Raw genomic sequence first — 55,401 nt, 5'->3', positions numbered from 1 at the left:
GTCGGCCCGGCCACCGCCCGCACGCTCTGCGCCTACGGGCTCGACTCGGTCGGGCGCGTCGCCGCGGCGCCGCTCGCCGTCCTCCAGCGGATCGTGGGCGCTCGGGCGGGGCGCGAGCTGTGGGAGCGGGCGCGGGGCACCGACCGCACGGCGGTCGTCGCCAACGCCGCGTCCCGGTCGGTCGCCGCCGAACGGGCCTTCGACCGCGACGAGCTGGACCGGGACCGGCACCGCCGCGCCCTGCTGTCCCTCGCCGGGGAGCTGGGCGCGCGGATGCGCGGCGAGGAGCAGGTGTGCCGCTCGCTGACGCTGACGGTGCGGTACGCCGACCGGTCGGCGACCACCCGCACCCGCACCCTGCGCGAGCCGAGCGCCCACTCGGCCGCGCTGGCCGAGACCGCGTACGCGCTGCACGAGGCGCTGGGACTCCAGCGCGCCCGCGTCCGGGGCATCGGACTGCGCGCCGAGGGCCTGATGCCCGCCGAGAAGGCCGCGCACCAGCTCTCCCTCGACCCGGGGGACGACAAGGCACGGCGGATCGAGGCGGTGGCGGACCGGGCCCGCGCGAAGTTCGGACCGGGCGCGATCGTCCCGGGCTCGCTGGCGGCCTGACGGCCTGGCCGATGGGCGTTCGGTTAAACGCGCATCGGCGTCTACGCCCAAGTGCGACTGAGTCTCCAGCGTGATGCCATTGCCGCCTCGAGCCATGACCTCCGCCGTCGGGAGCCCACCGAGATGGCCACGGCGACGAGCCGCTCCCCTGTGCCGCCCTCGTCCACTGACTTTGCCGTCAACTACTGCCGTAAGACAGCACTGGAGCCCCGACAGGGGTTACCGGTCGGGGCTCCAGATGCACCAGCAGAATTGAGATCCTCTAGTGAACGCCACCGTGAGGCGGCGCGCTCGCCGCCCCACGGCAGCTGATTGGATCAACCTATTCCGCCGATCTCAAGATGAGAATGGCGTTTCCAGCTATTCAGGCTGCGACATTAGGGAATCTCGGCCGATCTCGTATTTTTCGATCGCATCAGGAGAGTGATCCATGAACTCCTCCCAGAATCCCGGAACTTGCCAGGCGCTAGGCGCCATGGTGAGCGATCCGTCCCACTCGGTTGATACTGTCCACGATGGATGTACCTCTGGGTCAACCACTTCGAAGAGTCGCGAGTCGAAGAGGGGTGGAAGTTCGCCTCTGCGGAACTCAATCCTGAAGTAATTCGGTCCGTCCGTCTGGCAGTGCACCTCAAGAACCACGTAGATCCGCCCTTGATGCAGGGTATCCGCTCCCTGGCGAACGCTCTGCTCGTGACCTTCGAGGCCGGTGAACCTTACCTTCACGAGGTGCTCCCTCTGCGGTTCATGACGACCTTGTAGTCGTAGTCATACATGACCTCACCAGACACTCGGTTCATGTAGTAGTGCACTTGATAATCACCGTACGGGCTCTGATGTGTCGTAGTGCTGTACTTGCCCCATTGGGCAGCACCCCCGCGTTTTGCGAACAGAGCTTGCAGTTCCTTGTTCCCCATCTTCGTCCCAAGCATGGCCAACCTGGAGCCGGAGATCGCATCAGGCGTCAGCTGGCCGCTCTCAGTGAACGGTGAATTCGCCGACTCCAGCCGCAACTTTTGCGCGAGCTTCTCCCCCTGAAGGGAGCCAGATGTGATATCGCAGTTGGTGTTGTGAACGAGGACCGGCGTAGTACCCGCCAGTACATAGTACGTGTGCAGATCCTTGACGGTGAGGTTGTAGGCAGGAGCAAGCCCGGACCTGTGGCGAACACTGCTGATGGGTGCCGGGGCGCCATCGGGGGTGCGCAGAACATCTTGAGGTGTGAGATCGGCCGCGTCCTTCCAACGCTTGCCGTTTTCGGTCCAGAAGGGGTGATGGTCCGTCGTTGTGAGGGAGTCACCGGTAGACCGATCGAGGGTGATGTCAGTGAAGGCGCGATCATCTGGCGTGTAGATGGTCGCTTCGACGCGGCGAGGCTCCGTGACTCCGTTTTCAGGGTTCGTGGCCAGGACGGAGTCGCCTATTCCCACCTTTTCGATGGGGCGTGTGGTGCGGTCGCCCATGAGGACGCGAGTGCCGGCCGGGAAACTGTCCTTACCCGCCTTGGCTGCGCACTCGGCGCCTGCCCGGCTCGCCCGTGTATTCCCGATGAGCTCTTCGAGCTTGTCGGCGGCCTTTTTGGCGGCTTTGAGCTTACCTACGGGCAGGACGCCGACGGCTGCCATGGCGCAGCCGCCCCAGGTGGGTTCCTTGATGCACTTCTCGATGTCGGCGGCCCCGGAGAATTCCCATGCTCCCTTGCCGATGGCAGTCGCGATATCAAGGAAACCGACGTCGCTGAGGGGTTCGCAGGTGTAGCCGTAGATGGCGCCGCCGGCCTCCTTGTACCTGCAATTCTTCTTCTTTTGCTGCTGCTGTTGCTTGGCCAGCTCAGCCTTTCGCTTCTCCTCGGCCTGGCGCTTGGCTTCGGCGATCTCTGCCTCGCGTGCGCGTTGGACCTCGAGCCAGGCCTGGTTCGCGGAGGCCTCGGCCTGCTCCTTGCTCTTGCCGGCGGCGACGGCTGAAGCGCGCGCCCGGGCGGCTGCGTCATCGGCCTTCCTGGCGGATTCGCGGGCGTAGTTGGCGGAGAAGTCGGCCTGTGCGGCAGATGCTTCGGCGGCGTCCGCGTCGCGGTCGGCGGCGGCGGCCGCTTGGCGCGCGGTGGCTGCGGACTGACTGGCCGAGGCGGAGCTGGCCGCGGCGGCGTCGGCGGACTTCTTGGCGTCGGCGGCGTGGTCCTTCGCCACCTTCTCGGACTTCTTGGCCTCGGTGGCGGCCTCTTCCGCCTCTCCGGCGGCCTTGTTGGCCCGGGCGGCTGCTTCGGCCGCGCGCCAGCGGTTGACCTGCGCCTTGGCGGCGATGATCTCGCCTTCGGCCAGGATCCGTGCGATCTGGGCGCGGTGGTGGGCGGTGAGGGCGTCCTTCCGTGCGGCGGTGTACTGGCCGACGGCGACGAACTCGTGGAGGTCCTGCGGGGTGCCGGCGAGAGCCGCCAGGGCGGCGGCATCGAGCTCGCTGTCGTCCTTCTTGATGAGCCTGCTGGTGGTGACTTCCTCGTCGGTGATGCGGGCGGGGTACTGGCCGACCTCGAGGAAGGTGGCCAGAACCTTGCCGCTCCCATTGGCCAGGGCCTTCTCGGCGTCCTCCTTGACGCTGACTCCGCCGGTGCTGTGGATCCTGGAGACGGCGACGGTCAGGTCGTCCTGGCCGACGACGTACTGACCGGTGGTGTAGTAGTCGGCGATCTGCTGCGGGGTGCCCTTGAGCGCCTCGACCGCTCCCTGCCGGATCGAGGGGTAGGGGCTGCTCACGCTGAGCTGGAGGACCTTGTCACGGGTCTCTTCCAGGTTCGCCTTGTTCCATCCGCTGCGCAGGTATTCCAGGACGTCGGCGTCCGAGCCGCCGAGTGCGGCAGCGGCGGCCTGCTGGTGCCAGGGGCCGCGGAGCTTGAGGGCGTCCATGGCGAGCTTGCGGCCCTTGAGGGCAATGGCCGCGGTGTCCGCATCGAGCTTGGCCGCCTCCGCGGCCAGGGCCTGGGCGGTGGTGTCGAGAGCGCGGGCGTCGCGGGCGACGGTCGCGGACGCCGAGATCAGCCGTTCGGTCTGGCTCTTCTCGCTACGGGCCTGCTCCAGGGCCGCATCCTTGCGGATGGCCAAGTCCTGGGTCTCGACGTCCAGGGCGAGCTGGTGCACCTTCTTCGCGGACTTCACGGCGTTGCTCGCCGCGTCGGCGGCGACCTTCGCGGCAGTGGCCCACTTGCGCGCATCAGCCGCAGCGGTCGCGCTCTGGCCGGCGTACTTCACCGCCAGGTCGGCGGCCTCGGCGGCCTTCTCGGCGTGGTCGGCGGCGGAGTTCGCCGCGTCACGGGCCTCAAGGGCCTGCTGCGCGGAGCGTCGGGCCAGGGCGGTGGCACTGTCCGCGGCACGGTTGGCGACACCGGCGTGACGACGGGCCTCGGCCGCGGCGTTGCGCGTCGCGGCGGAGTGCACACCGGCCGCTTCGGCGTGCCGGTTGGCCTCCTCGGCCGAGCTCGCGGCCGCGTTGGCGTTGTCTCCGGCGCTGCGTGAGGCATCCGCCGCGCTGATGGCGGCCAGTGAGGCCGTACGGGCCTGCTCGGCCGCGGCGGCGGACGTGCGGGTCAGAAGCGCCGCGGCGCGGGCGTTGGCCGCGGCCTTCTTCGCCGCGTCCGCCTTGCTCGCGTCACCCGCCGCGGCGATCGCCGCGGTGTAGGCGTCGTTGGCCGCAGTGGCCGCTGCCGCGGCGGCGCCGGCGGTCTGTGCAGCGGCGATCGCCGCCGTACGCGCGGCCCGGTTGGCGGCACTGGCCGCACCGATCGCCGTCTGTGCCGCGGCGGCCGCAGCTCGCGCGGACGCGGCGGCCTGTTCGGCCTTGTACGCGGCGGTGGTGGCGTCCTTGCCTGCTTCGGCGGTTTCCCGTGCCGCCTTCGCGGCGGCTTCCTTGGCGGCCTGGGAGGCGGCGACCGCGCGGGCGGATGCCGCCTCGGACTTTCGCGTGGCCTCCCCGGCCTGGATGCCGGCCTGCTTGGCCTGCTCCGTCAGCTGCGCGATCGTGCCGTGTTCCTGGTCGCGGTTGCGGGCGACGAACTGCCCGACCTCCAGGAACTCGACGATGTCGTCAGGCGTACCGCGCAGAGCGACCTTCGCGGCGGCCTTCATGTTCGGGCCACCGACACTGAACAGTTGGGAGACCCTGACCTCGTTGTCGACCTCCCTGGCTTCGTACTGGCCCGTTTCCAGGAACTTCGCGACGGCTGCGGGACCGGCCTTCAGAGCCGCCTCGCCCGCCTCCCGCACGCCGACGCCACCCACACTGATGACACGGGAAGCCTCGACCTCACGGTCCTCCTCCAGCGGCTTCTTCCATCCGCTGTACAGGTAGGCACTCAGTTCCTCGGGTGTGCCCTTCAGCGCCTTCTTCGTGGCTTCCCGAACGGCCAACCCGCCCACACTGAAGATGCGGCTGGCCTCGACGTAGTCGTCGTCGTACTCGATCTCGGGCGCCTTGTCGAGGAATGCGCGAACGTCCTCGTCGGAACCGAGCAGAGCTCGCTCCGCGGCCTCCTTGATTCCCGAACCACCGGTCTGCCAATAGTCGACGACCAAGCTGCGGTCGAAAGCGGCATCAGCAGGAGTGGTCTCGGCAAAGGCAGGTGCGCTTCCCAGTACGCCCGCGAGCAGGGCGATGGGTAGCGCGACGCTGACGATACCTCGCCACGGCCTTGCCGTTCTGCCCGGCGGCGTTCCGGATTCTTCCCTTCCGGGAAGGAACTTGTGTCGGTTCACTGGACCGACTCCCCCTCGTTTGATTCTCAACTAAATGATGCGCATGTCGAACCTTTGCCTGCGGATCGACCCCGTGGGGTATGTCTACGGGCTGGTCACAGGTCAACCGGGCTTATCCATAAGCCGGTTCGCGAGGGGATGCCACAAGGCAGTTTCCGACTCGGCGACTTGCGTGTAGAGCACCATACATGTGTTCTACTTGTGCGTAACTTGTGCAGGCGAGTTCACGCCTGCTGTATCGAGCCTCAGGGGGAACTGTGGCGATATCCCGTGTCCGCATTGCTGCGTTGAGCAGTCTCGTTGGCGTGTTTTCGGTAGTTGGCGGAATTTCGGCGTTCGGTGCCGCAAGCGCCGCACCGCAGAAGGCGGAGCCGGCTGCGGCCGCTGACGTGCCGTGGGCGGTGGAGGACTTCTCCTACCCCGGCGCCGCCCAGATCGAGCAGAACCAGCAGATCGTGCTGCGACGTGGCGACGGTCACATCAGGCTGACCACCTGTGAGGGCACTCCTGACATCGAGGTGAAGTCGCGCACCGGGCAGAAGACTTATTGCTTCGACGTCGATGCGAAGCAGGGCTACCTGGCCCTCGAACTGCCCGATGTCATTGGTCTCTGGACCCAGGAGCACCCCGTACGGGCGACTGTCACCGCCGACGGCAAGAAGACGACGGTCGAGGCGGAGGCCAACGGATACCAGGCGCTGGGTGAGGGCGTCGACAAGGGACCGCGGTCGGTGCTCGTCGAACTCCGCGTCACCGGCTGATGGCGCCGACCGCAGTCACCGCCCGCCCTATAGCAAGGAAGATTCCCACCGTGCTTCGTACACGCACGCGCCCCGTCGTGATCGCCATGGCCCTGGCCGCCGCCGGGGGTTCGACCATGCTCACCGGTACCCCTGCCCTGGCCGCCACGGGTGCTGACGCCCCCCTCGGCGCCCAGGCGTCCGTCGCCCGTCTCCACATCGGCGACGGTGATGCCGCCCGCTCCTGCTCCGGCACCCTGGTCGACGGTCAGTGGGTTCTGACCGCCGCGGCGTGCTTCGCCACCGATCCCGCCAACCCCACGAACGTCGCGCCGGGCAAGCCCGCCCTGAAGACCACCGCGACCGTCGGGCGCAGCTCCCTGACCGGGTCGGGCGGGCATGCGGCCGAGGTCGTGGAGCTGGTGCCCTCACCGACCCGCGATCTGGTCATGGCGCGCCTGGCCACGCCGGCCACCGGCATGGCGCCGGTCGGGCTGGCCGCTTCCCCGGCCGGGGAGGGGGACGTTCTGCAGGCGGTCGGGTTCGGCCGGACCCGGACCGAGTGGGTGCCCGGCACGGCCCACACCGCTTCGATGAAGACCGGCACCGTGTCGGACACCGAGCTCACCTTGAGCGGTGCCACCGAGACCGATGCCCTGTGCAAGGGCGACACCGGCGCACCGCTGCTGCGGGAGTCCGAGGGACGTCTCGAGCTGGTGGGTGTGGCCACCCGGTCGCGTCAGGGCGGGTGCCTGGGTGAGACCGAGACGCGCACCGACGCCGTCGCCACCCGTACGGACGACATGGCCGACTGGATCGCCACCACCGTGGGGCGGTCGTGGTCGCAGCTGATGACGGCCGCCGACTTCAACGGTGACGGCAAGGCCGATCTGCTCACGATCGATGCCGCCGACGACTACCTGTATGTCCAGCCGGGTGATGGCAAGGGCAAGTTCGGCAAGCGCGCCAAGGTCAGCGAGGGCAAGTGGAGCGGCATGCGGCTGCTGGCCGCCACGGACTTCACCGGTGACGGCAAGGGCGACATCCTCGCCGCCAACACCAACGGCAACCTCTACCTCTACCCGGGCAACGGCAAGAGCGGGGTGACCGGTTCCTCCGTGGCCGGAAGCGGCTGGGGCGCGATACGTCTGGTCGCCGCCGCCGACTTCAACGGCGACAAGAAGGGCGACCTGATCGCCGCCCACACCAACGGCAACCTCTTCTTCTACCCGGGCAACGGCAAGAACTTCGCCGCGGGGACGCTGTCCAGCTCCGGCTGGTCCAACATGCGCCTGCTCGTCGCCGGCGACTTCAACGACGACGACAGGGCCGACCTCTACGCCGTCCACAACAGCGGCACCCTGTACCTGTACGCCGGCAAGGGCAACGGCACCTTCCACGCGGCCAAGAAGACCGGCGACGGCTGGCAGAACATGCGCCTGCTGTCCGGCGCCGACTTCAACGGCGACAAGAAGGGCGACCTGATCGCCCTCCACACCAACGGCAGCGTCTACGCCTACCCCGGGAACGGCAACGGCGGCTTCGGCGCCCCCGTCGTCACCCCGGGGCCGGTCCGGTACGTCGACCTGATCCGCAACGGCACCTTCACCACGAACGTCGACGACTGGTGGGCCGCCGAGCGGGCCTCGATCGTCCACGCCGACGGCACGCTGCTCGCGACCGTCGAGGCGGACACCACCGCCTCGTGGGAAGCCATCGCCGGCCAGGGCGCCCTGGCCCTCCGCAAGGGCGGCACCTACACCCTGACGTTCGATGCCAAGGCGTCGGCCGCCGCACAGATCCGGGCCATCGTCCAGCTCGGCGAGGAGCCCTACACCTCCACCCTCGACCAGGTCGTCGACCTCGGCACCGGCCTCAAGCGGTACACCTACACCTTCACGTCCACCATCGACACCACCACCGGATCGCTCAACTTCGAGATCGGTGGCAACCCCGCCAAGACGGCCGTCACCCTCGACAACGTCTCCCTCGTCACCGCGAACTGACGCGCCGGCGACCCGGTGAAGGCACCGGCGTGCGGCCTCGGCGCCACCGCGGGGCGGCCCGCCGGGGCGCCGGGGCCGCTTCGGCGGCCGGGGTCCGCGCTAGTCGGTGAGCCCGGCCTTCGCCAGATAGCGGTCGAGGTGGGCGGGGTCCTGGGTGGCGAGGCCGATGTGGCCGTCGGGGCGGACCAGGAACGGGCCCGCGCCGAGCGCCTCCGCCAGTTCGCCGTCGGGCACCCGGATCGTGGCGACGGCCGGCGGCACGCGGGGCGGGGTGCGGTCCACCGCGAGGAGGGTGAAGTGCGGGCCGCGCATCAGCTCCAGCAGCCGCCGCGGGCCGTCCTCCGTGCCGCACGGCAGGTCCGGCACGCGGTCGCCCGCCCGGACCGCGGCCCCGGCGAGCCGCTCCCGGGTCTCGGTGCTCAGCGCGCTGTCGCGGTAGTGCACCGACAGCAGATGGGTGAGCCGGCCGCGGTCACGCGCCTTCTCGATGCCACCTTCCGGACTGCGGCCCGTCCGGTACAGCCGGGAGCGGAGCTCCAGGACGTGCACGACGGCGGGGCGGCGCTCGGTCTTGTAGCTGTCCAGCAGTGCGTCCGGGGCCTGGTGGCGCAGCACCTGCCCCAGCTTCCAGCCCAGGTTGTAGGCGTCCTGGACGCTGATGTTCAGGTCCTGCCCGCCACCGGGCGGGTGGGCGCGCGGCCTCGCCGGCGAGGAACACACGACCGTCGCGGAACCGCTCGGCCAGCGCCGTGTGCGGCTGGTGGTACGAGTGCCACAGCACGTCCGTGACGGCGTCGGCCGGCAGGTGGGTGCGGGTGGCGATCAGCTGCCGCACCGCCTCGGGGGTGAGGTCGCGCTCCTCGTCGTCGGCGCGGGTGTTGAGCTGGAAGTCGTCTGTGCCCGGCAGCGGGCACAGCAGCAGACTGCCCGCGCCCCGGGCGTCCGGGTCGTCGAGCCAGATGTGCCAGTGGTCGCGGTCCAGGCCCCGGATGCGGACGTCCACCACCACGGCGGGGTGCAGTGCGCCGTCCTCGCCCTTCATGGCGATGCCGGCCTGCTCACCCGCCCCGGCCGGTGGGCCGCGCCGGCGGACGACCCCGGCCGGCTGCCCGCGGTCCTCGACGAGCTGCGCATCCGCGGGGGCGGCTGAGGGTGGCCGTAGGGGCGCTGCTCGCCCGCTTCCCGGGACTGCGCCCCGCGGTGCCCGCGGGGGAGGTGGAGTGGGGCACCGCGACGATCCGGCGCTGCCCGCTGCGGCTGCCGGTGAGGTGGTGATCCGTCAGTTTTTACCGACGCGTAACTTCCCTGTCTCTCCTACCCGTGCGTAACTTGGCATGAGCACGGCATTCGCTGTGCTTCCCCACCAGTGGTCCGGGCCACGGGGCGTACCGCCACCGCCCCACATCCCCATTCCTTGAGCCGCAAGGAGACCACTCGATGCTGCCCTCACGCCTGCCCGCACGCCTGTCCTTGCGTGTGCGCCGCGCGCTCAGAGCCTCGGCCGTCCTGCTGCTGGCCGTCGCCGCCACCCTCGCCCCCGCCTCCGCCGCCCAGGCCCAGGGCCCCAGCAGCGGCTGGAACGACTACACCTGCCGGCCGTCGTCCGCCCACCCCCGCCCCGTCGTCCTGGTCCACGGCACCTTCGGCAACTCCGTCGACAACTGGCTCGCCCTCGCCCCCTATCTGGTCAGGCGCGGCTACTGCGTCTTCTCCCTCGACTACGGGCAACTGCCCGGCGTGCCCTTCTTCCACGGCCTCGGCCCCATCGAGAAGTCCGCCGAACAGCTCGACGCGTACGTCGACAAGGTCCTCGCCGCCACCGGGGCAGCCGAGGCCGACCTCGTCGGCCACTCGCAGGGCGGCATGATGCCGCGCCACTACCTCAAGTTCCTCGGCGGCGCCGACAAGGTGAACGCCCTGATCGGGCTCGCCCCCGACAACCACGGCACCACGCTCCTGGGCCTCACCAAGCTGCTGCCGTACTTCCCGGGCGCGGCCCACCTGCTGAACGAGAAGACCCCGGGCCTCGCCGACCAGATCGCCGGTTCCGCCTTCCTCCGGAAACTCAACGAGGGCGGCGACACCGTCCCGGGCGTCCGCTACACCGTCATCGCCACCAGGTACGACGAGGTCGTCACCCCCTACCAGTCCCAGTTCCTCGACGGGCCGGGCGTCCGCAACGTGCTCCTCCAGGACCTGTGCCCCCTGGACTTCTCCGAGCACGTGGTGATCGGGCTGCTCGACCGGATCGCGTACCACGAGGTCGTCAACGCGCTGGACCCGGCGCACGCGAAGCCCACCACCTGCGCGTCCGTCGTCGGCTGACGGAACGACGCGAAGGGGCCCGTCCGGATCCGGACGGGCCCCTCCCCGGTCACACCGGTCGTCAGCGCGTGGCCCTGCGGCGCGCCGTGCCGAACAGCAGCGCCGCGCCGATGGCCAGCACCGCCGCGCCACCGCTGGCGAGGTACGGCGTGCTGCCGCTGCCGCCGGTCTCGGCCAGGTTCTCGCCGGCCGCGGCGGCGACGGGCGACGGGGTGCCGGCACCGTTGGCCTGGAGCGTGCCGGCCCGCTCGGCCTGCTCCGTCGCCTCCGCCTCCGCCTGCTCGGCCGGCTCCGCGGGCTTCGCCGCCCCGGGCTGCTCCGGCTCCTCGGCGGCGGGGGCCGCGGGCTCGGCGGGCCGGGCGTCGTGGTCGTCACCGCCGTGTCCGCCGTGGTCGACCGTCGACTTGTCCGTGCCCTGCTCGATCTGCTCGTCGGAGGGTGCCGAGGCGACCGGGGCGGGGGCGCCGCCCGCCTGGCCGCTGTCCTTCCCGAACACCACGTCGGAGCAGGTGTAGAAGGCCTCGGGCGAGTCCGAGCGCTGCCAGATCGAGTAGACCAGGTGGCGGCCGGACTTGGCGGGGACGGTGCCGTCGAAGACGTAGGCGCCGTTCTCCAGCTTCGGGTTCGTGACCTTCGCGAAGGGCTTCGCCTCCAGGTCCGACCACTTCAGCGGCTTGGACGGGTCGTAGCCGTCCTTAGTGATGTACAGCTCGAAGGAGCCCTTGTGCGGGGCGGTCGCGCGGTAGCGGAAGGTGTGCGTGCCGGCGGTCATCGCGGACGACGGCCAGTCGCCGCGCGGCAGGTCGAGCCCCTTGTACTTGACACGGTTCGCGCTGCACAGCTTCCCGTCCGGTATCAGCCGCTGGTGGTTGCCGGCGGCGTTGGCGATGTTGACCTCGTTCCAGTCGTAGAACGCCTGCGGACCGCTCGCCGCGACCGCCGCCTTGCACGCCGCCGAGTCCGGGCTCTCCGGGCCCTCCGCGTAGCACGCGGACACCCGACTGACCGGATCGGTCATCGTGCCGTGCGCCGCGGCGGGCGACGCGGTCAGGCCGGCGAGCGCGAGCGGCGCGATGCCCAGGGCGACGGCGGCGGCTGCGGGCGTGCGGCGACGAGCGGTCATGGTGACGTTCTCCTTCGGCGGGACGAGCAGATGTGGGGGGTTGCGGGGACGGGAACCGGACGGGCGGCACAGCCCCCCGGCCTCGGTACCGACGATCCGGACCGGCCCCGGTGATCAGCAAACTAGCCCGCGGGGAGGCCGGATCCGGCGGTCTGCGGCGGCAGATGAGGATTCTTATGCTCCGCTTAAGGCGACGCTAAGAGGACGCTCAGGTATCGCCATTCCCGCGGTCGTCCGCCCCCGGCAGCAGGGTGCCCACAGTCCGCCGCGACGCCGCTTGGCGCCGAGGGCGGTGGCTTCCCGTACGGCCCCCGTGAAGCCCCGAGGCGATCCGCTGACCTGGCGGGGCAGCACTTCCCGGAGCGCACGGCGTCCGCCACACGTACGCCGGCGGCAGCGCCCTAGGCGTCGTCGACGCCCAGGTCGGCGCGCATGGACCGTTTCATCTCCGCCAGGCGGGGCCAGACCTCCGCGTGGAACCGGCCCTCCAGTGCGGCGAGTTCCTCCCCGTACGTGGCGGTGGCCGCGCCGAGCTTCCTGAGCGACCCGTACGCGGTGTTCAACTGCTTCTTGGCCGCGCTGCACGAGCGCAGCACCGTGTCAGGGGCGATCATCTGGGCCTCGGCGTAGCTGTCCCGGAAGGCCAGCCTGCTCGCCTCCAGCCGTTCCAGGGACCCGTCGACGTCCTCGCCCCGCCGCACCGCGTGCAGGTGGCTGGTCATGGCCGTCAGGTACTGACGTGCGGCGGTGTTCAGCGTGATGTAGCAGGCCCGGCGCCTCTCCAGGCCCTCGCGGAGCCGCGCCTCCGCCTGCTCCGCCCGGAGCAGCTCCGCCGCGTGGTCGCGCTCCTCGCGGCGCTGCTCGGTCGAGGCGAGCAGCTCCATCCGTTTCGTACGGTCCGCGCGGTTCTGGGTCAGCAGCGCGGCCCCCAGGGTCCCCGCCACGCCCACGATCGCGACCAGCAGCCCCACCCAACTCGCGCCCATGGTGCCCCCTCCAAGCCCTCGGCCCCACCCACGGTAGTGGCCGACGCACCCGCCGGGGGCGCCGTTCCGGGCGGCCGGTCGCGGCGGAGCGCTCCAGGTGGCGCAGAGCGCCCGCCCGGGGCAGCGCGGCCCCTCCGCGCAGGGGTCACGCCGTACGCGGTCCCCTACCGCGAGCCGGTCCCCGGACCGCCCGCCGGGGCACCCGGCAGGGCGCCCGCGCGGGCCAGGGCCTCCAGGGCGTCGAGGGCCTCGCGGGCGGCCACCGCGGCGGCCGGATCCCGCTCCGCGAGGCCGCTCGCCGCGAACTCGTCCTCGTCCAGGCGCAGGACCTCGGCGCCGTCCGCCGACACCCACAGGTCCAGATCCAGGTCCTCCACGAGCACCTCGCCGAGGACGCCGTCGACGCGTGCGGGCCGGGTGACGTCGCAGTACCAGCCCTTCAGGGCGCCGTCGCCGGAGCGGACCTCCTTCACCGCGTACCAGCGGTCCCGCCAGTAGTGCTCGGTGAAGACGTCACCCGGTTCGAAGCGCACGAAGCCGAAGTCCCGCACACCGTCCGCCGCCCACGGGGCCCGGACGGTGATCCGGGTGCCGTCGTCGGCCAGCACCTGGGCCGGGTAACGGATCTTCGTCCGTCCGGCCTTGACGAGACGCACCTCAACCGAGGGCGCGGACATGCCGGACCTCCGTCGCGCAGATCTCGTACCCGAACCACCTGTTGATCGCCAGCATCGGCCCGTTCTCCGCGTCGTTGCTGGTGAACGCGTCCGTGTAGCCCGCCGCCCGGGCCCGGAGCAGCGAGTCGGTCTTGGCGAGCTTCGCCAGGCCGCGCCCCCGGAACGCGCGCAGCGTGCCGGTCATGCCGGAGAGGTAGCGGGTCCTGCCGTCGGTGTGGGCGGCGGTGAACGCCGCGACCCGGCCGTCCACCGTCACCACCGAGGTCAGCCCAAGGTCGAGCAGCGGGTCGTGCCAGGTGTCGGCCAGCCAGTCCTCGTAGTCGTCCAGCTCGGCACCGATGTCGCTCGGCTCGTCCGCCGTCACCTCCGCGTCCGCCTCGAACAGCGGTCGTGGGTCGGCGGCGTACGCGGCGGCGGTGCGCAGCTCGACGCCCGGCGGCAGCGTCGTGGGAAGCTCCGGCAGGGCGCGGCCCGCCAGGTCGAGCCGGAGGAAGTGCACCGGACGGGTCGGCCGGTAGCCGCGCTTCTCCGCGAACCCGCGGGACCCCGGCTCGTCCAGTACCCAGGCGTACACGCTCTCCGCTCCCTCCGCCGCCAGGTGCTCCTCGGCGGTACGCAGCAGCAACCCGCCAGCGCCCAGCCCCCGGTGGTCGGGGTGCACCTGGGGGTTGGCGTACGACAGCCCGGGGGTCCGGGACTCGTACGCGATGCCGACGCCGGCGGTCCCGATGATCTCCCCGTCCCTCTCCGCCACCAGCAGCCGGTACTTCCCGGCCGGATTCGCCGACTCCACCTGGGCGAGGACCGCCGGGGGCGTCGTCACCTGGAAGGGCAGCGCGGCACGCCGCACCCGGGTCACGGCCTCGGCGTCCCCGGGACGGAAGTCGCGCACGATCACAGTCATGGAGCCGCACGGTACGCGCGGCCGGTGCGTACCGCCTCCCAATTACCCGGCCGTGGGGGACAATCGCACCGTGACCTTGACGATCTCCATCGACGCGGGCTCCCCGGCGGCCCCGTACGAGCAACTGCGCGCCCAGATCTCCGAGCAGGCCCGCTCCGGCCGCCTCCCCGTCGGCTACAAGCTGCCGACCGTCCGCGGCCTCGCCGGGGAACTGGGCCTCGCGGCGAACACCGTCGCCAAGGCGTACCGGGTGCTGGAGACGGACGGGGTCATCGAGACGAGGGGCCGGGCCGGCACGTTCGTCGCCGCCGCCGGGGACGCCGCCACCCGCCAGGCGGCGACGGCCGCCGCCGCGTACGCCGCCGAGGCCCACCGCCTGGGCCTCGGCCGCGCCGACGCGGAAGCGGCCGTGGCGGACGCCCTGCGCGCGGTGTACGGCGCGTAGCCCGCCCCGCGCCCTGCTGGGAACAGCCCGGCGCACTGACGTGGGCGCCCCGCCCTGGCAGGGGCGCCCCCCTCGTCCTTCGTCGGGGGCGGCCCCGCGCCCCGACGTGGGCGGCCCGGCGCACCGACGGGACAGCCCCCGTCCTACAGGTACAGCCCCGCGTCCGCGCCGCGCGCCTGGTCCGGGATCGCCGCCGGGCCGGTGCCGCGCCGCAGCGCGTACAGCTCCGCCAGCGTCGCCCCGTCGCGGCCGATCCCCTCCTCGGTGCCGAGCCACGCCACCGCCTCAGGCCGGGTCAGCGGGCCGACCTCGATCCGGGCCAGACAGCGGCCGGGGCGGACCACCGCCGGGTGCAGGCGCTCCAGGTCCTCGTTGGTGGTGACCCCGACCAGGACGTTGCGGCCCTGGCCCAGCAGCCCGTCCGTCAGGTTCAGCAGCCGTGACAGGGCCTGGCCCGCCGTGTGCTTGGCCTCCCCGCGGATCAGCTCGTCGCAGTCCTCCAGAAGGAGCAGCCGCCACCGGCCGTTCGCCGTGCCCTCGTCCTCGCCGATCGCGATGTCCATCAGGTAGCCGACGTCGTTGAACAGCCGCTCCGGGTCCAGGACGCAGTCGACCTGGCACCAGTCGCGCCACGACCTCGCCAGCGTGCGCAGCGCCGACGTCTTGCCGGTGCCCGGCGGGCCGTGCAGCAGGAGCAGGCGGCCCGAGATGTCGTCGGGCGTCACCTTCATCAGGCGGTCCATCGCCTCGGCCACCGGCGCGGTGTAGTTGGGCCGCACCTCCTCCCAGGTCCCCGCGGCGATCCGGCGGGTCGTGCGGTGCGGGCCCCGGCGGGGCGACACGTACCAGAAGCCCATGGTCACGTTGTCGGGCTGCGGCTCCGGGTCGTCCTTCGCGCCGTCCGTCGCCTCCTTCAGCACCCGCTCGGCGAGCTCCGGCTCGACCGCGGTGACGGTCACGTCGGCGCCCCGGTTCCAGCGGGAGACCAGCAGCGTCCACCCGTCGCCCTCGGCGAGCGTGGCGCTGCGGTCGTCGTCGCGGGCCGAGCGCAGCACCGCGGCGCCGGGCGGCAGGAGGGTCGCGCCGGGTTTGACGCGGTCGAGGGACGAACTGTGCGAGTACGGCTGCTCGCCCGTCGCGAAGCGCCCGAGGAACAGCGCGTCGACGACGTCGGCGGGGGAGTCGCTGTCGTCGACGGTGAGCCGGATCGGCAGGGCCTCATGCGGGTTGGCAGACATGCGCCCCATGATCCGGCACACACGCGTTCGCCGCACGGTGTTTACGCACGTGTTCCGGCCGGTGCCGGGGCCGCCCCGGCCCCTGACCGGCCCGCCCGCGCGCGGCGGGCCCGGCCACCCCGCGCCGCCTTCGGGGCGAGTCGGGGCCGCCCGGGCGAACCGCCCCCGTCTCGCCCCGCGGGCGCCCGCCCCGACCGCACCCACCCGGGGCGCCGCGCCCCCCGGCCCCGACCGCACCCACCCGGGGCGCCGCGCCCCCGGCCGCGACCGCGCGCGCCGGGGCGCGGCGACCGTGGCGTCGCCTCGACAGAAATGACTCCGCCCGGGTGAGTTACCTGTGAATCGACGGATATCGCGCCTCGCGCGTGAGCAGACTTTGACTGGACGTCACCTGCATGTCCTCCCCGGCTATTGGCATGGACACTGCATCCTGCTACGAACTTTTCAGGCAGAAATCCTGCCAGAGGGAGGTTCCATGAAACTGTCCCGAGCCGCGGCGTTCACCACCTCACTCCTCCTCGGCGTCGCCCTGTCCCTCACCGGGGCGGCATCGGCGCAGGCCGACTCGTCGGCCGCAGCCCTCGACTACGTGGCCCTCGGCGACTCCTACTCCTCCGGAGTCGGCGCCGGCAGCTACGACAGCGCGAGCGGCAACTGCAAGCGCAGCACCCGGGCCTTCCCCAAGCTCTGGGCCGCCGCGAACTCCCCCTCGTCCTTCGCGTTCACGGCGTGCTCCGGCGCCCGAACCAACGACGTGACGGCGGGCCAGCTCGGGCCGCTGTCCTCCGCCACCGACCTCGTCTCCCTCACCGTCGGCGGGAATGACGCGGGCTTCGCCGACGTCATGACCACCTGCGTCCTCCAGTCCGAAGCGACCTGCATCGCCCGCGTCAACGAGGCGAAGAGCTACGTCGACACGACCCTTCCCGGCCGGCTCGACTCCGTGTACTCGGCGATCCGGACCAAGGCCCCCTCGGCGCGGGTCGTCGTGCTCGGCTACCCGCGCTTCTACCAGCTCGGCGGCGGCTGCCTCGCCGGCCTGACCGAGAACGAGCGCAGAGCCATCAACAGCGGCGCGGACCACCTCAACGCGGCGACCGCCAAACGCGCCGCCGACCACGGCTACACCTGGGCCGACGTCACGCCGGCCTTCACCGGTCACGAGATCTGTTCGAGCGCGTCCTGGCTGCACAGCGTCAACTGGCTCAACATCGGCGAGTCGTACCACCCCACCGCCGCCGGACACTCCGGTGGCTACCTGCCCACCTTCAGGGCCGCGCTGTAAGGCGCCGGGTCCGGCCGTGCGGTACCTCCCTTCACCGGCGTACCGCCCGTCGGCCCCGCGTCCCCACGCGTGACCGGGAAGCCCCTCCGGGGAGCCCTGCGAAAAACCCGTCCGAGACGACCGCGCCCCGGCCGGTCTCCTGCCGGACATCCGGCAGGAGACCGGCCGTTGTGCGTCCCGCCCCGCCTCCGAGCGCGGTGGCGGCGCGCCACCGCGCCCACGACAAACGGCACTTCGGGCATTGATCGCAAGCCGGTGCAAGCCGACCACGACACACCTGTCCAACTCGCCCTGGAATCACTCGCATTCGGAGGGTAGTCGTCAACCCTCGTACATGTGTGGTGAATCCCTTTACCGGGATACACGCATGAGATGCGGGGACGATAGGGTTAATCTGCAGCGGCCGGGTGCCCTCGTACGGGTGGGGAGTGACATGGAACAGATAACGGTGCGCAGCAGGCCTCGGGTGCCTGCCATCACGTGCGGGAGCAGCGCGACCAGTACGCGCCTCGACCGCCACCTCGCGGTGCTGGGCGGTCCGGCCGTCCCGCAGCGCGAGTCGGCCGAAGCGACCTTGCTGATGCGGGAGTTGACGTCACGTGATGTCGCCCACACCCGTATGAGCAAGAGCGCGCGCGTCCGGCTCTTCGCGCCGTTGCGCCGCCTGCGCCGCTCGCTCTTCGGCAACCACGCCTGACGACGCCGCCCCGCCCGCCCGCACCCCTCGGAAGTCACCGCGCACCTCGTCCCGGCCACGATGCGCCGTCGGCGTCCGGCCGGGGTGGGGCCGTGCCGGATCCTCCTCGCGGAGGCCGCCGGGGCGCGTCACGCCACCACCCGCTCCCGCCGCAGCTCGACACGGACGTCCTCCGGGACGCCCAGCTCCCGCAGCACCGCTTCCGTGTGCTCGCCCAGTGCGGGCACCGCGCCCATCCGTGACTCCGGACCCCCCGGAAGCGTGATCGGCGGGAGCATCGCCCGCAGCGGGCCCACCGCCGTGTCCACCTCCCGCCAGCGGTCACGGGCCGCGAGCTGTGGGTGGGCCGCCACGTCCGCGACCGAGTTGAGGCGGGCGCACGCGATGCCCGCCGCCTCCAGGCGGTCGATCGCCTCCGCCGTGGCCAGCCCGGCCAGCGCCTCGCCCACCACCGCGTCCGTCCTCGCCCGGTGCGCCACCCGCGCCGTGTTGGTGGCGAACGCCGGGTCGTCCCCCAACTCGGGGCGGCCCAACACCAGTTCGGCGAGCCGTCGCCACTCCCGGTCGTTCTGCACCGACAGCAGCACCTGGCCCCCGTCGGCCGTCGGGTACGCGTCGTAGGGCGCGATGACGGCGTGCGCGACCCCCGTACGGGCCGGGGCCTCGCCGCCGTGCATCCCGTGGTGCAGGGGGTGGCCCATCCACTCCGTGAGCGACTCCAGCATGGAGATCTCCACCGGGCCGCCCCGCCCCGTGGTCGTCCGCCGCAGCAAAGCCGCCAGCACCCCGGAGAAGGCGTACATGGCCGCCGCGACGTCGGCGGCCGGGATCCCCGCCTTGACGGGCCGGTCGGGCGTCCCGGTGACCGACACGAGCCCCGCCTCGCACTGCACGAGCATGTCGTACGCCCGCTTGTGCGCGTACGGGCCGCCCGCCCCGTACCCCGAGATGTCCACCGCCACCAGCCGCGGGTGGACCGCGCACAGCGTCGCCGCGTCCAGGCCGAGCCGGGCCGCCGCCCCCTGCGCCAGGTTCTGCACGAACACGTCCGCGCCCGCGACCAGGCGGCGGACGACATCGATGCCGCGCGGGTCCTTGAGGTCCACCGCCACCGACTCCTTGCCCCGGTTGCACCACACGAAGTGCGAGGCGAGGCCCCCGGCGGCGGTGTCGTAGCCCCGCGCGAAGTCACCGCCGTCCGGGCGCTCGACCTTGATGACCCGGGCGCCCAGGTCGGCGAGCTGGCGCGTGGCGAACGGCGCGGAGACGGCCTGCTCGACGGCGACGACGGTGATGCCTTCGAGGGGCAGCGGCAGAGTGCTCATGACAGCCGTACCTATCGTGTACGTGCCACCTTTGTCACCCCTCCGCGGCGGCGTACCTGCGCACCGCGAGCGGCACGCACACCGCCAGCAGCACCAGCGACCACCCGATCGACCCGGCCACCGGGTGGGCGACCGGCCAGGCCGCGCCCTCGGGTACGGGCGCGTTGCCGAAGAGGTCGCGCGCGGCCGTCGCCACCGCCGAGATCGGGTTCCACTCGGTGAGCGTCCGCAGCCAGCGGGGCATGCCGTCGGTGGGGATGTACGCGTTCGACAGCAGCGGCAGCATGAACGTGGCGCCGCCCAGCTGGCCGGCCGCCTCCTCGCTCCGGGACGCGAGCCCCAGCAGGATGCCGATCCAGGTGGTGGCGAAGCGGAACAGCAGCAGCAACCCGAAGGCACCCACCGCCGCGGTCGGGCCGCCGTCCATCCGCCACCCCATCGCGAGCCCCACCAGGACCAGCGGGACCAGCCCGGCGGCCGTGGTCACCAGATCGGCGGCCGCCTGCCCCAGCGGCACGGCCACCCGGCTCATCGGCAGGGTGCGGAAGCGGTCCATCACGCCCCGGTGGGAGTCCTGGGCGGCGGTGAACATGCCGGTCATGATGCCGTTGGCGGCCGTGGCCACCAGCATTCCGGGCACCAGGAAGGCGCGGTACTCGGTGCCCGGCATGGCCAGCGCGCTGCCGAAGACGTACCCGAAGAACAACAGGAAGACGATCGGCATCGTCTGGGTCATGACGAGGATCGCCGGTGCGTGCCGGACGCGCTGGAGGTGGCGTCCGAGGACGGCGACGCCGTCGTGCAGGACCGCGCTCATGGGGTCGGCTCCTCGCGGGCGGTGAGGCGGAGGAACACCTCGTCCAGGGTGGGCGGGCGGAGGGTGGCGTCGACGATCAGGACGCCCGAGGCGTCCAGTTCGCGCACGACGCGGGGCAGGGTCAGGGTCGGATCGGTGGTGACGGCGCCCACGGTGCGGGCCTCCTCGTCCAGGGCGGGCTCGGAGCCGGTGAGCCGGTCCAGGACGGCCGCGGCGGCGTGCAGGCCGGACGGGTCGGCGACGACGACCTCGGCGTAGCTGCCGATCAGCGCCTTGAGCTGCGCCGGCGTGCCGGTGTGCGCGGCCCGCCCCTCGTCGATGAGGACGATGTCGTCGGCGAGCTGGTCGGCCTCCTCCAGGTACTGCGTGGTGAGCAGCACGGTCGTGCCCCGCGACGCCAGTTCCCGCACGGAGTCCCGGATGGCGTTGCGGCTGTGCGGGTCCAGGCCGGTCGTCGGCTCGTCCAGGAACAGCACCGCGGGCCGTACGAGCAGGCTGGCGGCCAGGTCCAGCCGGCGCCGCATGCCACCGGAGTACGTCCGGGCCGGGCGGCCGGCCGCCTCGTCGAGTCCGAACCGTTCCAGCAGGTCGTCGGCGCGGGCGCGGGGCGCCCGCAGCAGGCGGGCGAACAGGCGGAGGTTCTCCCGGCCGGTCAGGTCGCCGTCGACGGAGGCGTACTGGCCGGTGACGCCGATGGACCGGCGTACGGCGGCGGCCTCGCGGGCCACGTCGTGGCCGGCGACGCGGGCGCTGCCGGCGTCGGGGGAGGTGAGCGTGGTCAGGACCCGTACGGCGGTGGTCTTGCCCGCGCCGTTGGGCCCGAGGATCCCGCAGACCGTGCCTTCGGGGACGGCCAGATCGAGGCCGCGCAGGGCCCGGACCTCGCCGTAGCGCTTCTCCAGACCCTCACTAAGTACAGCGTACGTAGTTGTCATGCGCCGACCGTACCGCACTACGTACGCTGTACGTAACTAGGATGGTGGTCGAGGTGATGAGCGATGGCGGGCCGAGCGGCCGTACCGGAAGTGATCTGGGCGCGCCCCGAGCGCACGGGCCGGGGCCCCAGGCCGGCGTACCGCCGCGCGGACATCGCCGCGGCGGCGGTCGGCGTCGCGGACGCCGACGGCGTCGACGGGCTGTCCATGCGGCGGGTCGCGGCCGAGCTGGGCTGCGGGACCATGTCGCTCTACAACTACGTGACGGGCAAGGCGGACCTGTACGAGCTGATGGTCGACGCGGTCAGCGGCGAGTACGACCTGCCGGACACACCCGTCGGCGACTGGAAGGGCGACATGCTGGCGCTGGGCCGGCAGACCCGGGCCATCATGCTCCGCCACCCGTGGCTGACCCGGGTGATGTCGACCGTCTACGGCTACAGCCCCAACGCCCTGCGCTACCTGGAGTACTGCCTCGGCCGCCTCGAGCCGCTCGACGCACCCGGCGGCGCCAAGCTGGAGCTGATCGCGATGGTCAACGGCACCGCCCTGACCACCGTCGCGAACGAGCTGGCCCTCGCGGAGCGCACCCGCTCGCTGCCGTGGTCCGAGGAGCAGGAACAGGCCGTGCGCGCCGCCTACCTGAAGCGGGAGGTGGCGAGCGGGACGTACCCGCGCCTCGCCGGACTGCTCGCCGGGGCGCCCGCGCCGGACGACGCCGCCGCGTCCTTCGACCGCGCGCTGCGGCGCCTGCTGGACGCCTTCGGCTGACCGCGAGCCGGAGCCGGTACGTCCCTCCCGGCCGCCGCGCGCCGGTCCCGCATCCCCCCGCGCGCCTCTCCGCCCGTGCCCGTCCGCGCGCCTCTGCCGGCCGCGACCGGCTACAGGAGGGCCAGCTGGCCCTCGGGGCCCTCTTCCTCCTGGTCCAGGACGGAGGCGGGGCGGCGCGCCGTGCCGGGCGGGGGCAGCACGCCCGCCGCGCGGAGCTCGGCACGGGTGAGCAGCGCCGTGCCGGACAGATCCGGGCGGTCCGCCTCCAGCTGGGCCTGGAGGGCCAGAACGGTGATCAGCTCCAGCAGCTCCGACGTCCATTCCCGGGGCCACGCGGCGGGGCGGATCGCCTCCAGGGTGCCGGGCTCGGCAGGGGCGGTGCGGCGCTCGAACCAGAGCTCCAGCACCCGCACCCCGCCCACCCGGTACTCCCACGCCCCGGCCGGTACGGGCGAGATCCGGCCGCCGTCGCCGACCAGCAGCGCCTCGCCGTCCACGTCGTACGCCAGGCCCTCCGGGCGGGCCGGGAGCGCGGCGCGGACGTAGGGGCGGCGCCCGCCGGGCAGCCGGGGGCGCTCCCCGCCCCGGGCGCCGCGCAGCTGGACGTCCCTCATGCGGCGGCCCAGCGCCACCCCGGCCGCCCAGACGGCGGGGTCGTCCGGCAGCGGGACCGCGCACCCGGCGGGGGAGGGCCGGGCGGCCACCAGTGCCCACGCCGGCAGGTCCTCGGGATCGACCCCGGTGCCGTAGCGCCCGCGCAGCAGCTCCACCAGCCCGGGCGTGACGTTCGGCTCCCGCCCGCCGGGGCGCCGGTACAGCGGACGGATACGGCCCGGGCGGCCCGCGGGGGAGCGGCCGTCCGGCAGCGCCGCCGTCACCAGCAGCCCGGGGCCCGCCGCCTGCGGTACGTACCCCTGCTCGACGGCGAACAGCTGCCGCTCGTCGGCCACCCGCCACAGCTCGGGGCGGGCCGCGTCCAGCAGCCGGTGATCCGGCAGCAGCCACTGCTCGTCGTACGGCCCGTGGGCCAGCCGCACCGGCCGCGGGCACGGGCCGGCCTCCCGCGCCAGCCGGGCCGTCCCGGTCCGCTGCCCCGGCAGCGCGGCCACCGAACTCGTCAGCGTGCGTGCCCGGGTGGGCCGGAACAGGGCCTCCCGCTCGCCGTCCCCGGCCGACACCAGCGCGTCCCAGCGGGCCCGCAGGGTGCGTACGTCCGGGGCGACGACCCACGGGCGCCCCAGCCGCAGCGGCGCCACGGACCAGGGCATCAGGTCGTCGAGCAGCGGTACGTCATCCGTCACGGCCCGCATGCTAGTGACCACCCCCCGCACCCCTCCACCGCCGCCTCCTCAGTCCGCCTCCATCGTGACGGTGAAGGAGAACCGGTCGCCCCGGTAGCGGATGCGCGCCACGTCGACCACCCGGCCGTCCTCGTCGTAGGTCACGCCCGTGTAGTGCAGGATCGGCGACAGCAGCGGCACCTGGAGCAGGGCGGCCGTCTCGGGGTCCGCCAGCCGGGCCTCCACGGTGTCGGTGATCCGGCTGATGCGCACCCCCACCGCGTCCCGCAGCACCTTCGTCATCGGCCACCGCTCCAGGTCGGCCAGGTCGATCCGGGCCGCCACCTCCGGCCGGACCGCGTTCTCGGCCCAGTTCGTCGGCTCGCCGCTCTCGCCGTCGCAGCGCAGCCGCCGGTAGGTGACCACGCCCGACAGGTCCGGGAAGTGTTCGGCCAGCTCACCGGGGACCTTGTCCTCGCCGTGGCCGAGGATCGTCGTCCGCTCGCCCGACTGCTGGGCCACGATCGCGTCGATCGAACCCAGCAGCCGGCGCGGCGCGCTGCGCCGGGCACCGGGCTCGATGAACGTGCCGCGCCGCCGGTGCCGGCTGATCAGCCCCTCCGCCTCCAGCTCCTTCAGCGCCTGCCGCATGGTCAGGACGCTGACGCCGTAGTGCGTGGCCAGCTGCTCCTCGGTGGGCAGGCGCAGCGAGGCGTCCGGCGCGCGCCCGAGTATGGAGGCGCGGAGGGACTGCGAGACCTGGTACCACAGCGGGAGCTTGCGGTTCAGGACCAGCGAGTCGGGGGCGAAAGCGGTCACGGGTACTCCGTACTACGGCCGAAAGTGGCGCTCAAGACCCTGCCACACGTCGTCGTACCCGCGCTGCAGGTGGCCCGCGCCCGCCGCCTGCCCGGTGGCCGTGACGGGCCAGCGCGTCTCGAACATGAACGCCAGGCCGTCGTCGATCCGCTGCGGCACCAACTCCGCCGCGCTCGCCCTGTCGAACGTCTCCCGGTCCGGGCCGTGCGCCGACATCATGTTGTGCAGCGAGCCCCCGCCCGGCACGAAGCCCTCGGCCTTGGCGTCGTACGCGCCCTCGATCAGGCCCATGTACTCGCTCATCACGTTGCGGTGGAAGTACGGCGGGCGGAAGGTGTCCTCGCCCACCAGCCAGCGCGGGGCGAAGACCACGAAGTCCACGTTCGCGAGGCCCGGGGTGTCGGACGGCGAGGTGAGCACCGTGAAGATCGACGGGTCCGGGTGGTCGTAGGAGATGGTCCCGATCACGTTGAAGGTGCGCAGGTCGTACACGTACGGGACGTGGTTGCCGTGCCAGGCGACGACGTCGAGCGGCGAGTGGGTGTACGTCGCGGTCCACAGGTTGCCGCAGAACTTGTTCACCACCTCCACCTCGCCCTCCACGTCCTCGTACGCGGCGACCGGCGCCCGGAAGTCCCGGGGGTTGGCGAGCCCGTTGGCGCCGATCGGGCCGAGGTCGGGCAGCTGGAAGGGCCGGCCGTAGTTCTCGCACACGTACCCGCGGGCCGTCGCGTCGAGCAGCTCGACGCGGAAGCGGACCCCGCGCGGGATGAGCGCGACCTCGCCGGGGCGGGCCGCGAGATCGCCCAGCTCGGTGCGGAGCAGCAGGCCGCCGCGCTCGGGGACGATGAGCAGCTCGCCGTCGGCGTCGCTGAAGACCCGGTCCATGGAGGCGTCGGCGTGGTAGAGGTGCACCGCCATGCCGGTGCGCTGCGCCGCGTCGCCGTTGCCGCCGAGCGTCCACAGGCCGGCCAGCCAGTCGGTGCCGGGCACCGGGTCCGGGAGGGGGTTCCAGCGCAGCCGGTTGGGGTCGGGGACGGTCTCGGTGAAGGGCGCGGTCCGCACAGCGCCGTTGTCGGTGCGCGTGAAGGGCGGGTGGGCGGCCGACGGGCGGATGCGGTAGAGCCAGGAGCGCTGGTTGTGGGCGCGCGGCTCGGTGAACGCGGAGCCGCTCAGCTGCTCGGCGTACAGGCCGAGCGGTGCGCGCTGGGGCGAGTTGCGGCCGAGCGGCAGAGCGCCGGGAACGGCCTCGGAGCTGTGCTCATTGCCGAATCCGGTGGAGTACTCCAAAGCCTCCGCGATCTTCTTCGCCTGTTCGGTGACATCGCTCGTCATCGTCGCCCGCTCCTGTAGCTCGGCCTGCCGGATGGAATCCTATGTAAGACCGTAGGATTCGAAGGAGCCCGCGTCAACGGGGGTGGGACTGGGACGGTGGCCGGACGCCGCCGGTTCCCGCCGCGCGGCGCGGCATCATGGACCCGTGCCCCCGCCCCCGTCCTCGCCGCTGCGCCGGGCGCCGGTCCAGCGGCGCAGTGCCGAGCGCCTTGCCCGGATCCTCGACGCCTGCGCGCAGCTCATCGAGGAGGCCGGTTACGAGAAGCTGAGCACGCGGGACGTTGCGGTGCGGGCCGGCGTGCCGATCGGATCGGTCTACCGCTTCTTCTCCGGCAAGCGCGCCATGGCCGCCGCGCTCGCCCACCGCAACCTCGACCGCTACGCCGAGCGCGTGGCGGCCCGGCTGGCGGGGCGGCCGGGCCTCGACGCGTACGGTGCCGTCGACTGCGTGCTCGACGAGTACATCGCCATGAGGTGCACCGTGCCGGGGTTCGCGCTCGTCGACTTCGGCGTCCCCGGTCCGGCGCCCCTCGGCGCGCCGGCTCCCGGATCGGCCGCGGCGCCGCCCCCCGGCCCGGCTCCCGATCCGGCTCCGGCGCCCGGCGGGAGCCCCGGCGGTGGCGAGGGGCCGGGAGGGGGCGCCGGGGAGCCGGGCGAGGAGCCCGACGAGGGGTCGGGCGAGGGGTCGGGCGAGGGGGACAGGGAGCCCGGCGAGGGCGGCGGGGAGCCCGTCGGCGCCCATCACACCGGCCCGCGCCGCGGCGGCCCCGACGACGTCAACCACCTCGTCGCCGACCGGATCCGGGGCCTGCTCGCCGGTCATCTCCGCCATCCCCGCGGCGACATGGCGCGGCGCAAGATCCTCGTGGCGGTCGAGGCCACCGACGCGCTGCTGCGGCTCGCCTTCCGGGCCGGCCCACCGGGCGATCCCGAGCTGATCGCCGAGACCCGCGCCCTGCTCCGCGCCTATCTGGCACCGGTTCTGCGCGGCTGAACCATCGCCACCGTGCGTACCGGTCGGTATGCTCCCCGGTGTCTGCGACTCACGCCGCCGCGGCCCCACGGCTGCCGCCGTCCCGGGAGGCCCCCATGCCCACCGCCCCGCGCATCTGCCCGCTCTGCGAAGCCACCTGCGGACTCACCCTCACCCTCGACGGCACGCGCGTCACCGGCGTGCGCGGCGACCGGGACGACGTCTTCAGCCGGGGGTTCATCTGCCCCAAGGGCGCGTCGTTCGGCGAGCTCGACGCCGACCCGGACCGCCTGCGCGGCCCACTCGTGCGCGGCGAGGACGGCACCTTCCGGGAAGCGGCCTGGGAGGAGGCGTTCGACGTGATCGCCCGCCGGCTCCCGCCGCTCGTCGAGCGGCACGGCGCCGACGCCGTCGGGGTCGTCCTCGGCAACCCCAACGTCCACACCATGGCGGGCGCCCTCTACCCGCCCCTCCTGCTCGGCGCCCTGCGCACCCGCAACCTCTTCACCGCGTCGACGCTGGACCAGATGCCCAAGCACGTCTCCAGCGGGCTGCTGTTCGGCGACGCGTTCGCCATCCCCGTGCCCGACCTGGACCGCACCGCCCACCTGCTGGTCATCGGCGCCAACCCACTGGACTCCAACGGCAGCCTGTGCACCGCGCCCGACTTCCCCGGCAGGCTCAAGGCGCTGCGCGGGCGCGGCGGCACCCTCACCGTCGTCGACCCGCGCCGCACCCGCACCGCGCGCCTCGCCGACCGGCACGTCGCCATCCGCCCCGGCACCGACGCGCTCCTGCTGGCCGCCCTCGCCCACGTGCTGTACGAGGAGGGCCTCACCGACCTCGGGACGCTCGCCGGACACGTCCAGGGCGTCGCTGAGGTCGAGGCGGCCGTACGGGACTTCACGCCCGAGGCGGTCGCCGGCGCGTGCGACGTGGACGCCGGCACCATCCGGGCGCTCGCCCGCGAGCTGGCGGCGGCGCCGGCCGCGGCCGTGTACGGGAGGGTCGGCGGCAGCACCGTCGCGTACGGCACCCTCACCAACTGGCTCGTCGACGTCCTCAACGTCCTCACCGGCAACCTCGACCGGCCCGGTGGCGCGATGTTCCCGCTCTCCGCCACCGTCCCGGCGCCCCGCCCGGCGGGCCCCGGCAAGGGGTTCGCGCTCGGCCGCTGGGCGAGCCGCGTCTCCGGGCACCCCGAGGCCAAGGGCGAACTGCCCACCGCCGCCCTGGCGGAGGAGATCGAGACCCCAGGCGAGGGGCGGATCCGCGCCCTCGTCTCCATCGCCGCCAACCCGGTCCTGTCCGCCCCCGACGGCGACCGGCTCGACCGTGCCCTCGGCGCCCTGGACTTCATGGTCAGCGTCGACCCCTACCTGAACGAGACCTCGCGCCACGCGGATGTGGTCCTGCCCCCGCCGCCGCCCGCCCAGACCGCCCACTTCGACTTCGCCTTCAACGGCTTCGCCGTCCGCAACCAGGTCCGTCACACGCCCGCGCCCGTCCCGCTGGAGCCGGGCCGCATGGACGAGTGCGAGATCCACGCCCGGCTGATCCTCGCCGTGACCGGCACGCGGGACGCCGACCCGTCCGCCGTCGACGACATGGCCATCGCCCGCACCCTCGCCAAGGCGGTCACCGAGCCGCACTCGCCCGCCTACGGCCAGGACCCCGAGGAGTACGCGGCACGGCTCACCGGCCGCACGGGCGCCGAGCGGCGCCTGGACCTGATGCTGCGCCTCGGCCCGTACGGCCTGACCCTCGACCGGCTCCGCGAGCACCCCCACGGCATCGACCTCGGGCCGCTGGAGCCGCGCCTCCCGCAGGTGCTGAAAACCCGCAGCGGACGCGTCGAACTCCTGCCGGACCCCATCGCCGCCGACCTGCCCCGGCTGCGGGCGGCGCTGGCCGCGCCGGAGGACGCCCTGGTCCTCGTCGGCCGCCGCCACCTGCGCTCCAACAACAGCTGGATGCACAACGTCCCCACCCTCAACAGCGGCACCAACACCTGCACGCTCCAGGTCCACCCCGACGACGCCGACCGTCTGGGCCTCACCGACGGCGCCCCCGCACGCGTGAAGGCCGACGGCGGGGAGCTCACCGTCCCGGTGGAGGTCACCGACACCGTACGGCCGGGGGTGGTGAGCATCCCGCACGGCTGGGGCCACGACCGGCCCGGCACCCGCATGGCGGTCGCCGCAGGGCGGCCCGGCGTCAACGTGAACCAGCTCCTCGACGGCACCCGGCTCGACCCGCTGTCCGGCACCGCCGTGCTCAACGGCTTCCCCGTCCACGTATCAGCCCTGCACTGACCGCTCCTGAGCTGGGGTTTTGCTCGTATTGCTCACAGGTCAACACCTTGTTAACGGTTCAGCGAGGCACCTAACGTCATCCGGACCGCCGGCCCCCCGGTGGAGTTCAAGGGTGAACGTTAGGTGTCCTCCATGCTGACAATCCTCGGCTTCGCCATGATCGCGACCTTCCTGGTCCTGATCATGATGAAGAAGATGTCGCCGATCGCGGCGCTCGTCCTCATCCCCGCCCTCTTCTGCGTCCTCGTCGGGCAGGGCGCCCAGCTCGGCGACTACGTCCTCGAAGGCGTCGGCAACCTGGCGCCCACCGCCGCGATGCTGATGTTCGCCATCGTCTACTTCGGCGTGATGATCGACGTCGGCCTCTTCGACCCGATCGTCCGGGGCATCCTGCGCTTCTGCAAGGCCGACCCGCTGCGGGTCGTGGTCGGTACGGCGGTCCTCGCCGCGATCGTCTCGCTGGACGGCGACGGCTCGACCACCTTCATGATCACCGTCTCGGCGATGTACCCGCTCTACAAGCGCCTGAAGATGAGCCTGGTCGTCATGACCGGTGTCGCCGCCACCGCCAACGGCGTGATGAACACGCTGCCCTGGGGCGGCCCCACCGCCCGCGCGGCCACGGCGCTGAAGCTGGACGCCGGCGACATCTTCGTACCGATGATCCCGGCCCTCGGCGCCGGCCTGCTGTTCGTCCTGCTCCTCGCGTACGTACTGGGGCGGCGGGAGCGCACGCGCCTGGGCCACCTGACCCTGGACGAGGTGCCGGAGCCGCACACCGAGACCGTGCTGGTGAAGGCCGGCGGGGGAGAGGACCGTCCCACGGCCGCGGCAGGCCCCGCCGGCGGCTCGCCCGGCGACGCGGACGGGACCTTCCAGGGCCTCGACCCTAACCGCCCCACCCTGCGTCCCCGGCTGTACTGGTTCAACGCGGTCCTCACCGTGGCCCTGCTCACCGCCATGATCATGGAACTGCTGCCCATCCCGGTGCTCTTCCTCATCGGCGCGGCCCTCGCCCTGACGGTCAACTTCCCGCACATGCCCGACCAGAAGGCGCGCGTCGCGGCCCACGCCGACAACGTCCTCAACGTCGCCGGCATGGTCTTCGCCGCCGCCGTCTTCACCGGCGTCCTCACCGGCACCGGCATGGTCAAGCACATGGCGGACTGGCTCGTCGGCGCCGTCCCGGAGGCCATGGGCCCGCACATGGCGCTCGTCACCGGCCTGCTGAGCCTGCCCCTGACGTACTTCATGTCCAACGACGGCTTCTACTTCGGCGTCCTGCCGGTCCTCGCCGAGGCCGGCGCCGCGCACGGCGTCTCCCCCCTGGAGATCGCCCGCGCCTCCCTGGTGGGCCAGGCCCTGCACATGTCCAGCCCGCTGGTGCCCGCCGTGTACGTCCTGGTCGGCATGGCCAAGGTCGAGTTCGGCGACCACACCCGGTTCACCGTCAAGTGGGCCGCCCTCACCTCGCTGGTGGTGCTGGGCGCCGGGATACTCCTCGGCATCATCTGATGAAGCGGTACTGGCTGCTGCGCCTCGTCATCGCCTTCGGCTTCGCCCAGGCGGCGGTGTCGATGGCGCGGCCCGCCGTCTCGTACCGCGCCCTGTCGCTGGGCGCGGACGAGCGCGCGATCGGTGTCATCGCGGGCGTGTACGCGCTGCTGCCGCTGTTCGCCGCCGTACCGCTCGGGCGCAGGACCGACCGGGGACGGTGCGCACCGCTGCTGTTCGCGGGGGTGGTGCTGATCGCGGGCGGGTGCGCCCTGAGCGGCACCGCCGGCTCCCTGGCGGGGATGGCGGCGTGGAGCGGGGTCATGGGACTCGGCCATCTGTGCTTCGTGATCGGTGCCCAGTCGCTGGTCGCCCGCCGGTCCGCCCCGGACGAACAGGACCGCGATTTCGGGCACTTCACCATCGGCGCCTCGCTCGGGCAGCTCGTGGGGCCGGTCGCGGCCGGACTCCTCATCGGTGGCGACACGGGCCGCAGCAGCGCCCTCGCCCTGGTCGTGTCGGCCGCCGTCGCCGCGGTGGCCCTCACGGCCCTCTGGCGCGTCGAGGTCCGCGACGCGCACACCGGGCCCGCGCGCGCGGAGCGGGACCGGGTCCCCGTCCACCGGATCCTGCGCACCCGGGGGGTGCCCGCCGGGATCTTCATCAGCCTCGCCGTGCTCTCCGCGACCGACATCCTGACCGCCTATCTGCCGGTCGTCGGTGAGCACCGGTCCATCCCGCCCGCGACGATCGGCCTGCTGCTGGGCCTGCGGGCGGCGGCCACCATCGCCTGCCGGCTGGTCATGACCCCGATGATCCGGCTGCTGGGCCGTACGGCGCTGCTGACCGTGACCTGCCTGCTCGCCGGCCTGCTGTGCGCGGGCATCGCGCTGCCCGTCCCGGTGTGGGCCCTGGCCGTGATGCTGGCCGCGCTGGGTTTCTGCCTCGGGGCCGGCCAGCCGCTGTCGATGACGACCGTGGTGCGGGCCGCTCCCGACGGGGCCCGCTCCACGGCCCTCGCCCTGCGCCTGACGGGCAACCGGCTCGGCCAGGTCGCCGCACCGGCGTCCGCCGGGCTGGTCGCCGGACTCGCGGGCACGGCCGCCCCCTTCGTGCTGCTGGGCGCCCTGCTCCTGGCGGCGGCGACGCTGGGCGTACGAGTGGGGCGGGGGCCCGCCGGCGGCCCCGGCCGCACGGGCGCGGCGGGGACGGGTGCGCGGGCCGGCGCGGACGAGGCGGGTGCGCCGTCCGGCGCGGGGGAGCCGTGGGACGCGTGCGGCGGGGCGCGCCGGCGGGCCTGACCCCGCCCGGCCAGGACGGTCAGGCAGTGGGCGACCAGCCCCTCCAGGGCCACCTCGAACCCCGCGTCCGCCCGGCCCGCGCCCACCGTCGCGACGGCGCCGGCGGCCGGATCCGGTCGTTTCCCGTGTTCCGGCCGGATCGCCCGGCGGCGGACTGCCAGAGTGATGGCGCTCACGGAACCCCGCACGGAAGGGCACACCCGCCATGCCGCTCCCGACCACCACCCGGTCCCGCCTGACCTTCGCCACGGCGGCCGTCCTGCTGGCGGCCGGCGCCCCCGCCGCGTACGGGGCCCTCGGCGACGGGGCGGCCGGCGGCCCCGCCGCCTCCGCCCGGGGCGCGGCCTACGTGGAGACACGGCTGTTCTTCGGCACCGAGCGGCCCGACGGCGGTCCTGACGTGACGGACCGGCAGTTCATGGCGTTCGTCGACCGCGAGGTCACGCCCGCCTTCCCGGAGGGGCTGACCGTGCAGGACGGCCGCGGCCAGTGGCGGGACGCGAGCGGCACGATCGAGCGGGAGCGCTCGTACGAACTGATCCTCCTCTACCCGGCGTCGGAGGCACAGGCCCGCGACCCGCGGATCGAGCGGATCCGCTCCGCCTACGAGCGTCTTTTCGGCCAGGAGTCGGTGGCCCGGCTCGATGAGAGGACCTCGGCGGACTTCTGATGTGATGTGGTCGGTCCCGCAGCCTCTGGCGCCCGAAAACTACCACCGCTAGTTTGGGTTTCAGGAGACACGGAGAACCAGGTCCGAAGGCCCGAAGGAGAAGCGGATGAAGGTCCACGAGGGGATGTACATAGACGGCGCCTGGCGGCCCGCCGCCGGGACCGACACCATCGCGGTGGTGAACCCGGCGGACGAGCAGGTCATCGCCCACGTCCCGGCCGGTACGGCCGAGGACGTCGACGCGGCCGTCCGGGCCGCCAGGGTGGCCTTCCCCGGCTGGGCCGCCACCCCGCCCGCCGAGCGCGCCGCGCGGCTCACCGCCCTGCGCGACGTGCTCGCCGCGCGCCAGGAGGAGATCGCCGCGACGGTGACCGCCGAACTCGGCGCGCCGGAGCAGCTCGCCCAGCAGGTGCACGCCGGGCTGCCGGTCATGATCACCGGCACGTACGCGGAGATGGCCGCGTCGTACCCCTTCGAGGAGAAGGTCGGCAACTCCGCGATCCTGCTCGAACCGGTCGGCGTGGTGGGCGCGATCACGCCCTGGAACTACCCGCTGCACCAGGTCGTCGCCAAGGTGGCGCCCGCCCTGGCCGCCGGCTGCACCGTCGTGCTCAAGCCGGCCGAGGACACCCCGCTGACCGCGCGGATGTTCGCCGAGGCCGTGGCGGAGGCCGGCTTCCCCGCCGGTGTCTTCAACCTGGTCACCGGCCTCGGGCCGGTCGCGGGCCAGGCGCTGGCCGAGCACGAGGGGGTGGACATGGTCTCCTTCACCGGCTCCACGGCCGTCGGCAAGCGGATCGGCGCGCTCGCGGGCGGATCGGTCAAGCGGGTCGCCCTGGAGCTCGGCGGCAAGTCCCCCAACGTCATCCTGCCGTCCGCCGACCTCGCCAAGGCGGTCCAGGTCGGCCTGGCCAACGCATTGTCCAACTCCGGCCAGCGGTGCAGCGCGCTGACCCGGGTCCTGGTGCACAAGGACCAGTACGACGAGGCCGTGGCCATCGCGGCGGAGGCCGTCGCCAAGTACACCCCGGGCGACCGGCTCGGCCCCATGGTCAACGCCAAGCAGCTCCAGCGCGTGCGCGGGTACATCGAGAAGGGCGTCGAGGAGGGCGCCCGGCTGGTCGCCGGCGGCGCCGAACCGCCCCTCGACCGCGGCTACTACGTCAGCCCGACGGTCTTCGCCGACGTCACCCCCGACATGACCATCGCCCGGGAGGAGATCTTCGGCCCGGTCGTGTCGTTCCTGAAGTACGAGGACGAGGAGGACGCCCTGCGGATCGCCAACGACTCCCCGTACGGCCTGGCCGGCGCGGTGTGGGCCGGCGACGAGACGGAGGCCGTCGCGTTCGCCCGCCGCATGGAGACCGGCCAGGTCGACATCAACGGCGGCCGGTTCAACCCGCTCGCCCCCTTCGGCGGCTACAAGGAGTCGGGCGTCGGGCGAGAGCTGGGCACCCACGGCCTCGCCGAGTACCTCCAGACCAAGTCCCTTCAGTTCTGACCGAGACCCGGGAGACAACGATCGTGGTCCGCGCCGCCGTCCTGCCCGCCATAGGTGCTCCTCTGGAGATCACCCGCATCGAACTCCCGGAGCCCGGCCCCGGTCAGGTGAGGATCCGCCTCGCCGCGGCCGGTGTCTGCCACTCCGACCTGTCCCTGTCCAACGGCACCATGCGGCTGCCCGTCCCCGCGGTCCTCGGCCACGAGGGGTCCGGAACCGTGCTCGCCGTCGGCGAGGGCGTCGGCCACATCGCCCCCGGCGACGCCGTCGTGCTCAACTGGGCGCCGTCCTGCGGCACCTGCCACCCCTGCACGCTGGGCGAGGTGTGGCTGTGCGCCGACGCGCTCACCGGCGCGGCCAGGATCCACGCCGTCGCGGAGGACGGCACCGACCTCCACCCGGGCCTGAACGTCGCCGCGTTCGCGGAGGAGACCGTCGTCCCCGCCTCCTGCGTGCTGCCCGCCCCCGACGGCGTACCGCTGACCGACGCCGCGCTGCTGGGCTGCGCCGTCCTCACCGGGTACGGGGCCGTCCACCACTCCGCACGGGTGCGCGAGGGCGAGTCGGTCGTGGTGTTCGGCGTCGGCGGGGTGGGCCTCGCCACCCTTCAGGCCGCCCGTATTGCGGGCGCCGGGACGGTCATCGCCGTGGACGTGTCCCCGGAGAAGGAGGCTCTCGCCCGGCGGGCCGGCGCCACCGAGTACCTGGTCGCCTCGGAGACCACCGCGCGGGAGGTCCGCAGGCTCACCGGGGGCCACGGCGCCGACGTGGCCGTCGAGTGCGTCGGCCGTGCCGTCACCATCCGTACCGCCTGGGAGTCCACCCGGCGCGGTGGCCGCACCACGGTCGTCGGCATCGGCGGCAAGGACCAGCAGGTGACGTTCAACGCCCTGGAAATCTTCCACTGGGGCCGCACGCTCTCCGGCTGCGTGTACGGCGACTCCCGTCCGGCCGAGGACCTGCCGGCCATCGCCGCCCACATCCGGGCCGGGCGCTTCGACCTGAGCGCGCTGGTCACCGAGCGGATCGCGCTGGACGGCATCCCGGCGGCGTTCGACAACATGATCGCGGGCAAGGGCGGACGGGCCCTGGTCGTCTTCTAGCCCCTCGCACCACCCCGCCGCGCGCCCGTACGCCGGCATCCCGGCCGCGCGGGGCGCCCGGCACCCCGGCCGCCCCGGCCGCCCCGCGCGGCCGGGGCATCAGGGCCGCCCCCGCACCGCCGGTGTACGCACACGGGGCGCCCTGCCCGGGGGCCTCGCGCACCGCCGGTGTAGCGCCGGGCGACGCGGTCCGGCGTCAGCGCCGTACCGCTCCCTCGTAGCGCACCGCGAGTCCGTCCAGCAGGGCCCGCAGGCCCGTCTCGAAGGCGCCCTCGTCGACCCGCTCCTGCCGTTCGGCCAGGAGGTGGGCCTGGCCCAGGTGCGGGTAGTCGGCCGGGTCGTAGGCCGTCTCGTCGTCGACGAAGCCGCGGGCGAAGGAGCCGAGCGCCGAGCCGGTGATGAAGTACCGCATCAGCGCGCCGATGTGGGTCGCCTGGGCCGGCGGCCAGCCCGCGCGGACCATGGCGCCGAAGACGGCGTCCGCGACCCGCAGGCCGGCCGGGCGGCGGCCGGGGCCGCGGGCGAGGACGGGCACGATGTTGGGGTGGTCGGTGAGGGCCGCCCGGTACGAGACGGCCCAGTCGTGCAGGGCGGTGCGCCAGTCGCGGCCGTCGTCCTCGTCGAACATCGACAGGTCGACCTTCGCGCTCACCGCGTCCGCGACCGCCTCCAGGATCTCGTCCTTCGTGCGGAAGTGGTTGTAGAGCGACGGCCCGCTGACGCCCAGTTCGGCGGCGAGGCGCCGGGTCGAGACGGCCTCCAGCCCCTCCGCGTCCACGAGCGCGCCCGCCGTGGCGACGATGCGGTCTCTGCTCAGAAGGGGCTTGCGCGGTCGGGCCATGCGGCACATAGTAGGCCGGGTACGAGAAACTAGCAGTGATAGTTAAAGTGGGGTGACCGCGTATGAACCTGGAGCTGAGCGAGGAGCAGACGGCCGTCAGGCGGCTCGCCGAGGACTTCGTCCAGCGCGAGATCGCCCCGCACGTCGTCGACTGGGACCGGGCCGAGAACGTCGACCGGTCGATCGTCAGGAAACTCGGCGCCCTCGGCTTCCTGGGCCTCACCGTCCCCGAGGAGTACGGCGGCTCGGGCGGCGACCACCTGGCGTACTGCCTGGTGACGGAGGAGCTGGGGCGCGGCGACTCGTCGGTGCGCGGCATCGTGTCCGTCTCCCTGGGCCTCGTGGCCAAGACCATCGCCGCCTGGGGCGACGAGGAGCAGAAGCGGCACTGGCTGCCGCGCCTGACCGCCGGGGAGGCGCTCGGCTGCTTCGGCCTCACCGAGCCCGGCACCGGCTCCGACGCCGGCAACCTGACCACCCGGGCCGTGCGCGACGGCGGCGACTACGTCGTCAACGGCACCAAGATGTTCATCACCAACGGCACCTGGGCCGATGTGGTGCTGCTCTTCGCCCGCACCAACGACACCCCCGGCCACCGCGGCGTCTCCGCCTTTCTGATCCCCACCGACACCCCCGGCCTCACCCGCCGCACCATCCACGGCAAGCTCGGCCTGCGCGGCCAGGCCACCGCCGAGCTGGTCCTCGAGGACGTCCGGGTGCCCGCCTCGGCGCTCATGGGCCCGGAGGGCAAGGGCTTCTCCATCGCCATGTCCGCGCTCGCCAAGGGCCGGATGTCGGTCGCCGCCGGCTGCGTCGGCATCGCCCAGGCGGCGCTGGACGCGGCCGTGCGCTACGCGGGGGAGCGGGAGCAGTTCGGCAAGCCGATCGCCTCGTACCAGCTCGTCCAGGAGCTGATCAGCGACATCTCCGTCGACGTGGACGCCGCGCGGCTGCTGACCTGGCGGGTCGCCGACCTCGTCGACCGGGGGGAGGACTTCGCCACGGCCGCCTCCAAGGCCAAGCTCTTCGCCTCCGAGGCCGCCGTGCGCTCGGCCAACAACGCCCTCCAGGTCTACGGCGGTTACGGCTACATCGACGAGTACCCGGTCGGCAAACTGCTGCGTGACGCCCGGGTGATGACCCTGTACGAGGGCACCAGCCAGATCCAGAAGCTCATCATCGGCCGCGCCCTGACCGGGGTCTCCGCCTTCTGAGTACGCTCCTGAGTACGGCGGCGGATGCGGCCCCGGTCGCGGCGCCCGCATCCTGTCCCGCATGAGTGACACACCGGTCAAGCAGCAGAACACGGCCGCCTACTACGGCCAGGCCGTCGCCTCCTTCGGCATCGCCCTCGGCGCGGTCGCCCTCGGCGTCTTCAACCTCGACGCCGACGCCTGGGTGCGGGCCTTCCTGGGGATCGCCGTCCTCTACCTCACCACTTCCGCCTTCACCCTGGCCAAGGTCGTCCGCGACCGGCAGGAGGCCGGGCAGATCGTCAGCCGGGTCGACCAGGCCCGGCTGGAGAAGCTGCTCGCCGAGCACGACCCCTTCCAGAAGCTCTAAGCGCTTGCTCACTGTCGGGGTATGGTGTTCGTCCTGTGACCACCGGAAGGGGCGAGCGAGCGATGAGTACGGCGGAGGAAACGGCCGGCGGCGAGGACACGCCGTGGGACGAGGTGACCCCCGACGCGGCCAGGCGGCTGCTCGTCGCCGCCGTCGAGGCCTTCGCCGAGCGCGGCTACCACGCCACCACCACCCGTGACATCGCGGGCCGGGCCGGGATGAGCCCGGCCGCGCTCTACATCCACTACAAGACCAAGGAAGAGCTCCTCCACCGGATCAGCCGCATCGGCCATGTGAAGGCGCTGCACATCCTCCAGGCCGCCGCCGACGGGCCCGGCACCGCCGCGGAGCGGCTCGCCGACGCCGTGCGCTCCTTCGTCCGCTGGCACGCCGGCCGGCGCACCACCGCCCGCGTGGTGCAGTACGAGCTCGACTCGCTCGGGGACGAGCACCGCGCGGAGATCTTCGAGCTGCGCCGCAGGAGCGACGCCACGGTGCGCCGCATCATCAACGAGGGCGTGGCCTCGGGCGAGTTCGACGTCCCCGACGTCTCCGGCACCACCCTCGCGGTGCTCTCGCTCTGCATCGACGTGGCCCGCTGGTTCAACACCGAGGGACGCCGGACGCCCGACGAGGTCGGCGCGCTGTACGCCGACCTCGTGCTGCGGATGGTGGGCGCCGAGGCGCCCGGGGCTCAGAAGTAGTAGCGGGACACCGACTCGGCGACGCACACCGGCTTGTCGCCGCCCTCGCGCTCCACCGTCACCAGGGCCGTCACCTGCACGCCGCCGCCCGCGTCCTCGACGTCCTTCAGCAGGGCCGTCGCGCGCAGCCGGGAACCTACCGGCACGGGGGCGGGGAAGCGCACCTTGTTGGTGCCGTAGTTGACGCCCATCTTCATGCCCTCGACCCGCATGATCTGCGGTACCAGGAGGGGGAGCAGCGACAGGGTGAGATACCCGTGGGCGATGGTCGTCCCGAACGGGCCCGTCGCGGCCCGCTCCGGGTCCACGTGGATCCACTGGTGGTCGCCCGTGGCCTCGGCGAACAGGTCGATCCGCTTCTGCTCGATCTCCAGCCAGTCGCTCAGCCCCAGCTGCTCGCCGACCGCCGCGCGCAGCTCGTCGGCGGACGTGAAGATCCTCGGCTCTGCCATGTTCCGGCTCCCCTGACACTCGATGTCTAAGCGCTTGCTCAGCATGGTGCGGGGAACGCGGTCCTGTCAACGGACGGGCCGAGGGCGCCCAGTAGGGTTCGAGGGGTGCCGCAGATTCCAGAGAAGATCCATGAGCTCACCGTCGGCCAGCTCTCCGCGCGCAGCGGGGCGGCCGTCTCGGCCCTGCACTTCTACGAGTCCAAGGGCCTCATCAGCAGCCGCCGCACCAGCGGCAACCAGCGCCGCTACAGCAGGGACGCGCTGCGCCGGGTCGCCTTCGTGCGCGCCGCGCAGCGCGTGGGCATCCCGCTCGCGACGATCCGCGACGCCCTGGCGGAACTCCCCGAGGAGCGGACGCCCACCCGGGAGGACTGGGCGCGCCTGTCGGAGGCGTGGCGCGCGGAACTCGACGAGCGGATCAACCGGCTCAGCCGCCTGCGCGACCACCTCACCGACTGCATCGGCTGCGGCTGCCTCTCCCTGAAGACGTGCGTGCTCTCCAACCCGGACGACGCCATAGGGGAGCGCCTCGTCGGCTCGCGGCTCCTGCCCGAGCGGCGCCGCCCGGCCGCCGAGGACGCGCCGGAGACGGAGAGGCGGACCTAGGGCCCGTCTCCGGGATCTTGCCGGGCTCGCGGCGGCGGGGGCGTCAGCCTTCCGGGTGCAGGCCCGGTTCGGACATGCCGGGGCGGCCGAACAGCAGGTCGTAGCCGGGCGGCAACTGGAGGAGTATCCGGCGCATCAGATCGTCGCCCGCCGTGTCCGCCACCACGCTCAGGACCGCGCCGACGTCCCACATGGCCGTCTCCTCCGTGGCGCCCTCGATCCACGCCGCCGTGGCCCGCACGAACCGTTCCGGTCCGAGCGGTTCCGCCGCGGGCAGCGGGTTGAGCAGCACCAGGGCGCAGGTCTCCGGCAGGCCGGCGGCCAGTTCGGCCCTCTCGTTGCCGACGAGGTGGGCGCCCAGCAGGGCCAGGACGACCCGGGCGGCCCGGTCGGCCTCCCGCCGGGAGGGGTACTCGCCGCGTTCCTGCACCGCGGCCAGGAACGCGTCCCACTGCATGCGCATCTCTCTCCCTCGGCCTTGATCGACGGGGTGGGGGGCGGGGCCGGGTGGGACCCGTCCCCGCCCGTCGTGCGGCGCGGCGGGTGGGTCAGCCGCTGATCAGCCTGCGGTCGCCGGCGCCACCGCCGCCGCTGATCTCGATCCTGCGGGGTTTGGCCTGCTCCGCGACCGGGATCCGCAGCGCCAGGACGCCCGCGTCGTAGGACGCCCGGATGCGGTCGGTGTCCAGCGCCTCGCCCAGGAACAGCCGACGGCTGAAGGTGCCGGCGGGTCGCTCGGCGACCACCATCTCCACGTCGCCGCCCGGGGCGGTCCTGCGCTCGGCCCGGACGGTGAGCACATTGCGCTCCACGTCCAGGTCGATGCTCTCGGGGGTGACGCCCGGCAGGTCGAGCTGGACGACGAACGTGTCCCCCTCGCGGTAGGCGTCCATGGGCATGGCCGCCGGATGGGCGCTGGTGCCCCAGAGGCGTTCGGTGAGCCGGTCGAGTTCACGGAAGGGGTCGGTCCGCATCAGCATCGTCGGTCCCTCCTCTGCGTACTCACGGATGCTGCTGGCCGTCTGCCTCTTCTTATAGCTCCACCGGTCAAAGTTGACAAGAGGGCACTCAATAAAGCTCACTCGAACTCGGTGCCGCCCTTGCGGGTGAGGTAGGCGGGGCTCACCGCCTTCGCTATCGCCCGGCCGCCCACCACCGGGCTGTACCGCTCGGTGACCGGACGGATCACGACGCCCTCGCGCAGGTGCAGCTCCCGCCCCGAGACCGTCTCCCGGCCGGTGGCCAGCCGAAGCACCGTCGCGATGTCGTACGGCCCGGCGTACAGCCGGGGCGCCGTCGGCAGCGCGCCGTCCAGCACCTCGGCCGGGGCCAGCCAGCGGACCTGCCCGTCGACCTCGGCCGCGATGTCGAAGACGGCGTAGCCCAGCGCATGGCCGCGGCCGTCGGCGCCGTACGCCAGGTCCTGCACCCCGGCGCCGAAGACCTCCCCGAACACCCCGATCCGGGACGCGCCCAGCCGGCCGGCGAGGCGCGCCGCGACCGCCGGCACGTCGTACGCCCGGACCGCCCGCCAGTACAGATTGCGCGGGTCCTCCCTCAGGGCCAGGCCCTTGGCGCCGAAGCCCTTCGAGGAGACGTGCAGCCGCCCGTCGCCGGCGACGTACGTCAGCAGGCAGGCCGTGCCGTGCAGCTTCTCCGTCAGGACGACCGGCTCGCCCGGCGCGAAGACGTCCGGGTACCGCTGGACGTTCTCGACGTCGACCCAGGGCAGCAGGTCCGGAGCCGGTTCCACGTCACCGTTCATCGTCGTCGGCACGGGCGGGACCCACTTGGTGATGCCCAGCGCCTCCGCGAAGTCCGTTCCCTCGGCCGCCGCCCGCGCCAGGTCCACGTCCGCCAGGGCGCCCGGCCGGCAGACCAGGCCCTGCGACAGCTCACCGCGCAGCCGCACCGCCTTCACCCGGTTCGACGCCTTCCCGGCCAGCCGCCCGGTCAGCCCCAGCTCCTCGACGAGCTCCGGCGGCAGCACCGCCTGCTCCGGGATGTACACGGCGGCGTCACCGGTGCGGTAGGCACCCTTGGCGACGACCGCGCGGTACAGGCCCACTTGCGCGAGCTCCAGGGCGTCGGCGTTCGGATGGTCGTGAACGGTCAGCACTTCGGCGGTGACACGCAGGGTCGACACGGGTCTGCTCCTCCTGGTGGGGTTCTCATCGCCCCCACTGTCGCCGGACGGGAATGCGGTGGCCCACCCGATTACCGCTTGGTACCGTCGAGTTCCGCCCGTGCCGCCGCGACCAGTCGCGCGTTCGACCCCGCCGGGAGTCCGTCGGGCAGCAGCAGCGTGTCCTCCAGGCCCACCCGGGTGTCCAGCCCCAGCCGGAGCGCCAGCCGCAGCACCGGCCACGCGCCGCCGTCCTCGCCGTGCAGCAGCACGGGCGCGCCGAAGGCGCCGCCCAGCTCCGCCAGCAGGCCGCGGGCCGTCTCCCCGGCCGACGCCGGGTCCCGGTCCGTCACCTCGGCCAGCACGCGTGACACCCGGGGCGCCAGGGGCGACGCCAGGAACCGCCGTACCCCGTCCGTGCCCGACCAGAGGCCGGCCTCCACGCCCACGCCCCGCTCCAGCAGCGCGGCGGCGACCTCCTCGGCGCCCGGCTCGTGCCAGTTCACCGAGGCCAGGTCGGGCAGCACCGTCCAGGAGCGCACCCGCTCCACCCGCCGCCCCGGGTCCGGCTCGGCCCACGCGCCCGTGGTCACCCCGACCGGGACGTCCACCGCACCGCGTATCGCCTCCAGCGCCGCGGCCACCACGCGCGGCGACATGGTGTCGTCCCCGCAGGGCGTCTTGGGGTGCACATGCACCTCGGCGGCCCCGGCCGCGACCGCCAGGGCGGCGGACTCGGCCATCGCGCCGGGCGACACGGGCACGGCCGGCGAATCCCCGCTCCCGCGGCTCCCGTTCAGACAGACCTGGATCATGCCCCGATGGTGCCACTCACCACTGACAACGCCTTGGACGCGACGTCCGGCCGGCGCGACGCTCCCGCCGGCGACGCCGGAGCCGTCACCACCACGCCCGGCGCCCCGCCGGCCGCCACCCCGCCAGGCAGCGCCCCATCCGGCCCCATGCGGCCCCCGGCCCGTGCAACGCCCCGCACAACGTCCGGCCCGCGCGGTGCCGGTCCGCGTGACGGCCCGTCCGTCAGCGCCCGGCGCCATATGGGGATCGGGCGGCGACGGGGGCGTACCGGCGCCGGTGCGCGCCCCCGCGCGGAACCCCGCTCACGCCACCGACGCGAGCTCCCTGCGCCGGCTCCGCTTGGCCAGCGCCAGCGCCTCGGGCGTCAGCACCGCCTGCGGCACCACCACCCCGCAGCTCGTGCACACCGGGCCGAACCACGGCTCGTTCGACAGGTCCGGCCGCCAGACGATCCCGTCCCCGGCGCAGACCGGGCAGTGCTCGCCCGGCCCCGCCTCCAGAGCCGTGATCAGCCGGCGCAGCGCCTCGGCCAGCGGCACCCTCGGGTGAAGCGACGGGTCGTCGCACCGCGCGATGCCGTTGCCGCCCCAGGTGCGCCGGTGCCAGTCGTCTATCCAGCCCGGCCGCCGCAGCCCGTCGTGCTTCTCGCGCCGGCGGCGCGCGGCGAACTTCTCCTCGTACGCGAGCCAGACCGCGCGCGCCTCTTCCAGCTCGTCGAGCGCGGCCACCAGCCGCGCCGGATCGGGCTCCCGGTCCTCGGGTCCGAACCTGTGCCTGGAGCACAGGTGGTCCCAGGTGGCCCGGTGCCCATAAGGGGCGAACCGCTCAAGGCACTTGCGCAGCGAATACCGCCGCAGCGCCAGGTCACATCCTGGATCCCGTACCTGTCTCGCCAGGCTCCGGAAACCGGCCATCGCACTGCCACCTCCGTCACTCGTACTTCGGCGTCGATGAATGGACGTACGGGTTCCCAGATCGGCTCCATCGAAAAACGAATGGGGCCCATCAGCCGGACATCTGACGTGAAATGTCCCTGACGCGCCCCGAGCCGCGATTCCGGCGAGCTGACAGTTCCTCACCACAGCGCCGGTGTGCCGCTTCCGGAGCACACACAAACCCGTCCTCACCGGTCGCGTCGCACGAGCGACGGCATCGGCGCGATACCACCGTTCCGGACGGCCGGACGGAAGGGCCCGACAGCCGCTCCGCCGTGGCCGGTTCGGCCACCGGCTGCCCGGTGGCCCCAGTGGCCGCGCCCCGCTCAGCGGTACATCAGGTACCGCCGCCGCACCGACCGGAAGGCCGCCAGGTCCGCCTCCCAGGCGCCCACCACCTCGTCCGTGTCCGCGCCCGCGTCGATCAGCGTCCGGACCCGCGCCGAGCCGGTCAGCTTGTCGATCCAGTTGTCCGCCCGCCAGGCGAAGCCGCTCCAGCTCCGCTTCGCCGTCACCAGGAGACCGATACCCGCGCGCACGGGGTCGAATGCCTCCCGGTCGTCGACGTGCACCTGCACCCCGCCCACGGTCCTCCCCGCGAACTTGGAGAACACCGGGGCGAAGTACGCCTCACGGAAGTGGACACCCGGCAGGCCCAGGGCGTTCGCCGCCTCCGCCCACCGCCGGTCGACGCCCTCGGCGCCCAGCAGTTCGAAGGGCCGCGTCGTGCCCCGCCCCTCCGACAGGTTCGTCCCCTCGAACAGGCACGTGCCCGCGTACACCAGCGCCGTGTCGGGCGTCGGCATGTTGGGGCTCGGGGGTACCCACGGCAGCCCCGTCGCGTCGAAGAAGTCGGTCCGCCGCCACCCGGACATGCGCACCGTCGCCAGCTGGACCGGCTCCGCCAGGAACTCGCCGTTGAACAGCCGCGCCAGCTCCGCCACCGTCATTCCGTGGGCCTGGGCGATCGGTTCACGCCCCACGAACGTCGCGAACGCCCGGTCCAGCACGGGTCCGAGGGCCGCCCGCCCGGACACCGGGTTCGGGCGGTCCAGCACCATGAGACGTTTCCCCGCCAGCGCCGCCGACACCATGCAGTCGTACAGCGTCCAGATGTACGTGTAGAAGCGCGCCCCCACGTCCTGGATGTCGAAGACGACCGTGTCGACGCCGGAGGCGGTGAACACGTCCGCCAGCGCCCGCCCGCTCTTCAGGTACGTGTCGTACACCGGCAGACCCGTCGCCGGGTCGTCGTACCGTCCCTCCGAACCGCCCGCCTGGGCCGTGCCGCGGAAACCGTGCTCCGGGCCGAAGACCGCCACCAGGTCCACCCGGTCGTCGGCGTGCATGACGTCCACGACGTGCCGTACCCCTGCGGTCACCCCCGTCGGGTTGGTCACCACCCCCACCCGCTGCCCGGCCAGCGCCGCGTACCCGTCGGCCGCGAGCCGGTCGAAACCGGTCCGCACCCGGCGGCCGGCTCCGCGCGCGGACGCCCCGCCGGGAGCCGCCCCCACCAGCCCCGCCGCCGCTCCCGCCGTCCCGCCGGCGACCAGCAGACCCCTTCTGGACACGCTCATCCGACACCTCCGTGACGCCCGACCGTTCCGGAACCGTTCCGCGACCCTTCCGGACTCGCACGCTAGCGCGCCCGCAGGCCCCGGGGAACGGAGGCGGCACGGCTCCCCTCGCTCCGCGCCGCGGCCTTCCCCCGGCACATACCGACTGGTTAGTCTGTCCCTCGGCCGGCAGCGACGGCCACCAAGGAACGACGAGAGGCGGGTCTCGATGAGTACGGTCCAGGGCGCGGGCGTGGTCGTCACCGGAGCGGGCGGCGGTATCGGCGCCGCACTCGCCCGCAGGTTCGCCGCCGAAGGGGCGCGCGTCGTCGTCAACGACATCGACCCCGGGCGCACCAAGGCCGTCGCCGACGAGATCGGCGCCACCGCCGTCCCGGGCGACGCCTCGACGATCGTCGAGGAGGCGCGTGAGGCGCTCGGTGGCACCGTCGACGTGTACTGCGCCAACGCCGGCCTGGCCTCGCCCGGTGACGCCTTCGCCGAGGAACACGTGTGGGCCGCGGCCTGGGACGTCAACGTGATGGCGCACGTCCGCGCCGCCCGCGCCCTGCTGCCCGAGTGGCTGGAGCGCGGCTCCGGGCGCTTCGTCTCCACCGTCTCCGCCGCCGGGCTGCTCACCATGGTCGGCGCCGCGCCCTACAGCGTGTCCAAGCACGGCGCGTACGCCTTCGCCGAATGGCTCTCGCTCACCTACCGCCACCGCGGCCTCAAGGTGCACGCGATCTGCCCGCAGGGCGTCCGCACGGACATGCTGACCGCCGCCGGCTCGGCGGGCGAACTCGTCCTCACCCCCACGGCCATCGAACCCGAGGACGTCGCCGACGCGCTCTTCGAGGGCATCGCGACCGACACGTTCCTGATCCTGCCCCACCCCGAGGTCGCCGGGTACTACCGGGCCCGCGCGACCGACCCCGAGCGCTGGCTGAACAATATGAGCCACATCCAGCAGAAGTGGGAGGACAGCGGGAAGTGAACCCGACGACCTCGGTCTACGCGGCCAAGCCGTGGCTCGCGCAGCTCAGCGAGGCCCAGCGGGCCCCGGTGCGCCCGGCCGCCACCCTGGTGCACGCCTTCCGCGCCGCCGTCGCCCGGGCCCCCGAGCACCCCGCGCTGGCCTACTTCGACGGACGCCTGACCTACCGCGAGACCGACGCGCTCTCCGACTCGATGGCCGGATACCTGGCGTCCCGGGGCGTCGGGCGCGGCGACCGCGTCGCGCTCATGCTCCAGAACTCCCCGCACTTCGTCCTCGCCCTCCTCGGTGCCTGGAAGGCGGGCGCGACCGTCGTCCCGCTGAACCCGATGTACAAGTCGGCCGAGGTCGCCCACGTGCTGGACGACTCCGGGGCGAGCGCGCTGATCTGCTCCGACCGGGCCTGGGAGGGGTACCTGCGCGAGACGGCCGCCGGCTCGCCCGTACGCGTCGCCCTCACCGCCTGCGAGAAGGACCTCCAGACGCGGGACGACCCGCGCGTCCTCGGCTTCGACCGGCTGCCCGTGCCGGCCGACACCGACGACCTGGTCGCGGTCGCCCGGGCGCGGCACGCGGCGCCGGGGCCCGGGCGGGACCTGACCGCCACCGACGTGGCCCTGATCAGCTACACCTCCGGCACCAGCGGGACGCCCAAGGGGGCCATGAACCTGCACCGCGGGATCATGTACAACGCCGAGCGGCAGCGCACCGGCCACCCCGTCCCCGAAGGCGCCTCCTACTTCGCACTCGCCCCGCTCTTCCACATCACCGGCATGGTCTGCGAACTGGCCGCCTGCGTCGCCAACGCGGGCACCCTGGTCCTCGCGTACCGCTTCGACGCGGGCGTCGTCCTGGACGCCTTCGCCGAGCACCGCCCCGCCTACACCGTCGGCCCGTCCACCGCCTTCATGGCCCTGGCCGCCCACCCCGCCGCCACGCCCGGCCACTTCGCGTCCTTCCAGGTGATCTCCTCCGGCGGCGCCCCGCTGCCCCCGGCGCTGGTCGAGAGGTTCCGGGCCGGCTTCGGCCCGTACATCCGCAACGGCTACGGCCTCACCGAGTGCACCGCCCCCTGCGCCGCCGTGCCGCCCGGGAAGGAGGCCCCGGTGGACCCCGTCTCCGGCACCCTCTCGGTCGGCGTCCCCGGACCCGAGACCGTCGTGCGGATCCTGGACGAGAACGGCGAGGAGGTGCCGTTCGGCGAACAGGGCGAAATCGCGGTACGCGGCCCCCAGGTCGTCCCCGGCTACTGGCGGCTGCCGGAGGCCACCGCCGAGGGCTTCCCGGACGGCGAGCTGCGCACCGGCGACATCGGCTTCATGGACCCGGACGGCTGGCTCTACGTCGTCGACCGCAAGAAGGACATGATCAACGCCTCGGGCTTCAAGGTGTGGCCGCGGGAGGTGGAGGACGTGCTGTACACCCACCCGGCGGTCCGCGAGGCGGCCGTGGTCGGCGTCCCCGACGCCTACCGGGGGGAGACGGTCAAGGCGTACGTCAGTCTGCGGCCGGGCGCCTCGGCCGGAGCCGCCGAGCTCTCGGCGTACTGCGAGCAGCGCCTCGCGGCGTACAAATACCCCCGCGAGGTCGAGATCCTGCCGGAACTGCCGAAGACGACCAGTGGGAAGATCCTCAGGCGGGAACTGCGTTACCCCGCGTAGGACACCGCGACACGCACACGTACGAGAGAGGTGGCGGCACATGGCCAGGACGACGGACGGGAGCGGCATCCCCGTCCCCCAGAGGCTGCTGGCCACCGCCACCCGGCTCTTCGCCGAACAGGGGTACGACCGGACCTCCGTCCAGGAGATCGTGGAGGCGGCCGGCGTCACCAAGGGGGCCCTCTACCACTACTTCGGCTCCAAGGAGGACCTGCTCCAGGAGGTGTACGCGCGCGTGCTGCGGCTCCAGCAGGAGCGGCTGGACGCCTTCGCGGGTGCGGACGCCCCCGTGGAGCAGCGGCTGCGGGACGCCGCCGCCGACGTCGTCGTCACCACGATCGAGAACCTCGACGACGCGTCGATCTTCTTCCGCTCGATGCACCACCTGAGCCCGGAGAAGAACAAGCAGGTGCGCGCGGAGCGGCGCCGCTACCACGAGCGGTTCCGGGCCCTCATCGAGGAGGGGCAGACGCAGGGCGTCTTCTCCACCGCCACGCCCGCCGACCTGGTGGTGGACTACCACTTCGGCTCGGTCCACCACCTGTCCACCTGGTACCGCCCGGACGGGCCGCTCAGCCCCCAGCAGGTGGCCGAGCACCTGGCCGACCTGCTGCTGAGGGCCTTGCGGGCCTGATCCGGGGACCCGGACCGTTGGGAGACGTCAGTTGGCGTTCACCAGGTCGTGCGCCGGCACGGTCACCGTACGCGCGCCCTTCCTGCCGCCCAGCACGATCTTGCGCAGCGCGCTGTTGTTGGTCAGGTCGGTCTCCTTGAGCCGCTTCTCCGGGTTGGCCAGCACCTGGATGTAGTAGGTGCCGTTCGGCAGCGACGTGATGTCGAACGACTGGCCGGGCAGGTCCTGGGTGTAGGTGTCGCCGGAGCCGACGTCGAGCACCTCACGCACCGAGATGGAGTTCTGCTGGCCGCACGCCGTGGACAGATCGGTGTTGTACGGGTGCCAGTTGGCGTTCTTCACCGTGTAGTCGACCGCGTCGGTGTTGGCCAGGCAGAAGGCCTCCTTGCCGCTGCGCACGGCCACCTTCCGGTCCGCCTTCAGCAGCCGGTAGCTGGCGAAGTCGGTGAAGTGCCAGTGCTCGTGGCCCGGACGCGGGTCCCACTCCATGGTGCCGGTCGGGGTGTAGCCGACCTGCTTGCCCTTGGCGTCGTAGAAGTACTGGTAGGCGTCCATCAGCTGCTTGCCGGGGGAGCGGAAGCCGTCGACGACGAGCTGCGCCGGGCCCGCGTTCCACACGTTGGCGCTGAAGGCGAGGAAGTCCTTGCCCTTGTCGGGCCCTTCGGTGGCCGGCTCGCTGACGTTGATGCCGTAGGCCGGCAGCGAACGGAGGTCGGGCTTGGGCACGTTCGGCACGGCCGCCCTGCCCACCGGGCGCTCGGCCGCGGGCTTCAGGGCGGGCGCCTTGCGGGAGCCGTCCGTCCGCCCGGCTCCGTCGCCCATCCGCGCCCCGGCCTTGAGCCCCTGCCGCTTCACGGCCCACGGCACGGCGGGCGGCGCCGGGATCAGCGGCCCGTGCCCCACGTTGTACGAGGGTCCCGCGCCGCTCGTCGGGGCCGCGGGTGCCGCCGGGGTCCCCGCCCCGTGACCGGCGTGACCGGCGTGACCGGCGTGACCGGCGGGCGCTGCGGGTGCGGCGTGGCCCGCGTGGCCCCCGTGAGCGGTGCCGTGAGCGGTGTGGCCCGCGGCGGGGGAGTCGCGCCGCGCGGCGGGAGCCATGCCGACACCGCCCTCCGAGCTGATCTCGCGCACGGTCACCTTGACCGTCTGCGGCTTGTCCGCGATGCCGAAGACGTCGCGGTAACGCTTGGCCACCGACACCTTGGCCGTGTACTTGCCGGCCGGCAGGACGACGGGCTCCGAGTACACGCCCGCGTAGGTGTTGGCGGCCCAGCCCTTCTCCACGCCCCACACGGAGCCGAGCGTGAACGGGTTGGTGGGGCAGCTCTCCGGGTACTTCGAGGTGGCCGGCGCGTCGGGCCGCACCCGGCCCGACGCGTTGTTGGGGCAGAACGCCTCGGACCGGTTCAGCACCGTCCGGCCCGCCGCGTCGGTGACGGTGACCTGGAGGAAGCCGGGCAGCCCGCCGAAGTCCTTCACCAGCCCCTTGGGCAGGGCCTTCTCCTTGGCCCTGCCGCCCTCCCTGACGATCTGCGTGGCGACGACCGGGTCCTTGTAGGACTTGCGGGTCACCCGCAGTTCCAGCGGGGCGTTCTCGGCGGTGACGTACGTACCGAGGTCGAGGTAGACGCCGGGCTCCTCCTTGTACGAGTCGAGGGTCACCGACGGTGAGGCGGCGATCAGGCTGAGCCGCGGGACGGACGGGGCGGCCTTGTCGTCGGGCGCGGCGGCGACGATACCGGCGGTCACGGCGACGGCCGCGGCTCCGGCGATCACCGAGCGGCCGAGACGGGCCTTGGGGGATCTGGTCATCGTTCCTCGTTCTGCGAGTGCCGGTCGGGGAAGACGACGGCCGGGGCGTGGTCGAGGCGCGTGGCCGTCTCCGACCGGTCAGAGTCGGCGTTCGGCCCCGGGGGTTGTCTGTGGGCCGACGAGTCGGCGATCCTTGGCCGAAACCGGACTGTGGACACCGGATCACGTCGTTTCAAGCCGTTCCCGCCCGCCGGGCTGCTCGCATGTGGTAGAGCCCGGGACCGGCCGCGGCCCCGGGCTCCTCACCACCGGACGGATCGTCAGAGGTACTTCTTCAGCTCCCGTCGCGCCAGCGACCGCTGGTGCACCTCGTCCGGCCCGTCCGCCAGCTTCAGCGTCCGCGCCCCCGCCCACAGCTCGGCGAGCGGGAAGTCCTGGCTGACCCCTCCCGCCCCGTGGACCTGCACGGCCTTGTCGATGATGTCCACCACCGCGCGCGGTGTCGCGATCTTGATGGCCTGGATCTCGGTGTGCGCGCCCCGGTTGCCCACCGTGTCCATCAGCCAGGCGGTCTTCAGTACCAGCAGCCGCAGCTGCTCCACCGTGACCCGGGCGTCCGCGATCCACCCCTGGACCTGCCCCTGAGCCGCCAGCGGCTTGCCGAAGGCCGTACGGGACACGGCCCGGCGGCACATCAGCTCGATCGCCCGCTCGGCCATGCCGATCAGCCGCATGCAGTGATGGATCCGGCCGGGGCCGAGCCGGGCCTGCGCGATGGCGAAGCCGCCGCCCTCCTCGCCGATCAGGTTCGCCGCCGGGACGCGGACGTCCTCGAACACGACCTCGGCGTGCCCGCCGTGGTAGTGGTCCTCGTACCCGTACACCTGCATCGCCCGCCGGACGCGCAGGCCCGGGGTGTCACGGGGCACCAGGACCATCGACTGCTGACGGCGGACGTCCTCGCCGTCCGGGTCGGTCTTGCCCATCACGATGAAGATCGCGCAGTCCGGGTTCATGGCGCCGGAGATGTACCACTTGCGGCCGTTGATGACGTAGTCGTCGCCGTCACGCCGGATGCGGGTCTCGATGTTCGTCGCGTCGGACGAGGCGACGTCCGGCTCCGTCATCGCGAAGGCGGACCGGATCTCCCCGGCGAGCAGCGGACGGAGCCACCGTTCCTTCTGCGGCCCGTCGCCGAACTGGGCCAGCACCTCCATGTTGCCGGTGTCGGGCGCGGCGCAGTTCAGCGCGGTGGGCGCCAGCTGGGGGGAGCGGCCGGTGATCTCGGCGAGCGGCGCGTACTGGAGATTGGTCAGGCCGGCCCCGTGCTCCGCGTCGGGCAGGAAGAGGTTCCACAGGCCCTGCCGGCGTGCCTCCGCCTTGAGCTCCTCGACCACGGCCGGGGTGTCCCACGGGGAGGCGAGCTTCGCCCGCTGCTCGTGCGCCACCTCCTCCGCCGGGTACACGAACTCGTCCATGAAGGCGAGGAGTGTGCCCCGCAGTTCCTCGGTGCGCGCGTCGAACTGGAAGTCCATGGGTGTCGGTCAGCCTTCCTGGAGGGTGGTGAGGCCGTGCTCGATGAAGACGGGCACCAGGTCGCCGATGCGGTCGAAGCCCGCGCCGACGGTCTGCCCGAGGGTGTAGCGGTAGTGGATGCCCTCCAGGATCACGGCGAGCTTGAACCAGGCGAACGCCGTGTACCAGGAGATGGCGGAGGTGTCGCGGCCGGAACGGGCGGCGTAGCGCTCGACCAGCTCGGCGGGCGTCGGGTGGCCGGGCGCCGCGGCGGTGGTGGAGACGGGGGAGTGCGGCAGGTCCAGCCGGACGCTGTACATGGCCAGCAGGCCCAGGTCGGTGAGCGGGTCGCCGAGCGTGGACATCTCCCAGTCGAGGACGGCGTTGACCCGGTCGTCCTCGCCGAGCAGGGCGTTGTCCAGACGGTAGTCGCCGTGGACGACGGCCGGGGCGGGGGAGCGGGGCAGCTCGCGGCCGAGCGCGGCGTGCAGCTCGTCGATCCCGGCCAGCTCGCGGCTGCGGGAGGCGTCCAGCTGCTTGCCCCAGCGCCTCAGCTGCCGGTCCAGGAAGCCCTCGGGCCGCCCGAAGTCGCCGAGCCCCACCGCCTCGGGGTCCACCGCGTGCAGGTCGACCAGCGTGTCGACGAGCCCGAGGACGGCGGCCCGGGTGCGATCGGCGCCGAGCGGGGCGAGCTGCCCGGCGGTGCGGTACGGCGTCCCGGACACGAACTCCATGACGTAGAACGGCGCTCCGAGCACCTCCTCGTCCTGGCACAGCACCAGCGGCTCCGGCACCGGCACCGCCGTCGGGTGCAGGGCGCTGATCACCCGGTGCTCGCGCCGCATGTCGTGCGCGGTCGCCAGGACGTGGCCGAGCGGCGGGCGGCGGACCACCCACTGGCCGGCGCCGTCGGTGACGACGTACGTGAGGTTCGACCGGCCGCCCTCGACGAGGCGGGCGCTGAGCGGTCCGCTCACCAGGCCGGGCCGCTCGCGGTCGAGGAAGCCGCGCAAGCGCTCGGGATCGAGACCTGGTGGGGGAGCTGAGCTCATCGTTCGCACCTCCGGAGGCGGGGAGAAGAGTGGTGGTACGCAGCATGACCGACCAGTCGGTATGTCGTCCAGTGCCGGTAGGGAAACCGGCCGCGCGAGTCTGGCGCTTCGGTTGCGATGCTGAATAGGGTTCACGTATGGATACCGCGTTGTTGATCGACCACGTCCGGCTCACCCCGATCCTGATCGCCGACCCGCCCCTTCTCAACACGCAGGGCGTCCACCAGCCCTACACCCCCCGGCTCATCGTGGAGGTCGTCACCCGGGGAGGCGTCACCGGTGTCGGCGAGACCTACGGCGACAGCGCCTACCTGGAACTCGCCCGCCCGCTCGCCGAGGCGCTGCCCGGCCGTCCGGTCACGGACGTGAACGGCCTGTTCGCGCTCGCCGAGCAGGTGTGCGGCGGTCCGCCGGCGCCCGGGGACGGCGTGGACACGGGCCTGGACGGCGTGGACGCGGGCGGGGACGGCGTGGACGCGGGCGGGCTGCGGGGCGTCCGCACGGCAGCCAAGCTGCGCCTGTCGGTCGTGTCGGGCTTCGAGGTCGCCTGCCTGGACGCCCTCGGCAAGAGCCTGGGCCTGCCGGTGCACGCCCTCCTGGGCGGCAAGGTCCGCGACGCCGTCGACTACAGCGCGTACCTCTTCTACCGCTGGGAGGCCCACCCCGGCGGCGGTGAGCGGGACGACTGGGGCGCCGCCCTCGACCCGGCGGGTGTCGTCGCCCAGGCCCGGCGTCTCGTCGCCGAGCACGGCTTCCGCTCCTTCAAGCTCAAGGGCGGCGTCTTCGAGCCGGACCGGGAGATCGCCGCCGTCCACGCGCTCGCCGAGGCGTTCCCCGGCCGGCCGCTGCGCCTCGATCCCAACGGCGCCTGGTCCGTGGAGACCTCCCTGTACGTCGCCGAACGGCTCGCCGGCGTTCTGGAGTACCTGGAGGACCCGGCGAGCGGCGTCGAACGCATGGCCGAGGTCGCCGCCGGCAGCGACGTACCCCTCGCCACCAACATGTGCGTGACGACCTTTCCCGAGATCGCCCCCGCCTTCGCCCGGGGCGCCGTCCAGGTGGTGCTGTCCGACCACCACTACTGGGGCGGCCTGCACCGGACCCGGGAACTGGCCGCCGTCTGCCGGGCCTTCGGCGTCGGGCTGTCCATGCACTCCAACACCCACCTGGGCGTCAGCCTCGCCGCCATGACCCACGTCGCGGCGACCGTCCCCGACCTCGACCACGCCTGCGACAGCCACTACCCCTGGCAGACCGAGGACGTCATCACCACCCGCCACGTGTTCCGCGACGGCCGGATCGCCGTGACCGACACGCCCGGCCTCGGCGTCGAGCTCGACCAGGACCGGCTCGCCGCCCTCCACCGGCGCTGGCTCGACGACGACGGCACCCTGCGCGACCGCGACGACGCCGCGGCCATGCGCAAGGCGGACCCGGCCTGGGTCGCGCCGGCGGCCCCGCGCTGGTGACGGACCGGCGCCGTCACGCGCGGGACGGCGCCTCACGGCCGCGCGACCGGCCGCCGGGACCGTGCGCCGGGACACCCGTCCGGGCGGTCGTCTCAGTGGTCGTCCCAGTGATCGCCGTGCGCGGCGTGGCGGTGGTCCTCGTGCACGTAGTCGACGTGGTCGCCGTGCGCGACGGCCGGGTGCCCGCAGCCGTCACCGTGCTCGTGGGCGTGCCCGCTGTGGGCGACGTGCTCGCCCGGCTCGCACTCGTCCCAGTGCCCGGCGTGCTCCCGGTGCAGGTGCCCGTCGTGCACGTAGTCGAGGTGGTCGCCGTGGACCATGGCCCGGTGTCCGCACGCGGGGCCGTGGGCATGGCCGTCGTGGGCGGAGTGTTCCTGGTGGAGGACGGTCATCGCGAACCTCCGGCGTGGACGTCGGTGACACTCCCAGGCTAGTCCTCCTCGCCGGTGACGATCCGGCTCGTCTTGCGGAACCGCGCCCCGGGCCGGAGGGTCGGACCTATGAAGGCGATCAGTTACCGCCGCTACGGCGGCCCCGAGGTCCTCGAGTACGGAGACCGGCCCGACCCCAGGGTGGGACCCGACAAGGTGCTCGTCGAAGTACGCGCGGCGGCGGTCAACCCGGTCGACTGGAAGGCCCAGGCGGGCTACCTCGACACGATCTTCGACACCGTCTTCCCGGTGATCCCGGGCTGGGACGTCTCCGGCGTCGTCGTCCAGCCCGGGGTGTCCGTGCCCGAGTTCGCCGTCGGTGACGAGGTGATGGGGTACGTACGCGAGGACGTGCTGTGCCACGGCACCTTCGCCGAGTACGTCGCCGCGCCCGTCCGTACCCTGGCCCGCAAGCCGCGCAACCTCGGCTTCGAGGAGGCGGCCGCCCTCCCGCTGGCCGGACTCACCGCCTACCAGGTGCTGCACCGGCCGCTGCGCGTCCGCTCCGGAGACACCGTCCTGGTGCACGCCGCGTCCGGCGCCGTCGGGTCGATGGCCGTCCAGATCGCCCGGCACCTCGGCGCCCGCGTGATCGGCGCCTCCCGCGACGAGGGCCAGGACCGGGTGCGCGAGCTGGGGGCCGAGCCGGTGCCGTACGGCGACGGTTTCCGCGACCGCGTCCGGGAGCTGGCCCCGCACGGCGTGGACGCCGCGCTCGACACGGTCGGCGGCCAGGTGCTGAAGGACTCGGCGGCCCTGCTCGCCCCGGAAGGCCGCCTCGCCTCCATCGCGGACGGCGAGGTGCTCACGATGGGCGGCCACTACTTCTGGGTACGTCCCGATCCGGCGGACCTGACCGCGCTCGCCGAGCTGGCGGAGCAGGGCGTCCTGACGGTACGGGTCGCCAAGTCGTTCCCGCTGGAACAGGCCGCCGACGCCCAGCGCGCCAACATGGAGGGCGGCCTGCACGGCAAGGTCGTCGTGACGGTGGGCCGCGCCCGCTGACCGGCCGCCGGCCCCGGCGCCCCCCCGGCTACAGCACCACACCCGCCCCGAACGCGGCCAGCGCCACCGTGCACGCCGCCGCCAGGACCGCCCCGCGCGGCGTCATCGGACGCGGCCGGGCCGTCCCGAGCGCCACCATCCGGCGATGGGACACCCCGAGGAACACCAGCCACACCAGCAGCGACAGCCCCGCGCCCATCAGCCCGGCCGCCGTGACGTCGTCGTGCACCGCCTGCTTGGCGGCGAGCACCGCGCCGACGGTGGCCGACAGCGTGGTACGCCGCCACGCCAGCCGGGTCCGCTCCGGCTGCAGCCCCGGATCGCGGACGACGGCCGGCCCGCGCGCACCACCCGGCCCGCCCGCCATCAGCCGCTCCAGCCGAGGAGGACGACCACCACCATCGCGCCGGCGACCAGCCCCACGGCCAGGCTCAGCAGCGTCGGGAACCGGCTGACCGGCAGGTCCTCGTCCCGCCGCATCGCCCGCTCGCACCGCACCCAGTGGTTCACCGCCCGCAGCGCGCACAGCGCCCCGGCGGCGAGCAGCGCGAGCGCCATCCCGACCCGGACGCCCCAGCGCAGACCGGGCAGGAACTGGTCCACCGCGAAACCGCCGCCCACCAGGGCGAGCGCGGTACGGATCCAGGCGAGGAAGGTGCGCTCGTTGGCGAGGGAGAACCGGTAGTCGGGCGTCTCGCCCTCCTCGCGGATCCGCTGCGGCGCGAACCACAGCCGCAGGCCCCGCACGAAATCGGTCACATGATCAGCGTACCGGCGCGGTGCGCCCGCAGCCTTTCGTAGGCGGCCAGCCCGTCCGGCACCCACTCCCATGTGCCGAGGCGCGCCAGAAGCTCCCGCTCCGGCAGGA

Annotated in this window: 53 protein-coding genes and 1 pseudogene (2 of these 54 running past the window's edge); 24 read left to right on the top strand and 30 right to left on the bottom strand. The window is 73.1% G+C overall.

What is annotated here, in order from left to right; genetic code table 11:
- Positions 1–612: the 3' portion of a DNA polymerase Y family protein gene (locus tag IE109_RS25140; protein WP_189553601.1), read on the top strand. The gene continues 348 nt to the left of window position 1, outside the view; the window shows 612 of its 960 coding nt (coding positions 349–960); its start codon lies off the left edge, out of view; it ends in the stop codon at positions 610–612.
- A gap of 360 nt (positions 613–972) precedes the next feature.
- Here IE109_RS25140 and IE109_RS25135 read toward each other — a convergent pair whose 3' ends face one another.
- Both IE109_RS25135 and IE109_RS33750 read right to left on the bottom strand, forming a co-directional pair.
- Positions 973–1,338 carry a hypothetical protein gene (locus IE109_RS25135; protein ID WP_189553600.1) on the bottom strand — a complete coding sequence of 122 codons (366 nt, stop codon included), beginning with the start codon at positions 1,336–1,338 and terminating at the stop codon, positions 973–975.
- The gene (locus IE109_RS33750; RefSeq protein WP_268251485.1) at positions 1,335–5,354 is read right to left on the bottom strand and encodes a polymorphic toxin-type HINT domain-containing protein; all 4,020 of its coding nucleotides are present in this window, start codon (positions 5,352–5,354) and stop codon (positions 1,335–1,337) included. The genes IE109_RS25135 and IE109_RS33750 overlap by 4 nt, the downstream gene beginning before the upstream one ends.
- Before the next feature lie 305 nt (positions 5,355–5,659).
- On the opposite strand from IE109_RS33750, the gene IE109_RS25125 reads away from it, so the two are divergent.
- A complete protein-coding gene (locus tag IE109_RS25125; protein WP_229891524.1) occupies positions 5,660–6,115 on the top strand; it encodes a hypothetical protein in 456 nt (151 codons plus the stop codon).
- Positions 6,116–6,165: 50 nt separating this feature from the next.
- A complete protein-coding gene (locus IE109_RS25120; RefSeq protein WP_189553598.1) occupies positions 6,166–8,100 on the top strand; it encodes an FG-GAP-like repeat-containing protein in 1,935 nt (644 codons plus the stop codon).
- A 99-nt stretch (positions 8,101–8,199) separates the two neighbouring features.
- Here the strand turns inward: IE109_RS25120 and IE109_RS34100 are convergent, their stop codons facing one another.
- Both IE109_RS34100 and IE109_RS34095 read right to left on the bottom strand, forming a co-directional pair.
- Positions 8,200–8,466, bottom strand: coding sequence for an aromatic-ring hydroxylase C-terminal domain-containing protein (locus IE109_RS34100; RefSeq protein ID WP_506417184.1), 267 nt, complete (start codon positions 8,464–8,466; stop codon positions 8,200–8,202).
- Positions 8,467–8,697: 231 nt separating this feature from the next.
- Positions 8,698–9,142 (bottom strand): annotated as a pseudogene (locus tag IE109_RS34095) (FAD-dependent monooxygenase); the annotation flags it as partial.
- Between the two features lie 395 nt (positions 9,143–9,537).
- Between IE109_RS34095 and IE109_RS25105 the strand changes: the two are divergent.
- Complete coding sequence (locus tag IE109_RS25105; protein WP_189553596.1) at positions 9,538–10,425, top strand: esterase/lipase family protein; 888 nt, start codon at positions 9,538–9,540, stop codon at positions 10,423–10,425.
- 61 nt (positions 10,426–10,486) lie between these two features.
- Here IE109_RS25105 and IE109_RS25100 read toward each other — a convergent pair whose 3' ends face one another.
- From IE109_RS25100 to IE109_RS25085, 4 genes are all read right to left on the bottom strand, one after another.
- Positions 10,487–11,548: a lytic polysaccharide monooxygenase gene (locus IE109_RS25100; RefSeq protein ID WP_189553595.1), complete on the bottom strand. Its 1,062-nt coding sequence runs from the start codon at positions 11,546–11,548 to the stop codon at positions 10,487–10,489.
- 401 nt (positions 11,549–11,949) lie between these two features.
- Positions 11,950–12,534 carry a hypothetical protein gene (locus IE109_RS25095; protein ID WP_189553594.1) on the bottom strand — a complete coding sequence of 195 codons (585 nt, stop codon included), beginning with the start codon at positions 12,532–12,534 and terminating at the stop codon, positions 11,950–11,952.
- Between the two features lie 164 nt (positions 12,535–12,698).
- Entirely contained in the window at positions 12,699–13,211 is a 513-nt protein-coding gene (locus IE109_RS25090; RefSeq protein WP_189553593.1) for a DUF402 domain-containing protein, read from the bottom strand.
- Positions 13,192–14,115, bottom strand: a complete 924-nt coding sequence (locus IE109_RS25085; protein ID WP_189553592.1) for a GNAT family N-acetyltransferase — start codon at positions 14,113–14,115, stop codon at positions 13,192–13,194. Before IE109_RS25085 ends, IE109_RS25090 begins: the two co-directional genes overlap by 20 nt.
- Before the next feature lie 70 nt (positions 14,116–14,185).
- On the opposite strand from IE109_RS25085, the gene IE109_RS25080 reads away from it, so the two are divergent.
- Entirely contained in the window at positions 14,186–14,560 is a 375-nt protein-coding gene (locus IE109_RS25080) for a GntR family transcriptional regulator (protein WP_189553591.1), read from the top strand.
- A 143-nt stretch (positions 14,561–14,703) separates the two neighbouring features.
- Here IE109_RS25080 and IE109_RS25075 read toward each other — a convergent pair whose 3' ends face one another.
- Positions 14,704–15,798, bottom strand: a complete 1,095-nt coding sequence (locus IE109_RS25075; protein ID WP_189553590.1) for a DUF5925 domain-containing protein — start codon at positions 15,796–15,798, stop codon at positions 14,704–14,706.
- A gap of 475 nt (positions 15,799–16,273) precedes the next feature.
- Between IE109_RS25075 and IE109_RS25070 the strand changes: the two genes are divergently transcribed.
- On the top strand, positions 16,274–17,083 hold the full coding sequence (locus IE109_RS25070) for an SGNH/GDSL hydrolase family protein (RefSeq protein ID WP_189553589.1): 810 nt from the start codon (positions 16,274–16,276) through the stop codon (positions 17,081–17,083).
- 433 nt (positions 17,084–17,516) lie between these two features.
- Positions 17,517–17,780, top strand: coding sequence for a hypothetical protein (locus IE109_RS25065; protein WP_189553588.1), 264 nt, complete (start codon positions 17,517–17,519; stop codon positions 17,778–17,780).
- Positions 17,781–17,908: 128 nt separating this feature from the next.
- Here the strand turns inward: IE109_RS25065 and IE109_RS25060 are convergent, their stop codons facing one another.
- From IE109_RS25060 to IE109_RS25050, 3 genes are read right to left on the bottom strand one after another with little or no spacing between them, the layout of a single operon-like run.
- Entirely contained in the window at positions 17,909–19,105 is a 1,197-nt protein-coding gene (locus tag IE109_RS25060; RefSeq protein WP_189553587.1) for a CaiB/BaiF CoA transferase family protein, read from the bottom strand.
- A gap of 34 nt (positions 19,106–19,139) precedes the next feature.
- Positions 19,140–19,922 carry an ABC transporter permease gene (locus IE109_RS25055; RefSeq protein ID WP_189553586.1) on the bottom strand — a complete coding sequence of 261 codons (783 nt, stop codon included), beginning with the start codon at positions 19,920–19,922 and terminating at the stop codon, positions 19,140–19,142.
- Positions 19,919–20,857, bottom strand: a complete 939-nt coding sequence (locus IE109_RS25050) for an ATP-binding cassette domain-containing protein (protein WP_189553584.1) — start codon at positions 20,855–20,857, stop codon at positions 19,919–19,921. Before IE109_RS25050 ends, IE109_RS25055 begins: the two co-directional genes overlap by 4 nt.
- Positions 20,858–20,920: 63 nt before the next feature.
- On the opposite strand from IE109_RS25050, the gene IE109_RS25045 reads away from it, so the two are divergent.
- Complete coding sequence (locus IE109_RS25045) at positions 20,921–21,628, top strand: TetR/AcrR family transcriptional regulator C-terminal domain-containing protein (protein ID WP_189553576.1); 708 nt, start codon at positions 20,921–20,923, stop codon at positions 21,626–21,628.
- Between the two features lie 110 nt (positions 21,629–21,738).
- Here IE109_RS25045 and IE109_RS25040 read toward each other — a convergent pair whose 3' ends face one another.
- Genes IE109_RS25040 through hmgA form a run of 3 tightly spaced genes read right to left on the bottom strand, consistent with a single transcriptional unit; the run spans position 21,739 to position 25,062 of the window.
- On the bottom strand, positions 21,739–22,938 hold the full coding sequence (locus IE109_RS25040) for a type ISP restriction/modification enzyme (protein WP_189553557.1): 1,200 nt from the start codon (positions 22,936–22,938) through the stop codon (positions 21,739–21,741).
- Positions 22,939–22,977: 39 nt separating this feature from the next.
- Positions 22,978–23,727, bottom strand: coding sequence for a GntR family transcriptional regulator (locus tag IE109_RS25035; protein ID WP_189553555.1), 750 nt, complete (start codon positions 23,725–23,727; stop codon positions 22,978–22,980).
- Between the two features lie 12 nt (positions 23,728–23,739).
- Positions 23,740–25,062, bottom strand: a complete 1,323-nt coding sequence (hmgA, locus tag IE109_RS25030) for a homogentisate 1,2-dioxygenase (RefSeq protein ID WP_189553553.1) — start codon at positions 25,060–25,062, stop codon at positions 23,740–23,742.
- Positions 25,063–25,207: 145 nt separating this feature from the next.
- On the opposite strand from hmgA, the gene IE109_RS34090 reads away from it, so the two are divergent.
- From IE109_RS34090 to IE109_RS24995, 7 genes are all read left to right on the top strand, one after another.
- Positions 25,208–26,056, top strand: a complete 849-nt coding sequence (locus tag IE109_RS34090) for a TetR/AcrR family transcriptional regulator (protein ID WP_189553551.1) — start codon at positions 25,208–25,210, stop codon at positions 26,054–26,056.
- Positions 26,057–26,151: 95 nt separating this feature from the next.
- A complete protein-coding gene (locus IE109_RS25020) occupies positions 26,152–28,350 on the top strand; it encodes a molybdopterin oxidoreductase family protein (RefSeq protein ID WP_189553549.1) in 2,199 nt (732 codons plus the stop codon).
- Between the two features lie 132 nt (positions 28,351–28,482).
- A complete protein-coding gene (locus IE109_RS25015) occupies positions 28,483–29,865 on the top strand; it encodes a CitMHS family transporter (protein ID WP_189553547.1) in 1,383 nt (460 codons plus the stop codon).
- Complete coding sequence (locus tag IE109_RS25010) at positions 29,865–31,145, top strand: MFS transporter (protein WP_189553545.1); 1,281 nt, start codon at positions 29,865–29,867, stop codon at positions 31,143–31,145. The genes IE109_RS25015 and IE109_RS25010 overlap by 1 nt, the downstream gene beginning before the upstream one ends.
- Positions 31,146–31,350: 205 nt before the next feature.
- Positions 31,351–31,815, top strand: coding sequence for a DUF3574 domain-containing protein (locus IE109_RS25005; RefSeq protein ID WP_189553543.1), 465 nt, complete (start codon positions 31,351–31,353; stop codon positions 31,813–31,815).
- A gap of 106 nt (positions 31,816–31,921) precedes the next feature.
- On the top strand, positions 31,922–33,316 hold the full coding sequence (locus IE109_RS25000; protein ID WP_189553541.1) for an aldehyde dehydrogenase family protein: 1,395 nt from the start codon (positions 31,922–31,924) through the stop codon (positions 33,314–33,316).
- 23 nt (positions 33,317–33,339) lie between these two features.
- Entirely contained in the window at positions 33,340–34,419 is a 1,080-nt protein-coding gene (locus IE109_RS24995) for a zinc-binding dehydrogenase (RefSeq protein ID WP_189553539.1), read from the top strand.
- A 196-nt stretch (positions 34,420–34,615) separates the two neighbouring features.
- Here IE109_RS24995 and IE109_RS24990 read toward each other — a convergent pair whose 3' ends face one another.
- Positions 34,616–35,269, bottom strand: a complete 654-nt coding sequence (locus IE109_RS24990) for a TetR/AcrR family transcriptional regulator (protein ID WP_189553538.1) — start codon at positions 35,267–35,269, stop codon at positions 34,616–34,618.
- Between the two features lie 53 nt (positions 35,270–35,322).
- On the opposite strand from IE109_RS24990, the gene IE109_RS24985 reads away from it, so the two are divergent.
- The 3 genes from IE109_RS24985 to IE109_RS24975 all read left to right on the top strand — a co-directional run bounded on the left by IE109_RS24985 (position 35,323) and on the right by IE109_RS24975 (position 37,527).
- Positions 35,323–36,474 carry an acyl-CoA dehydrogenase family protein gene (locus IE109_RS24985; RefSeq protein ID WP_189553536.1) on the top strand — a complete coding sequence of 384 codons (1,152 nt, stop codon included), beginning with the start codon at positions 35,323–35,325 and terminating at the stop codon, positions 36,472–36,474.
- A gap of 61 nt (positions 36,475–36,535) precedes the next feature.
- Positions 36,536–36,823: a YiaA/YiaB family inner membrane protein gene (locus tag IE109_RS24980; protein WP_189553534.1), complete on the top strand. Its 288-nt coding sequence runs from the start codon at positions 36,536–36,538 to the stop codon at positions 36,821–36,823.
- 62 nt (positions 36,824–36,885) lie between these two features.
- Positions 36,886–37,527, top strand: a complete 642-nt coding sequence (locus IE109_RS24975) for a TetR/AcrR family transcriptional regulator (protein WP_189553532.1) — start codon at positions 36,886–36,888, stop codon at positions 37,525–37,527.
- On the opposite strand, the gene IE109_RS24970 is transcribed toward IE109_RS24975, so the two are convergent.
- Positions 37,518–37,979 carry a MaoC family dehydratase gene (locus IE109_RS24970; protein WP_189553530.1) on the bottom strand — a complete coding sequence of 154 codons (462 nt, stop codon included), beginning with the start codon at positions 37,977–37,979 and terminating at the stop codon, positions 37,518–37,520. The genes IE109_RS24975 and IE109_RS24970 overlap by 10 nt on opposite strands.
- A 105-nt stretch (positions 37,980–38,084) precedes the next feature.
- Here IE109_RS24970 and soxR point away from each other — a divergent pair, with 105 nt between their 5' ends.
- Positions 38,085–38,585 carry a redox-sensitive transcriptional activator SoxR gene (gene soxR, locus IE109_RS24965; RefSeq protein ID WP_189553528.1) on the top strand — a complete coding sequence of 167 codons (501 nt, stop codon included), beginning with the start codon at positions 38,085–38,087 and terminating at the stop codon, positions 38,583–38,585.
- A gap of 43 nt (positions 38,586–38,628) precedes the next feature.
- Here soxR and IE109_RS24960 read toward each other — a convergent pair whose 3' ends face one another.
- The 6 genes from IE109_RS24960 to IE109_RS24935 all read right to left on the bottom strand — a co-directional run bounded on the left by IE109_RS24960 (position 38,629) and on the right by IE109_RS24935 (position 44,041).
- Positions 38,629–39,048 carry a DUF2267 domain-containing protein gene (locus tag IE109_RS24960; protein WP_189553526.1) on the bottom strand — a complete coding sequence of 140 codons (420 nt, stop codon included), beginning with the start codon at positions 39,046–39,048 and terminating at the stop codon, positions 38,629–38,631.
- An 85-nt stretch (positions 39,049–39,133) separates the two neighbouring features.
- Positions 39,134–39,565, bottom strand: coding sequence for an Hsp20/alpha crystallin family protein (locus IE109_RS24955; protein ID WP_189553524.1), 432 nt, complete (start codon positions 39,563–39,565; stop codon positions 39,134–39,136).
- 98 nt (positions 39,566–39,663) lie between these two features.
- On the bottom strand, positions 39,664–40,731 hold the full coding sequence (locus IE109_RS24950; protein ID WP_189553522.1) for an RNA ligase (ATP): 1,068 nt from the start codon (positions 40,729–40,731) through the stop codon (positions 39,664–39,666).
- A 71-nt stretch (positions 40,732–40,802) separates the two neighbouring features.
- Complete coding sequence (locus IE109_RS24945; RefSeq protein ID WP_189553520.1) at positions 40,803–41,525, bottom strand: 3-keto-5-aminohexanoate cleavage protein; 723 nt, start codon at positions 41,523–41,525, stop codon at positions 40,803–40,805.
- A gap of 303 nt (positions 41,526–41,828) precedes the next feature.
- Positions 41,829–42,440 carry a hypothetical protein gene (locus tag IE109_RS24940; protein WP_189553518.1) on the bottom strand — a complete coding sequence of 204 codons (612 nt, stop codon included), beginning with the start codon at positions 42,438–42,440 and terminating at the stop codon, positions 41,829–41,831.
- Between the two features lie 347 nt (positions 42,441–42,787).
- A complete protein-coding gene (locus IE109_RS24935) occupies positions 42,788–44,041 on the bottom strand; it encodes an exo-beta-N-acetylmuramidase NamZ family protein (protein ID WP_189553516.1) in 1,254 nt (417 codons plus the stop codon).
- 208 nt (positions 44,042–44,249) lie between these two features.
- On the opposite strand from IE109_RS24935, the gene IE109_RS24930 reads away from it, so the two are divergent.
- The 3 genes from IE109_RS24930 to IE109_RS24920 are packed head-to-tail and all read left to right on the top strand — an operon-like array spanning position 44,250 to position 47,309.
- Positions 44,250–45,014 carry an SDR family oxidoreductase gene (locus IE109_RS24930; protein ID WP_189553514.1) on the top strand — a complete coding sequence of 255 codons (765 nt, stop codon included), beginning with the start codon at positions 44,250–44,252 and terminating at the stop codon, positions 45,012–45,014.
- Entirely contained in the window at positions 45,011–46,675 is a 1,665-nt protein-coding gene (locus tag IE109_RS24925) for an AMP-binding protein (RefSeq protein ID WP_229891520.1), read from the top strand. The genes IE109_RS24930 and IE109_RS24925 overlap by 4 nt, the downstream gene beginning before the upstream one ends.
- 40 nt (positions 46,676–46,715) lie before the next feature.
- Positions 46,716–47,309: a TetR/AcrR family transcriptional regulator gene (locus IE109_RS24920; RefSeq protein WP_189553510.1), complete on the top strand. Its 594-nt coding sequence runs from the start codon at positions 46,716–46,718 to the stop codon at positions 47,307–47,309.
- A 27-nt stretch (positions 47,310–47,336) separates the two neighbouring features.
- On the opposite strand, the gene IE109_RS24915 is transcribed toward IE109_RS24920, so the two are convergent.
- The 3 genes from IE109_RS24915 to IE109_RS24905 form a co-directional block, all read right to left on the bottom strand.
- The gene (locus IE109_RS24915) at positions 47,337–49,121 is read right to left on the bottom strand and encodes a lysyl oxidase family protein (protein ID WP_189553508.1); all 1,785 of its coding nucleotides are present in this window, start codon (positions 49,119–49,121) and stop codon (positions 47,337–47,339) included.
- 260 nt (positions 49,122–49,381) lie between these two features.
- Positions 49,382–50,596: an acyl-CoA dehydrogenase family protein gene (locus IE109_RS24910; protein ID WP_189553506.1), complete on the bottom strand. Its 1,215-nt coding sequence runs from the start codon at positions 50,594–50,596 to the stop codon at positions 49,382–49,384.
- A gap of 9 nt (positions 50,597–50,605) precedes the next feature.
- Positions 50,606–51,628, bottom strand: a complete 1,023-nt coding sequence (locus tag IE109_RS24905) for a phosphotransferase family protein (RefSeq protein ID WP_189553504.1) — start codon at positions 51,626–51,628, stop codon at positions 50,606–50,608.
- A gap of 137 nt (positions 51,629–51,765) precedes the next feature.
- Between IE109_RS24905 and IE109_RS24900 the strand changes: the two genes are divergently transcribed.
- Complete coding sequence (locus tag IE109_RS24900; protein ID WP_189553502.1) at positions 51,766–53,097, top strand: enolase C-terminal domain-like protein; 1,332 nt, start codon at positions 51,766–51,768, stop codon at positions 53,095–53,097.
- 92 nt (positions 53,098–53,189) lie between these two features.
- On the opposite strand, the gene IE109_RS24895 is transcribed toward IE109_RS24900, so the two are convergent.
- Positions 53,190–53,489, bottom strand: a complete 300-nt coding sequence (locus tag IE109_RS24895) for a hypothetical protein (protein WP_189553501.1) — start codon at positions 53,487–53,489, stop codon at positions 53,190–53,192.
- 108 nt (positions 53,490–53,597) lie between these two features.
- Here IE109_RS24895 and IE109_RS24890 point away from each other — a divergent pair, with 108 nt between their 5' ends.
- Positions 53,598–54,533: an NADP-dependent oxidoreductase gene (locus IE109_RS24890; protein ID WP_189553500.1), complete on the top strand. Its 936-nt coding sequence runs from the start codon at positions 53,598–53,600 to the stop codon at positions 54,531–54,533.
- Positions 54,534–54,561: 28 nt separating this feature from the next.
- Here the strand turns inward: IE109_RS24890 and IE109_RS24885 are convergent, their stop codons facing one another.
- The 3 genes in view from IE109_RS24885 to IE109_RS24875 are tightly spaced (each overlapping or abutting the next) and all read right to left on the bottom strand, a layout consistent with a single transcriptional unit that may run on beyond the window.
- Positions 54,562–54,900, bottom strand: coding sequence for a DUF202 domain-containing protein (locus IE109_RS24885; protein WP_189553498.1), 339 nt, complete (start codon positions 54,898–54,900; stop codon positions 54,562–54,564).
- Complete coding sequence (locus IE109_RS24880; RefSeq protein WP_189553496.1) at positions 54,900–55,292, bottom strand: YidH family protein; 393 nt, start codon at positions 55,290–55,292, stop codon at positions 54,900–54,902. Before IE109_RS24880 ends, IE109_RS24885 begins: the two co-directional genes overlap by 1 nt.
- A protein-coding gene (locus IE109_RS24875) for an NUDIX domain-containing protein (RefSeq protein ID WP_189553494.1) crosses the window boundary here: on the bottom strand, positions 55,289–55,401 show its end. The gene runs 415 nt beyond the window's last position; 113 of the gene's 528 nt are visible here — the last part of the coding sequence; the start codon falls outside the window, past its right edge; it ends in the stop codon at positions 55,289–55,291. Before IE109_RS24875 ends, IE109_RS24880 begins: the two co-directional genes overlap by 4 nt.

Origin of the sequence: Streptomyces lavendofoliae (genome assembly GCF_014649735.1) — a bacterium.
Taxonomy (GTDB): Bacteria; Actinomycetota; Actinomycetes; order Streptomycetales; family Streptomycetaceae; genus Streptomyces; species Streptomyces lavendofoliae.
The sequence above is the reverse complement of the archived record's forward strand: the minus strand, read 5'-3'. Positions and strand labels throughout refer to the sequence as shown.

Coding starts and splice junctions, on each gene's coding strand:
- IE109_RS25105 (WP_189553596.1), top strand. CDS start 9,538: ATGCTGCCCTCACGCCTGCCCGCACGCCTGTCCTTGCGTGTGCGCCGC.
- IE109_RS25100 (WP_189553595.1), bottom strand. CDS start 11,548: ATGACCGCTCGTCGCCGCACGCCCGCAGCCGCCGCCGTCGCCCTGGGC.
- IE109_RS25095 (WP_189553594.1), bottom strand. CDS start 12,534: ATGGGCGCGAGTTGGGTGGGGCTGCTGGTCGCGATCGTGGGCGTGGCG.
- IE109_RS25090 (WP_189553593.1), bottom strand. CDS start 13,211: ATGTCCGCGCCCTCGGTTGAGGTGCGTCTCGTCAAGGCCGGACGGACG.
- IE109_RS25085 (WP_189553592.1), bottom strand. CDS start 14,115: ATGACTGTGATCGTGCGCGACTTCCGTCCCGGGGACGCCGAGGCCGTG.
- IE109_RS25075 (WP_189553590.1), bottom strand. CDS start 15,798: ATGTCTGCCAACCCGCATGAGGCCCTGCCGATCCGGCTCACCGTCGAC.
- IE109_RS25070 (WP_189553589.1), top strand. CDS start 16,274: ATGAAACTGTCCCGAGCCGCGGCGTTCACCACCTCACTCCTCCTCGGC.
- IE109_RS25065 (WP_189553588.1), top strand. CDS start 17,517: ATGGAACAGATAACGGTGCGCAGCAGGCCTCGGGTGCCTGCCATCACG.
- IE109_RS25060 (WP_189553587.1), bottom strand. CDS start 19,105: ATGAGCACTCTGCCGCTGCCCCTCGAAGGCATCACCGTCGTCGCCGTC.
- IE109_RS25055 (WP_189553586.1), bottom strand. CDS start 19,922: ATGAGCGCGGTCCTGCACGACGGCGTCGCCGTCCTCGGACGCCACCTC.
- IE109_RS25050 (WP_189553584.1), bottom strand. CDS start 20,857: ATGACAACTACGTACGCTGTACTTAGTGAGGGTCTGGAGAAGCGCTAC.
- IE109_RS25045 (WP_189553576.1), top strand. CDS start 20,921: ATGGCGGGCCGAGCGGCCGTACCGGAAGTGATCTGGGCGCGCCCCGAG.
- IE109_RS25040 (WP_189553557.1), bottom strand. CDS start 22,938: ATGCGGGCCGTGACGGATGACGTACCGCTGCTCGACGACCTGATGCCC.
- hmgA (WP_189553553.1), bottom strand. CDS start 25,062: ATGACGAGCGATGTCACCGAACAGGCGAAGAAGATCGCGGAGGCTTTG.
- IE109_RS25020 (WP_189553549.1), top strand. CDS start 26,152: ATGCCCACCGCCCCGCGCATCTGCCCGCTCTGCGAAGCCACCTGCGGA.
- IE109_RS25015 (WP_189553547.1), top strand. CDS start 28,483: ATGCTGACAATCCTCGGCTTCGCCATGATCGCGACCTTCCTGGTCCTG.
- IE109_RS25010 (WP_189553545.1), top strand. CDS start 29,865: ATGAAGCGGTACTGGCTGCTGCGCCTCGTCATCGCCTTCGGCTTCGCC.
- IE109_RS25005 (WP_189553543.1), top strand. CDS start 31,351: ATGCCGCTCCCGACCACCACCCGGTCCCGCCTGACCTTCGCCACGGCG.
- IE109_RS25000 (WP_189553541.1), top strand. CDS start 31,922: ATGAAGGTCCACGAGGGGATGTACATAGACGGCGCCTGGCGGCCCGCC.
- IE109_RS24990 (WP_189553538.1), bottom strand. CDS start 35,269: ATGTGCCGCATGGCCCGACCGCGCAAGCCCCTTCTGAGCAGAGACCGC.
- IE109_RS24985 (WP_189553536.1), top strand. CDS start 35,323: ATGAACCTGGAGCTGAGCGAGGAGCAGACGGCCGTCAGGCGGCTCGCC.
- IE109_RS24980 (WP_189553534.1), top strand. CDS start 36,536: ATGAGTGACACACCGGTCAAGCAGCAGAACACGGCCGCCTACTACGGC.
- IE109_RS24975 (WP_189553532.1), top strand. CDS start 36,886: ATGAGTACGGCGGAGGAAACGGCCGGCGGCGAGGACACGCCGTGGGAC.
- IE109_RS24970 (WP_189553530.1), bottom strand. CDS start 37,979: ATGGCAGAGCCGAGGATCTTCACGTCCGCCGACGAGCTGCGCGCGGCG.
- IE109_RS24960 (WP_189553526.1), bottom strand. CDS start 39,048: ATGCGCATGCAGTGGGACGCGTTCCTGGCCGCGGTGCAGGAACGCGGC.
- IE109_RS24955 (WP_189553524.1), bottom strand. CDS start 39,565: ATGCTGATGCGGACCGACCCCTTCCGTGAACTCGACCGGCTCACCGAA.
- IE109_RS24945 (WP_189553520.1), bottom strand. CDS start 41,525: ATGATCCAGGTCTGTCTGAACGGGAGCCGCGGGAGCGGGGATTCGCCG.
- IE109_RS24940 (WP_189553518.1), bottom strand. CDS start 42,440: ATGGCCGGTTTCCGGAGCCTGGCGAGACAGGTACGGGATCCAGGATGT.
- IE109_RS24935 (WP_189553516.1), bottom strand. CDS start 44,041: ATGAGCGTGTCCAGAAGGGGTCTGCTGGTCGCCGGCGGGACGGCGGGA.
- IE109_RS24930 (WP_189553514.1), top strand. CDS start 44,250: ATGAGTACGGTCCAGGGCGCGGGCGTGGTCGTCACCGGAGCGGGCGGC.
- IE109_RS24920 (WP_189553510.1), top strand. CDS start 46,716: ATGGCCAGGACGACGGACGGGAGCGGCATCCCCGTCCCCCAGAGGCTG.
- IE109_RS24915 (WP_189553508.1), bottom strand. CDS start 49,121: ATGACCAGATCCCCCAAGGCCCGTCTCGGCCGCTCGGTGATCGCCGGA.
- IE109_RS24910 (WP_189553506.1), bottom strand. CDS start 50,596: ATGGACTTCCAGTTCGACGCGCGCACCGAGGAACTGCGGGGCACACTC.
- IE109_RS24905 (WP_189553504.1), bottom strand. CDS start 51,628: ATGAGCTCAGCTCCCCCACCAGGTCTCGATCCCGAGCGCTTGCGCGGC.
- IE109_RS24900 (WP_189553502.1), top strand. CDS start 51,766: ATGGATACCGCGTTGTTGATCGACCACGTCCGGCTCACCCCGATCCTG.
- IE109_RS24895 (WP_189553501.1), bottom strand. CDS start 53,489: ATGACCGTCCTCCACCAGGAACACTCCGCCCACGACGGCCATGCCCAC.
- IE109_RS24890 (WP_189553500.1), top strand. CDS start 53,598: ATGAAGGCGATCAGTTACCGCCGCTACGGCGGCCCCGAGGTCCTCGAG.
- IE109_RS24885 (WP_189553498.1), bottom strand. CDS start 54,900: ATGGCGGGCGGGCCGGGTGGTGCGCGCGGGCCGGCCGTCGTCCGCGAT.